Source organism: Bradyrhizobium sp. SZCCHNR1093 (assembly GCF_032381175.1).
Taxonomy (GTDB): Bacteria; Pseudomonadota; Alphaproteobacteria; order Rhizobiales; family Xanthobacteraceae; genus Bradyrhizobium.
Genome location: NZ_JAUHJJ010000006.1, coordinates 286,360 through 343,166, shown reverse-complemented (window position 1 = coordinate 343,166; position 56,807 = coordinate 286,360). Strand labels below are relative to the sequence as shown.

51 protein-coding genes (1 of these 51 running past the window's edge) are annotated in these 56,807 nt (G+C 63.4%); 30 read left to right on the top strand and 21 right to left on the bottom strand.

What is annotated here, in order from left to right; all coding sequences use genetic code 11:
- The 4 genes from QX070_RS21535 to QX070_RS21520 all read left to right on the top strand — a co-directional run.
- On the top strand, positions 1–493 hold the 3' portion of the coding sequence (locus QX070_RS21535) for a tail fiber domain-containing protein (protein ID WP_315739057.1). The gene continues 374 nt to the left of window position 1, outside the view; the window shows 493 of its 867 coding nt (coding positions 375–867); the start codon falls outside the window, past its left edge; its stop codon occupies positions 491–493.
- 101 nt (positions 494–594) lie between these two features.
- Positions 595–1,680 (top strand): hypothetical protein, encoded by a 1,086-nt coding sequence (locus tag QX070_RS21530; RefSeq protein ID WP_315739056.1) that lies wholly within the window; start codon positions 595–597, stop codon positions 1,678–1,680.
- Between the two features lie 9 nt (positions 1,681–1,689).
- A complete protein-coding gene (locus QX070_RS21525; protein WP_315739055.1) occupies positions 1,690–2,211 on the top strand; it encodes a hypothetical protein in 522 nt (173 codons plus the stop codon).
- A 258-nt stretch (positions 2,212–2,469) separates the two neighbouring features.
- The gene (locus QX070_RS21520; protein WP_315739054.1) at positions 2,470–3,474 is read left to right on the top strand and encodes a phage tail protein; all 1,005 of its coding nucleotides are present in this window, start codon (positions 2,470–2,472) and stop codon (positions 3,472–3,474) included.
- On the opposite strand, the gene QX070_RS21515 is transcribed toward QX070_RS21520, so the two are convergent.
- Positions 3,467–4,084 carry an NAD-dependent epimerase/dehydratase family protein gene (locus tag QX070_RS21515; RefSeq protein WP_315739052.1) on the bottom strand — a complete coding sequence of 206 codons (618 nt, stop codon included), beginning with the start codon at positions 4,082–4,084 and terminating at the stop codon, positions 3,467–3,469. The genes QX070_RS21520 and QX070_RS21515 overlap by 8 nt on opposite strands.
- A gap of 573 nt (positions 4,085–4,657) precedes the next feature.
- Here QX070_RS21515 and QX070_RS21510 point away from each other — a divergent pair.
- The 6 genes from QX070_RS21510 (at position 4,658) to QX070_RS21485 (ending at position 8,330) form a co-directional block, all read left to right on the top strand.
- Positions 4,658–5,347 carry a hypothetical protein gene (locus QX070_RS21510; protein WP_315739051.1) on the top strand — a complete coding sequence of 230 codons (690 nt, stop codon included), beginning with the start codon at positions 4,658–4,660 and terminating at the stop codon, positions 5,345–5,347.
- A gap of 137 nt (positions 5,348–5,484) precedes the next feature.
- Positions 5,485–5,727: a hypothetical protein gene (locus QX070_RS21505; protein WP_315739050.1), complete on the top strand. Its 243-nt coding sequence runs from the start codon at positions 5,485–5,487 to the stop codon at positions 5,725–5,727.
- Between the two features lies 1 nt (position 5,728).
- Positions 5,729–6,112, top strand: coding sequence for a hypothetical protein (locus QX070_RS21500; RefSeq protein WP_315739049.1), 384 nt, complete (start codon positions 5,729–5,731; stop codon positions 6,110–6,112).
- Positions 6,109–6,408: a hypothetical protein gene (locus tag QX070_RS21495; RefSeq protein ID WP_315739047.1), complete on the top strand. Its 300-nt coding sequence runs from the start codon at positions 6,109–6,111 to the stop codon at positions 6,406–6,408. Before QX070_RS21500 ends, QX070_RS21495 begins: the two co-directional genes overlap by 4 nt.
- 4 nt (positions 6,409–6,412) lie before the next feature.
- Positions 6,413–6,874, top strand: a complete 462-nt coding sequence (locus QX070_RS21490; RefSeq protein ID WP_315739046.1) for a GNAT family N-acetyltransferase — start codon at positions 6,413–6,415, stop codon at positions 6,872–6,874.
- A 193-nt stretch (positions 6,875–7,067) separates the two neighbouring features.
- Complete coding sequence (locus QX070_RS21485; protein WP_315739045.1) at positions 7,068–8,330, top strand: CoA transferase; 1,263 nt, start codon at positions 7,068–7,070, stop codon at positions 8,328–8,330.
- A gap of 58 nt (positions 8,331–8,388) precedes the next feature.
- Here the strand turns inward: QX070_RS21485 and QX070_RS21480 are convergent, their stop codons facing one another.
- On the bottom strand, positions 8,389–9,117 hold the full coding sequence (locus QX070_RS21480) for a CBS domain-containing protein (protein ID WP_315739044.1): 729 nt from the start codon (positions 9,115–9,117) through the stop codon (positions 8,389–8,391).
- A gap of 161 nt (positions 9,118–9,278) precedes the next feature.
- Between QX070_RS21480 and QX070_RS21475 the strand changes: the two genes are divergently transcribed.
- Together QX070_RS21475 and QX070_RS21470 are read left to right on the top strand one after the other, a co-directional pair.
- Complete coding sequence (locus QX070_RS21475) at positions 9,279–9,641, top strand: hypothetical protein (RefSeq protein WP_315739043.1); 363 nt, start codon at positions 9,279–9,281, stop codon at positions 9,639–9,641.
- A 209-nt stretch (positions 9,642–9,850) separates the two neighbouring features.
- The gene (locus QX070_RS21470; RefSeq protein ID WP_409998855.1) at positions 9,851–11,524 is read left to right on the top strand and encodes a PHA/PHB synthase family protein; all 1,674 of its coding nucleotides are present in this window, start codon (positions 9,851–9,853) and stop codon (positions 11,522–11,524) included.
- Between the two features lie 40 nt (positions 11,525–11,564).
- On the opposite strand, the gene QX070_RS21465 is transcribed toward QX070_RS21470, so the two are convergent.
- Together QX070_RS21465 and QX070_RS21460 are read right to left on the bottom strand one after the other, a co-directional pair.
- Positions 11,565–13,109: an AAA family ATPase gene (locus QX070_RS21465; protein WP_315739042.1), complete on the bottom strand. Its 1,545-nt coding sequence runs from the start codon at positions 13,107–13,109 to the stop codon at positions 11,565–11,567.
- 22 nt (positions 13,110–13,131) lie between these two features.
- Positions 13,132–14,121, bottom strand: a complete 990-nt coding sequence (locus QX070_RS21460) for a zinc-dependent alcohol dehydrogenase family protein (RefSeq protein WP_315739041.1) — start codon at positions 14,119–14,121, stop codon at positions 13,132–13,134.
- Between the two features lie 250 nt (positions 14,122–14,371).
- On the opposite strand from QX070_RS21460, the gene QX070_RS21455 reads away from it, so the two are divergent.
- Positions 14,372–17,065 carry a bifunctional acetate--CoA ligase family protein/GNAT family N-acetyltransferase gene (locus tag QX070_RS21455; RefSeq protein ID WP_315739040.1) on the top strand — a complete coding sequence of 898 codons (2,694 nt, stop codon included), beginning with the start codon at positions 14,372–14,374 and terminating at the stop codon, positions 17,063–17,065.
- Positions 17,066–17,108: 43 nt separating this feature from the next.
- Here QX070_RS21455 and QX070_RS21450 read toward each other — a convergent pair whose 3' ends face one another.
- Together QX070_RS21450 and QX070_RS21445 are read right to left on the bottom strand one after the other, a co-directional pair.
- On the bottom strand, positions 17,109–17,612 hold the full coding sequence (locus QX070_RS21450; protein ID WP_315739039.1) for a phage holin family protein: 504 nt from the start codon (positions 17,610–17,612) through the stop codon (positions 17,109–17,111).
- Entirely contained in the window at positions 17,613–17,945 is a 333-nt protein-coding gene (locus QX070_RS21445; protein WP_315739038.1) for a hypothetical protein, read from the bottom strand.
- A 98-nt stretch (positions 17,946–18,043) separates the two neighbouring features.
- Between QX070_RS21445 and QX070_RS21440 the strand changes: the two genes are divergently transcribed.
- From QX070_RS21440 to QX070_RS21430, 3 genes are read left to right on the top strand one after another with little or no spacing between them, the layout of a single operon-like run.
- Complete coding sequence (locus QX070_RS21440) at positions 18,044–19,180, top strand: MlaE family lipid ABC transporter permease subunit (protein ID WP_315739036.1); 1,137 nt, start codon at positions 18,044–18,046, stop codon at positions 19,178–19,180.
- Positions 19,181–19,182: 2 nt separating this feature from the next.
- Entirely contained in the window at positions 19,183–19,962 is a 780-nt protein-coding gene (locus QX070_RS21435) for an ABC transporter ATP-binding protein (protein ID WP_315739035.1), read from the top strand.
- A gap of 3 nt (positions 19,963–19,965) precedes the next feature.
- The gene (locus QX070_RS21430) at positions 19,966–21,066 is read left to right on the top strand and encodes an ABC-type transport auxiliary lipoprotein family protein (protein WP_315739034.1); all 1,101 of its coding nucleotides are present in this window, start codon (positions 19,966–19,968) and stop codon (positions 21,064–21,066) included.
- Positions 21,067–21,076: 10 nt separating this feature from the next.
- Here the strand turns inward: QX070_RS21430 and QX070_RS21425 are convergent, their stop codons facing one another.
- On the bottom strand, positions 21,077–21,394 hold the full coding sequence (locus tag QX070_RS21425) for a cytochrome c (RefSeq protein WP_315739033.1): 318 nt from the start codon (positions 21,392–21,394) through the stop codon (positions 21,077–21,079).
- A 141-nt stretch (positions 21,395–21,535) separates the two neighbouring features.
- Between QX070_RS21425 and QX070_RS21420 the strand changes: the two genes are divergently transcribed.
- Positions 21,536–22,249, top strand: a complete 714-nt coding sequence (locus tag QX070_RS21420) for a helix-turn-helix domain-containing protein (protein WP_315739032.1) — start codon at positions 21,536–21,538, stop codon at positions 22,247–22,249.
- Positions 22,250–22,820: 571 nt separating this feature from the next.
- Positions 22,821–23,552: a Crp/Fnr family transcriptional regulator gene (locus QX070_RS21415; protein WP_315739031.1), complete on the top strand. Its 732-nt coding sequence runs from the start codon at positions 22,821–22,823 to the stop codon at positions 23,550–23,552.
- Positions 23,553–23,743: 191 nt separating this feature from the next.
- On the opposite strand, the gene QX070_RS21410 is transcribed toward QX070_RS21415, so the two are convergent.
- From QX070_RS21410 to QX070_RS21400, 3 genes are read right to left on the bottom strand one after another with little or no spacing between them, the layout of a single operon-like run.
- Positions 23,744–23,884 (bottom strand): hypothetical protein, encoded by a 141-nt coding sequence (locus tag QX070_RS21410; RefSeq protein ID WP_315739030.1) that lies wholly within the window; start codon positions 23,882–23,884, stop codon positions 23,744–23,746.
- Positions 23,885–23,920: 36 nt separating this feature from the next.
- Positions 23,921–24,919: a TRAP transporter substrate-binding protein gene (locus QX070_RS21405; RefSeq protein ID WP_315739029.1), complete on the bottom strand. Its 999-nt coding sequence runs from the start codon at positions 24,917–24,919 to the stop codon at positions 23,921–23,923.
- Positions 24,920–24,974: 55 nt separating this feature from the next.
- Positions 24,975–25,661 (bottom strand): GntR family transcriptional regulator, encoded by a 687-nt coding sequence (locus QX070_RS21400; RefSeq protein WP_315739028.1) that lies wholly within the window; start codon positions 25,659–25,661, stop codon positions 24,975–24,977.
- Positions 25,662–26,029: 368 nt separating this feature from the next.
- Between QX070_RS21400 and QX070_RS21395 the strand changes: the two genes are divergently transcribed.
- Complete coding sequence (locus tag QX070_RS21395) at positions 26,030–28,117, top strand: molybdopterin oxidoreductase family protein (RefSeq protein WP_315739027.1); 2,088 nt, start codon at positions 26,030–26,032, stop codon at positions 28,115–28,117.
- Positions 28,118–28,169: 52 nt separating this feature from the next.
- On the opposite strand, the gene QX070_RS21390 is transcribed toward QX070_RS21395, so the two are convergent.
- Positions 28,170–28,619: a hypothetical protein gene (locus QX070_RS21390; protein WP_315739026.1), complete on the bottom strand. Its 450-nt coding sequence runs from the start codon at positions 28,617–28,619 to the stop codon at positions 28,170–28,172.
- A gap of 226 nt (positions 28,620–28,845) precedes the next feature.
- Here QX070_RS21390 and QX070_RS21385 point away from each other — a divergent pair, with 226 nt between their 5' ends.
- From QX070_RS21385 to QX070_RS21375, 3 genes are all read left to right on the top strand, one after another.
- Complete coding sequence (locus QX070_RS21385) at positions 28,846–32,271, top strand: acyl-[ACP]--phospholipid O-acyltransferase (protein WP_315739025.1); 3,426 nt, start codon at positions 28,846–28,848, stop codon at positions 32,269–32,271.
- Positions 32,271–33,008 (top strand): esterase/lipase family protein, encoded by a 738-nt coding sequence (locus QX070_RS21380; protein ID WP_315739137.1) that lies wholly within the window; start codon positions 32,271–32,273, stop codon positions 33,006–33,008. Before QX070_RS21385 ends, QX070_RS21380 begins: the two co-directional genes overlap by 1 nt.
- A 72-nt stretch (positions 33,009–33,080) precedes the next feature.
- A complete protein-coding gene (locus tag QX070_RS21375) occupies positions 33,081–33,860 on the top strand; it encodes an enoyl-CoA hydratase/isomerase family protein (protein WP_315739024.1) in 780 nt (259 codons plus the stop codon).
- 97 nt (positions 33,861–33,957) lie between these two features.
- On the opposite strand, the gene QX070_RS21370 is transcribed toward QX070_RS21375, so the two are convergent.
- Positions 33,958–35,166, bottom strand: coding sequence for a TIGR03032 family protein (locus QX070_RS21370; protein ID WP_315739023.1), 1,209 nt, complete (start codon positions 35,164–35,166; stop codon positions 33,958–33,960).
- A gap of 185 nt (positions 35,167–35,351) precedes the next feature.
- Between QX070_RS21370 and QX070_RS21365 the strand changes: the two genes are divergently transcribed.
- Positions 35,352–38,678, top strand: a complete 3,327-nt coding sequence (locus tag QX070_RS21365; protein WP_315739022.1) for an autotransporter domain-containing protein — start codon at positions 35,352–35,354, stop codon at positions 38,676–38,678.
- 258 nt (positions 38,679–38,936) lie between these two features.
- Positions 38,937–39,812, top strand: a complete 876-nt coding sequence (locus QX070_RS21360) for a GNAT family N-acetyltransferase (RefSeq protein WP_315739021.1) — start codon at positions 38,937–38,939, stop codon at positions 39,810–39,812.
- Here QX070_RS21360 and QX070_RS21355 read toward each other — a convergent pair.
- The 5 genes from QX070_RS21355 to QX070_RS21335 all read right to left on the bottom strand — a co-directional run bounded on the left by QX070_RS21355 (position 39,809) and on the right by QX070_RS21335 (position 45,891).
- Entirely contained in the window at positions 39,809–40,171 is a 363-nt protein-coding gene (locus QX070_RS21355; protein WP_315739020.1) for a VOC family protein, read from the bottom strand. The genes QX070_RS21360 and QX070_RS21355 overlap by 4 nt on opposite strands.
- A gap of 86 nt (positions 40,172–40,257) precedes the next feature.
- Positions 40,258–41,262 carry an SDR family oxidoreductase gene (locus QX070_RS21350; RefSeq protein ID WP_315739019.1) on the bottom strand — a complete coding sequence of 335 codons (1,005 nt, stop codon included), beginning with the start codon at positions 41,260–41,262 and terminating at the stop codon, positions 40,258–40,260.
- Between the two features lie 208 nt (positions 41,263–41,470).
- Positions 41,471–41,899, bottom strand: a complete 429-nt coding sequence (locus QX070_RS21345; protein WP_315739018.1) for a GlcG/HbpS family heme-binding protein — start codon at positions 41,897–41,899, stop codon at positions 41,471–41,473.
- A 165-nt stretch (positions 41,900–42,064) separates the two neighbouring features.
- Positions 42,065–45,019: an FAD-binding and (Fe-S)-binding domain-containing protein gene (locus QX070_RS21340; RefSeq protein WP_315739017.1), complete on the bottom strand. Its 2,955-nt coding sequence runs from the start codon at positions 45,017–45,019 to the stop codon at positions 42,065–42,067.
- 113 nt (positions 45,020–45,132) lie between these two features.
- Entirely contained in the window at positions 45,133–45,891 is a 759-nt protein-coding gene (locus QX070_RS21335) for a GntR family transcriptional regulator (RefSeq protein ID WP_315739015.1), read from the bottom strand.
- 128 nt (positions 45,892–46,019) lie between these two features.
- On the opposite strand from QX070_RS21335, the gene QX070_RS21330 reads away from it, so the two are divergent.
- The 6 genes from QX070_RS21330 (at position 46,020) to QX070_RS21305 (ending at position 52,760) form a co-directional block, all read left to right on the top strand.
- The gene (locus tag QX070_RS21330; protein ID WP_315739014.1) at positions 46,020–47,225 is read left to right on the top strand and encodes an alanine--glyoxylate aminotransferase family protein; all 1,206 of its coding nucleotides are present in this window, start codon (positions 46,020–46,022) and stop codon (positions 47,223–47,225) included.
- A gap of 208 nt (positions 47,226–47,433) precedes the next feature.
- Entirely contained in the window at positions 47,434–48,627 is a 1,194-nt protein-coding gene (locus tag QX070_RS21325; RefSeq protein ID WP_315739013.1) for a pyridoxal-phosphate-dependent aminotransferase family protein, read from the top strand.
- The gene (locus QX070_RS21320; RefSeq protein ID WP_315739012.1) at positions 48,627–49,424 is read left to right on the top strand and encodes an enoyl-CoA hydratase/isomerase family protein; all 798 of its coding nucleotides are present in this window, start codon (positions 48,627–48,629) and stop codon (positions 49,422–49,424) included. Before QX070_RS21325 ends, QX070_RS21320 begins: the two co-directional genes overlap by 1 nt.
- 133 nt (positions 49,425–49,557) lie before the next feature.
- Positions 49,558–50,544, top strand: a complete 987-nt coding sequence (locus tag QX070_RS21315) for a tripartite tricarboxylate transporter substrate binding protein (protein WP_315739011.1) — start codon at positions 49,558–49,560, stop codon at positions 50,542–50,544.
- Positions 50,545–50,577: 33 nt separating this feature from the next.
- The gene (locus QX070_RS21310) at positions 50,578–51,120 is read left to right on the top strand and encodes a tripartite tricarboxylate transporter TctB family protein (RefSeq protein WP_315739010.1); all 543 of its coding nucleotides are present in this window, start codon (positions 50,578–50,580) and stop codon (positions 51,118–51,120) included.
- 119 nt (positions 51,121–51,239) lie between these two features.
- Entirely contained in the window at positions 51,240–52,760 is a 1,521-nt protein-coding gene (locus tag QX070_RS21305) for a tripartite tricarboxylate transporter permease (protein WP_315739008.1), read from the top strand.
- 67 nt (positions 52,761–52,827) lie between these two features.
- On the opposite strand, the gene QX070_RS21300 is transcribed toward QX070_RS21305, so the two are convergent.
- From QX070_RS21300 to QX070_RS21285, 4 genes are all read right to left on the bottom strand, one after another.
- Positions 52,828–53,181 (bottom strand): autotransporter outer membrane beta-barrel domain-containing protein, encoded by a 354-nt coding sequence (locus tag QX070_RS21300; protein WP_315739136.1) that lies wholly within the window; start codon positions 53,179–53,181, stop codon positions 52,828–52,830.
- A 727-nt stretch (positions 53,182–53,908) separates the two neighbouring features.
- Positions 53,909–54,070, bottom strand: a complete 162-nt coding sequence (locus QX070_RS21295; RefSeq protein WP_315739007.1) for a hypothetical protein — start codon at positions 54,068–54,070, stop codon at positions 53,909–53,911.
- A 169-nt stretch (positions 54,071–54,239) separates the two neighbouring features.
- Positions 54,240–55,430: a CoA transferase gene (locus tag QX070_RS21290; protein ID WP_315739006.1), complete on the bottom strand. Its 1,191-nt coding sequence runs from the start codon at positions 55,428–55,430 to the stop codon at positions 54,240–54,242.
- A 136-nt stretch (positions 55,431–55,566) separates the two neighbouring features.
- Complete coding sequence (locus QX070_RS21285) at positions 55,567–56,787, bottom strand: phenylacetate--CoA ligase family protein (RefSeq protein WP_315739005.1); 1,221 nt, start codon at positions 56,785–56,787, stop codon at positions 55,567–55,569.
- Positions 56,788–56,807 lie beyond the last annotated feature (20 nt).

Sequence of the window (56,807 nt, the reverse complement as noted above, 5' to 3'; positions counted from 1 at the left end):
CTCCATCAACGGCCAGTTCGCGGCCGCCGGACGCGATTTCAGCGGCGCCAACCAGATGGCGTATGGCCGCGGCGTGGCGGCGGCGGAAGCGCCTGTGATCGCGGCCCAGTACAATCAGGACGTCCAGAACCAGCTGAGCGCGGCCAATGCGCTGTACGGCGCCGGCAACACGACGGCCAACATGCTGGGCGGCATGCAGCAGCAGTACCTCGCCAACCAGGGGCAGGGGCTGACGGCGTCACAGGCCGCGCTCGATGCGCAGAATTATGGCGCCAATGCCACGTTGGCGGAGGAGGCGCAGCGTCGCGGCATCCCGGTGCAGGCGCTCGGACTGCTGGCGCAGATCGGAACGCCGATCGCACAGCTCGGTCAGCAGACCAACGGCACCATGACGGGAACACAGGAGATGTCCGGTGCCGACCAGTTTGCGAAGATCGCCGGCGGCATCGGCAGTCTTCTCCAGCCGTTCAGCGGCGCGTTCGGCAAGAAGTAGTTCGGTGCAGCGTCTCGAGGGAGCGGTCGTGAATGTCAGATGAATCAGAGCATCTCGTGACGGGTGCAGCATTCGAGCTGGAGAATGCCGGCTATCGGCCGATGCCGGATCCGGAGGAGCGGCCGGAGCGCGAGGCGCTCGGCGGCGACGTTGCGTCGCTGCGCGACGCTGCCGAGCAGCGCACCGATCCCCGTCCGCCGGTGATGGTCCGGGAGTATGTCGACGAAGCCGGCAACCTGGTCGATCGCGGCGAGTCGGTCACGCTCGAACGCGCGGCGCGTGATCACGCGCGCGTCCGGGCCGCTGAGGTGGGTGAGGCATCTCGCGGGACGCCGGATTCCGATTCGAGCGACCACTTGGGTTCGCCGGCAAATGGTGAGCCCGACGGTTTCGAGTCGGCTTCGGGCGAAGCCGAGTCCACTGCCGAGACCGGCTCGACGCAGCACGATGCTTCGTCGCGGCTTGCGCCGGAGTTGGAGAAAGCCCTGCAGCATCCGCAGGTGCTGCAGGCGATCGAGGAGAAGATCGGCGAAGCAGAGCAGGCCCGCCAATCCTACCGAGAAGGCCTGGCATCGGCCGTCCAGATTGCCCAGGCGAGCTTCCTCAGCCAGTTTCCTGAATTTGCCGGCATGCCTGCCGGGCAAGTCCCCGCCGCGCTCGAACGGATGTCGCGCGAGGATCCCGGAAGGTTCGGGCGCATCCAGGCGGCTGTCGCGATGTCGGATCAGTTGCTGGCACAGCAGGCCGAGGCGCAGCGCCAGCACGCCGAAGTGGCTCAGCGGAGCTTCCAGTCCTTCGCGCAGGAGCAGGACGACCGGCTCGAGGGCCTGCTGAAGAGCGAGCCGCGCGCCGTGCGCCAGGCCGTTGCCGCAGAGATCGTGGCGTCGGCAAAGGAGAGCGGGATTCCGGCGTCCGAACTCAACCGGCTGTTCCAGACCGAGCCGTTGATGCGCCACGCCACGTTCCAGCGGATGATGTACGATGCGGCGCGATATCGCCTGATGATGCGGGCAAAGGACGCTGCGGTGACGAAGGCTGTCCCGCCCGTGGTGCGGCCGGGGGTCTCAGTCTCGTCGGGGGAGCGGGGACGGACGGATCTGCGGGCGCTCAACGCCCGCCTGACATCGTCGGGTGATCTGAAGGACGCGGTCGCCCTCTATCAGGCCCGCATGTCCAGGCGGCCGTGAGGCCGGTCGATGACAAACCCCGTTCTGGCTGCGCTTGCCGAGGCGCGCAGGCAGCGCGCTCCGCTGTTCGCACGCTGGTGTGAGCGGGAGCACGAGACGTTCTGCCCGGCCTCGCCGGCGGCGGTCGCCCGCTTCGCCCGCGAGCACGCCGGCATGGGTGCCGAGCAGGTCTGGGAGGCGATTCTCGACATCTCCAGAACTCACGCCTCGTTGGGGCTGGCTGATCCCACAGCGGCAGAGCCGGTCGCGATCGTCCTCGACGACATCGCGAACCTATCGCCCCCGCAATCCTGGCCGGGTCCCTGGAAGGAGCGCTTCAGGCTTTTGCCGCACGATCTGAAGCGCTTCATCGCGGACCACGAGACGAGGCGCGAGAAGAGCTTGAGACGCACGCAGCACGCCCTCGCGCATGCAAACAAGATACTCGCACGGCTCCGATCCGCGGAGCGTACGATGAAGGAGGATCAGACCGATGAAGCAGAATCGCAGCAATCCGACCATCGAAGACAGGATTCAGGAGCTTCGGGGTGAGATCGAGCGCGTCGTGCAGACTCGTGTCGACGCGATCGCAAGAGAGAGCCCCGGAGTGCCCAAGGGGGTGATCCGCAATCTGCTGATCGCCAGGACGCCGTCCTGTGCCTGCGAGCAATATTTGACGCTTCGGCGAGAAACTTAGCCATGCACGCGTGATCGATCATCGGGCACGAGCCACGATGCCGCCCGCATCGACGAGCCAGAACCAGGTCCCCGGCAGCCCCGCGTGGCTGCCATTTTCATGTGAGGAGCAGAATGACACTCTATCGATGGTCGCAGACCGCCTCGGCCGATGCCACGGCCGATCCGACGATCAACTGGTCCGAAGGACAGGTCCCGTCGAGCATCAACGATTCCGCTCGGGCCATGATGGCTGCGACCGCAAAATATCGCGACGACATCGCGGGGGCGATCGCGACGAGCGGTACGAGCACCGCCTACGCCGTGATCAGCAACCAGCAGTTCGACACGTTCTCGCATCTCAACGGCCAGATCATCGCGTTTACGCCGCACGTCACCAATGGCGCACCGGTGACGCTCAACGTCGATTCTCTGGGCCCGAAGCCATTGCGCAGCGCGCCCAATGCGGACCTACCAGCTGGAACGATGGTCCAGGGCACGCCCTATGTAGCGGTCTATAACAATAACGATGGGGCATTTTATCTGCACGGATTCTACGGCAATCCGTACTGTATTCCGATCGCCGGGGGTATCGACTATTGGGCGCCGACTGCGCCGAACAGTTCGTTCGCATTTCCGTTCGGCCAGGCGATCAGCCGGACAGCCTATGCCCCGCTGTTCGCCTTGGTCGGCACCACCTATGGGGTGGGGGACGGAACGACCACGTTCAATCTGCCTGACCTTCGCGGGCGCGTGACTGCGCGCCCCGACAATATGGGCGGCACGACAGCGAACAGGCTTGTAGCCGGCGCGTTGGCAAGTGTGCGGCATAGCGTCGGTGGAGCGGGTGGCGAGGACGCGCATACCCTAACGGTCAACGAAATGCCATCGCACGCCCATGCTGGTACTACCGGTAACGATACGCCGGACCACACTCACAGCTACAACGTTGCGAATGTCTCTGCCAACCAGCTCGGAGGAGGAAGTTTTCCCGCGGCGACAAGTACCGGCGGGTCCTCGACGGGCGGCGCAAGTAGTCGCCATGTGCATCCGTTCACGACAGATGCATCCGGTGGCGGCGGCGTACACAACAACGTTCAGCCAACCATCCTTTGCAACTACATTATGCGTATCATCTGAACGACGGCGCAAATGACCGCGACTGCCATCCGAAATCTGCGGTTGCCTCGGAGGAATCGAAGGCCAAGTCCTTGACCATGCGCTTGCCCATGGCCGGGGTAACGCCAGGATAAAGCGGCCGCGCGATAGCGAAGGCCGCATTCCACGCCAACGGAGGCAACGACACGAAGCGTCGGCGCATCGCGAGCGCGTCAAAGATGCGGCCTACCATTTCCCGATATGTGATCGTCTCGCCTGTTGTTGAATAGGCGCGGTTCGCTGCTGCGGGGCTGATTGCAGCGGCTATAGCGCCGCGTCCGAGGTCCTCGGCGTGCACCGGTTGGCGCAGGCCGTTCCCGCGCCCATAGAGCGGCATGAAACGCAGTTTGCGGACGATGCGCGCAATCTGCGTCACGTTCTGGTCGCGGCCTTCGCTGTAGATCAGGCTGGGCCGCAGTATGGTCCACTCCACACCGGCCCTCTCGCATGCGCGCATGATGCGGTCTTCCGCAGCTCGAAGACTCGTCATGTCTGCGCGCTCGCGCGCATCCTCGGAGTGCAACTTGGAGAAAACACTCGTTGACGTGATGACAACGATGCGACGCGGTTTACGCCGGAGCACTTCAGGCATAACCGTTGAAAACGCTACGGGGCTTGTGGCGCAAAAAATGACTTCCGCTTCGGGAAGGTTGATCGTTTCCCGGCGCCCAAGGTCAGCAACTACCCATCCTGGTCTCGGTTGCCGCGAAACGCAAATAGCCCCGGGTAAGCCTTGGGCGATGCGGCTTCCGACCATCCCACCCGCCCCGAAAATCAAACTTGCCACAGTTGTCAGTCCGAACGGTCTAAATCTGTAAGTGAATAGGAGACCACACTTAGGCACCGTTTGCAATATCTGGAGACGTCTTGCGATTTATTCCCGTATTCCGGTCATTTCTCAATGCCGCGCTGCGCCTCCGGGAGTCTGCGACCAGCAACGTCCCTGAGGATATTTCATCAGGGCGCGCGATGAAGACGAGGCACAAGCTTGCTATCGGAGCCGCCGCGGTGATTGCGGTGGCCGTGCCTCTCACGGGCCGGCCAGTTTTTGGGGGCGAGCGAGTGACCGACAACGAGGCAATCGAGCGGCAATACAGTCGCGCAAGTTCTGAACTGAGTAAGACGCACGCTGCCAGCCATGGCGGCTTTTTTGTTTGGAGTCATGATGGACCTGAAACGGCTCACGAACGCCAACGGCCGACGCTGGGCGCAGGCGAGGCTCACCCGATCGTTTGATCTGGCCGCCGGGCGCTTGATGGCCGCAAGATCGCGCTATCAGGCCGTGACCAAGCGTACCGGCGTCCCCTGGCCGATCATCGCCGTCATCCACGAGCGCGAATCGTCGCAGAGCTGGGCCCGGTCGCTGGCGCAGGGGGATCCCTGGGACCGAGTGTCCGTCCACGTGCCTGCGGGACGAGGACCGTTCGCCTCGTGGGAGGACGCCGCAGTCGACGCGCTCGTCAATTGCGCGCCGCATGCGGCGCGGTGGCGGGACTGGTCGATTGGCGGCGCGTTGACGCTTCTCGAGCAGTATAATGGGCTGGGCTACGCGCGCCGGGGCGTGCCGTCTCCCTATGTCTGGGCCGGGACCGATCAATATCGTGCCGGCAAGTATGTCCGTGACGGAGTCTACGATCCCCAGGCGGTCGACCGGCAGCCGGGTTGCGCCGGGCTGCTCAAGACCATGATGCAGATCGATGCGACCATCAGCTTCCCGACCGGCCTTGTGGAGACGGAGCGGCCGCCCGACACCTGGCCTCCGGCGCCGACTCCCGCATCCATCAGGCATCCGGCAAAGGGCTCCATTGGGGCCCTTTTTGCTGCCCTGGTGAAACGCCTTCTGGGCAATCGCTGACCGGCGCAGCCTCGTGCTCCTGGCCGGCGTACCGACGGACGGTCGATCTCGGCCAAGACACAACGATCTGCGGGGCACCGAGCGCGGCTCGCGAGAGCCGGCGGCGCGTCTGCGCAATTTTTTGGAAAGGATTCATCATGTGGACGAAAGTCAAGGCTGCGTGTCGTCATTCGCTGACGATCGCCTGGGGTTACGTGCTGGCGGTCGTCGGGTTTCTGCTGTCGATCGTCGACAACGTCAGCGACGCTCTCGGGGACACAAGCCTGAAGGATCAGATCAGCGCCGCCGTCGGCGATACCCGTGCCGTCGGCCGGATCTTTCTCGCGATCTCGCTGATCACGATTCTCGCACGGCTGCGCTCGCTCAAGAGGGCATCGTGACATGTGGATGAGCATTCTGGGCTTTCTGGGCGGGCCCGTGATCAAGGGGCTGATCGACGCCTACCAGGCGAAGCTGAGGGCGGGCAACGCGGATGCAAAGATCGCGGCAGACCTCGCGGCGACGGAGATCGCCGCGCAGGTCTCGGAAAGCGACGCGCAGCTTCGGCTGCGTGCGGCGGAAATCGGCTGCTGGTACGAGCCGGACAAGCTCATCGGCTACTGCGTCTCGATCTACTTTGCCAAGCTGCTGGTGTGGGACAAAGTGCTCGGGCTCGGCTCGACGGATCCGCTCGCGGGCTTCGCGTCGACGACCGCGAATCTCGTCATCTCCTTCTATTTTGCCAAGCGCGGCTTCGAAAATGTAGCGAGGATCATCAGGCGATGAACATCAGCCATGACGAAATCACGGCCGTCGTCGCCGAGACCCTGGCCAAGCAGAGCCAGCTTCAGCGCGACGAGATCGATGCCGTCGTGATGAGAGCGATCGCGACCATTCTCACCTCGTTCGGCATCGAGGAGGAGGATCGGAAGGAGCTGAGAGCCGATTTCCAGCACCTGCGGCGCTGGCGCAAGAGCGTGGAGCAGGCCCAGAGCTATACGTTCAAGGCCGTCATCACGGTCATCGCGACCGGTCTGATCGGTGCGATCTGGCTCGGCATCAAAGTCGTGCTCGGAAGGTGATGCCGTGCCAGCCTGGATCTCGCGGCGAGGCCGCCGCTTCCGCATCAGAGAGGTCGACGCTTGCGAGCCTGACGTCCTCGACACCTTGAAGGAGCTCCATGCGCGCACATTCCTCGATTGCGCACCTCTGCCCGATTTCGAGAGCGGACAATGGTGGATATCGACCGAGCTCGGACGGCCCGTCGCCTTTGCCGGAATGATGCCGTCATCCCTCGGCAAGGGCATAGCCTATCTTTCGAGGGTTGGCGTTCTTCAAGAGCGGTGTGGTTACGGCCTGCAGCGACGGCTGATGCGTGTGATCGAGCAGCGCGCGCGTCGCTCGGGCCTGGATTGCATCGTTTCGGATACGACTTGCAACATCGTCTCCGCGAACAATTTCATTCGGTGCGGATATGTGCTGTTCCAACCGGTCCGGCCCTGGGCCTGGGTGAACTCGCTCTATTGGCGCAAGATGATCGGGTGGTGAGCTGTCGATCGATGCCTTATGCAGATTGCATTGCGCTGCAGCAGAATTGGGCCAGCTCGACAGCTCCGACCCGGGCTTTTTTTGCGGCTGCCGTTGAGCTAACCATGCATTGTCGGACGTTGGAGACAATGCCACGCCGGGCAGTCAATGGAAGATCGCTTCAGACGATCAAAGCAGCGGGAAGGACTCTGGGATGCCGGCTGAGGTCACCCTGCCAGAGCGTGCGCCACGGCCGCCTGACGCGCCAACCGCGCTGGCTGGTATGTTGGTGATCGATTTCACGCGTGTCGTCGCAGGGCCGGCGTGCACACAGACGCTGGCCGATTTCGGCGCCGAGGTGATCAAGATCGAGCAGCCGCTCACGGGAGACGATACCCGCGCATACGAGCACGCCGAGCTCGGCGGAGAGAGCGCAGCGTTCCTCAGTCTCAATCGGAACAAGCGCGGCATGGTGTTGGATCTCACGATACCGCAGGCCAGAGACGTCGCGCGTGCGCTGATCGCCAAGGCCGACATCGTCGTGGAGAATTTCTCGTCGTCCGTCATGGAGAGGTTCGGGCTGGACTATCAGACACTGTCCAGCACCAATCCCGGGCTGATCTATTGCTCGATCTCGGCCTACGGACGCTCTGGTCCATTTGCGTGGCGATCAGGGTTCGATCCAATCACCCAGGCGGAAAGCGGGTTCATGTCCCTCAACGGTTTCGCCGATGGTCCGCCGGTGCGGACCGGTCCTCCGATCGTTGATCTGGCCACCGGCATGTCCGCCTGCAATGCCATCCTATTGGCACTCGCCGCCCGGCAGCGGCTCGGTCGCGGGCAGCACGTCGAGGTGGCGCTGTTTGACATCGCCTTGGCGATGACCGGCTTCTCCGGAATGGCGTATTTGATGAACGGCGTGAACCCCACGCGGACGGGCAATTCGCCGAACGACTCTCCGACGGTCGGCGTCTTTGAAGCGTCAGATGGTCCGCTCTACATCGCATGTGCCAACGATCGGCTCTACCGCCGGCTGGCTACGGAGGTGCTTGGTCGTCCGGATCTCCTGAGCGATCCCCGCTTCGCCACGCGAAGGGCGAGATGGGTCAACCGTACGCAACTGCGCGGCCTCATCGCCGACATCCTCGCCACGGAACGGATGGATGTCTGGACCTCTCGGATGAACCAGGCTGGAGTTCCGGTTGGACACGTTCGTACGGTCGAGCAGGCGTTCAACGCGGCCGAGGTCCGGATGCGCGGCCGCACCTGTCGTATTCCGCACCCCACCGCAGGCTCGATACCCAACATCGAGCCGGCAATCGCCATGAAGCTCACGCCGACCGTCGAGCCGACGGCGGCGCCGCGGCTCGGTGAGCACACGGCCGCGATCCTGCGCCACAGGCTTGGGCACACTGAGCAGGAGATCGAAGCCCTGCGTCGGGCGGGGGCGTTCGGACGCAACAATCCGGGAGCTTAAGGCATCGTCACTGGTGCCGGACACGAGGCAGGAAGAGCGGCAGCGTCCTCAGCAGCCATCAGCCGGCTTTGGCCATCTCGTCGTCTTCCGGTGAGTTCAGGTACATGCCCGACATGGTGTCAACCCAGCACAGATGATCATGCACCTTCTTGACACCAGAGATGTTCTCGGTGGCAACAATTGCCGCCTGCCGCGAGCGCTCTTCGGTAATGACGCCGCTCAGATGAACGATGCCGTCCTTGACGATGACGGACAATCCGAACGGGCACCAGTCGTTCTTCTCGAGAGCGTCGATCACACGGTTGCGGATGTGATCGTCATCCGCCGTCGGATCCGGGACCTGCCGCCCGAGCGCGGCGACCGCTTGCAGCAGGTTCGCCCGTGACACGATGCCGATGACCCGGTCTCCCTTGACCACGGGCAACCGCTTCACGTGGTTCTTTTCCATCAGTTCCACGATCTCCGCCAGCGCGGCGTCTTCGGTGATCGTCAGGGGAGACTTGGTCATTACCTCTGACACTTTGCGACCATGCTCGTGGACGAAGTCGGCGGCCGACTTCCCGGGCCCGAGAATGAAGCGCAGCCAACGGCCGCGCTTACGCCCTGTGCCGATCTCGGATCGGCGGATGAAATCGCCTTCCGAGACGACGCCCACGAGTTTTCCGTCGGAATCGACCACGGGAAGGCCGCTGACGTGCCGTTGAAGCATGATATTTGCCGCATCCACGATGGAAGTGTCAGGGGTGACGGTGATGACGGGACGGGTCATGATCTGGTGGGCGCGCATGGCGAACTCCAATGTCAAAGGCTAAGAAAACGTAATCCGCCGCCACGGTCTTGAATTGACGCAGGTCAAAGGAGGTGCCGCCGCGTCATTGACGCAGCTCAAGGTCCTGGCATTGAATTGCAGCTATAAGGCATCTTGATCTAGCGAGAGGAGAAGTGCCCATGTCCGAGTTCTCCGGGACCAAGGTCCTGGCCGACGAAACGGCCGAACTGTCCGAACGTGTCGCTCTCTCCAACAAGCACGCACTCGAGCTGCTCGTTGGTTCCCAGCAGATCGTCATGGAGGAGGTTCTGTTTGCCAGCAACGAAGTGCTGGATCGCGCGCGTACGGAGACGCATCTGCTGGCCGAGTTCGTGTCGAAGCTGGCTGGCGTGCATTCCGTGAAGGGAATCCAGGCGATGGTCCAGGAATGTGGACGGCATCAGATTGATTTCGTCAGGCGGGATTGCGATCGACTCTTCAAGCACGGGCAGCGCCTGATTGATGCTAGCGTGAATCTCATGGGGCAACGGTGGCGAAACTGAAGAGTGCGGGGGCGTCGCGTCCCGATCGACGGGAACGCGAGGGAACGACCGTTAACGACCGGAGCAGTGCCGTTGTCTCTGCAGAGACCTCTTTGAAGCCGGAGGGTGCGCTCGCCGCACCCGACGCAAAGTTGCTCTCCCGAGAAGCCGACGCGGCCTCCGGGGAGCTTCGACGCGAGGATCACGAGCTGGACAGGGCCTTCAGCGCGATGCTGGCTCGGCTCACCGGTGGAATTTCCCCGGCCGCTCTATCAATGGCGTATCTGGATTGGGCTTGTCATCTGGCCGCTGCACCTCAGCGTCAGATCGAAATCGTCCGAGATGCCTGGCACGGCGCTAAGCAGGTCGCGGAACGGTCATTGCGGTTTGCAGACCCGAATCGCAGTCCTTGGGACCTGATCAAGCCGCAGGCCAACGATCATCGCTTTTCCAAGCCGCAATGGGCGACGCACCCGTTCAACTTGTTCGCCCAGGCGTTCCTGCTCGGGGAAGATTGGTGGCACAAGGCGACGACCGGCATTCGTGGTGTCGACCCTGCCAACGAAGCCGTCGTCGACTTTTCAATTCGTCAACTGCTCGACATCTTCGCGCCATCGAACTTTGCAGCGACCAACCCGGAAGTGTTGGAGAAGACGTTTCAAAGCGGTGGCGAGAACCTGATCTTCGGCTGGCAGAACTGGCTCGCCGATCTCATGCAGGTGATGCAGCCGGGGAAGATACCGATCAATGGCGAGTTCGTCGTCGGCAAGACCGTCGCGGCCGCGCCGGGCAAGGTTGTGCTTCGCAATCAGTTGATTGAGCTGATTCAATACGCGCCGACGACCGAGAAGGTGAGACCAGAGCCGGTCCTGATCGTACCGGCTTGGATCATGAAATATTACATCCTGGATCTGTCGCCGCACAATTCGCTGGTCCGATACCTGACCGACCAGGGCTTTTCGGTTTTCATGATCTCCTGGCGAAACCCCAGAGCGGAAGACCGGGATCTTGCGTTTGACGACTACCGCTCGCTGGGCGTCATGGCTGCCCTGGACATGATCGGAAGGATCATTCCGAATACGCTGGTCCATGCCGCAGGCTATTGTCTCGGGGGAACGCTTCTTTCGATCACGGCGGCAGCCATGGCACGCGATGGCGACCAGCGCCTGAAGACAATCACGCTGTTTGCGGCCCAGACCGATTTCACGGAAGCGGGAGAGCTGACGCTCTTCATCAATGAAAGCCAGGTCGCCTTTCTGGAAGACATGATGTGGGAGCGTGGATATCTCGACACCACCCAGATGGCGGGCGCATTTCAATTGCTGCGCTCCAACGATCTGATCTGGTCTCGTGTCTCGCGCGACTATCTTCTCGGCGAGCGCGCAAATCCGAGCGACTTGATGGCATGGAACGCAGATGCGACGCGGCTGCCGTATCGGATGCACTCCGAATATCTGCGCAAGCTGTTCCTGAACAACGATCTCGCCGAGGGGCGGTATCAGGTCGAGGGGAAGCCTGTTTCGCTCTCGGATATCCACACGCCGATGTTCGTCGTCGGGACGCTGCGTGATCACGTTGCGCCTTGGAAATCGACGTACAAGGTCCATTACGAGGTTGATGCTGACGTCACTTTCGTGCTCGCGAGCGGCGGCCACAATGCCGGCATCGTATCGCCGCCGGGCGAGCAGGGGCGCTCCCATCAGATGCGGACCAAGGCTGCCGACGCTCCTTATCTCGGGCCGGACGAGTGGCAGGGCACATCGCCAAAGCTGGAGGGATCGTGGTGGCCGGCCTGGACAGCGTGGCTCGGACAGCAGTCGGGAGCGCCGGGTGTGCCGCCGCAACTCGGGACAGATCGTTCGAATGATCTCGGAGACGCGCCGGGCGACTACGTGCACACGTGATCGCCGCATGTTGCGGCCAAGGAGCACCATCCCGTCGGACTTAGGCGCTGGTCCGGAGCAATGAAAGGCTTCGGTCCAATGTCGTCTCAGCCGTGCCTGACGCATCGACCTGGAGCCAATCGAGACCGCCGATATCGTAGTGTTCCTGATCCTCGGCAACCCCGACCGTTGCATCGGACGCATCGGCGACTCGATGGTGAATTCGCTCCTGCCGGCTGCGCAAATCTGTGACGAGGAAGAGGCCGGCAAAGGGCGCCTTCAGCCGCTTCGCGAGATCATGGATCTCCTGTCGTTCATCCGGACGTGCAAACACGGCGTCGACGATCACCGTGAAACCTTGTGAGAGCACGCGGCCGGCCTGCGCCGTCAACTCTCGATAGACCCGAGAACTCGATTCCGGCGTATAGGCCGCAGCTGGGAGGCGTTCGGTTTCCTTCACGCCAGACAGTTGCTTGCGCAGCACGTCGCTGCGCAACACGATTGCTCCCGGTGGAGGCACCAAGAGAGGAGCGAGAGCCCGGGCGAGCGCAGATTTTCCCGTTCCCGACAGGCCTCCGACCGCGATCATCCTCGGCTCTGCCGGCCGGATCAGGCTGCGTGCAAGTTGAAAGTAGCTCTCTGCGGTCTCGATCGTTGCGGAGCGATCTGCGTCCGAGTGTTCGGCATCACCGCGGTCGCGCCTTGCAACAAAGACTTGTGCACGGATGGCGGCCCGGATCGCCATGAACAGAGGCAGAGCAGCCAATCCTCCGGTCTGGTCGGGCACTGCGGTCGAGAGGTAGCGGTTCAAGAGACGGTTGGCGGCGACCGGCTGCTCGAAGTGCAAGAGGTCCATCAGTGGAAAGGCGAGATCGTAGAGGACGTCGATCGTGGCGATCCGGTCGTCGAACTCGATGGCGTCGAACAGCACCGGCTTGTCGTCAATGAGGACGATGTTGGCCAGATGGAGGTCGCCATGGCAGCGTTTCACGTGCCCCTCATTTGCACGTTGCTCGAGCAGGGGGCGGAGACGTGCGAAGGCCGAGTGGCAAAGGACGCGGAGTTCTTCGACCTCCGTTTCGCCAAATCGCGAGACTGTCCGAAAGCTGGCGACGAATGCGTCGATCCAAATCGGAATGGACTCCGTCCACCCATTGGAGGAGCTCCGAACGGCGACTGCATGCGACGCTGCGATCGTCTCTGCCAGACGCTCGCCCAATCCGGCGTCCAGCTGCTGGCGGCGAGAAAGATGATCAAGCGTCTGGCTGTCATCGAAGCGACGCATCTCGACGGCATATTCGACCGGAGCGCCCGATCCATCGACATCGAATGATCCGTCAGGCGCCTTGGTGATGGCGACGACACGCAGATAGATGTCCGGAGCAAACGGGTGATTGATCTCGATTTCCTTTGCGCACGCGGCCTTGCGCTGATCGAGAGTCGAATAGTCCAAAAATGGCAGCCGAACGGCGCGCTTAATCTTCAGGGCGCGGTCACCGATCAGAAACACGGAAGCCGCGTGCGTGTCGATCCGGCGGACACCTGGATGTCGGGTGGTATTGCCCAAGAAGGAGAAGACCAGTTCCTGATCGGATGGTGATGCCATGGGCGGTGTTGCCACGTTCACTTCAAAAGTCCGGGATAAGCACCGCCGCGCCGACGACGTCACCCCGCCTCAGGCGGGCCAGAACGTCATTTGCGTCGGACAGCGGATAGGGCGTCGTATGGGTCCGTATTTGAGCCTGCTGCGCGACCCGCAGGAAATCGAGACCGTCTTGTCGCGTCAGGTTGGCGACAGACACGACCTGGCGTTCTCCCCAGAGGAGGGAATACGGGAACGTCGGAATGTCGCTCATATGAATACCTGCGCAGACCACCCGGCCACCCTTCCGAACAGCCCGCAGAGCGGCCGGAACAAGCTCGCCAGCCGGCGCGTAGATGATGGCCGCGTCCAGAGCAAGATCGGGACGCTGGCCCGCCGCTCCGGCCCATGTGGCGCCAAGTTGGCGCGCGAAATCCTGCGCAGCTTGGTCGTGCTCGCGGGTGAACGCATAGATCTGGCGCCCCTGCCAGCGGGCCACCTGGGCAACGATGTGACCGGCCGCGCCGAATCCGTAGATGCCAAGCCTCTCGGCTTTCCCTGCCATGACCAGAGACCGCCAGCCGATCAGGCCGGCGCACAGCAACGGAGCGATGGCAATGTCATCCTCCAAACCGTCGAGCGGGAATGCGAAATTTGCGTCCACGACGGCGTGGGTTGCATAGCCGCCGTTGCGTGTGTAGCCGGTAAACGTGGGCTGGTCGCAGAGATTTTCCATACCTCGTGCGCAGAACATGCAATGGCCGCACGTATGCCCCAGCCATGGAATTCCGACGCGCGCGCCGAGCTTGTGCGTCGTCACACCAGGACCAATCTGGTCGACATGACCGACGATCTCGTGTCCGGGGACGATCGGATACCGAATGTCGGGAAGCTCACCGTCGTACACATGCAGGTCAGTGCGACACACGCCGCATGCCCTGACCTTGACGCGGATCTCACCGGGACCAGGATCGGGGTCCGCGAGCGTCTCGGGCTGCAGCGGCGCTCCAGGCTTTCGCAGAACCATCGCTCGCATCGGAGAGCCTCCCGGACGAAGTTGCAGGGTAATAAGATAATCAGCCCGGCAATCGTTTGATGCTCATCAAGGACTTGGTACGAATACTGCGGCCTACCGAGCAGAGCCTGCAGGTGCAGTCAGGGAACGGAGCGGTATCGCCTCCGTGACTATGCTGGGATGATAAGTCGCGCTAGACCCGCTGCGGATTGAAACTAAGATCAATCCTCGGGATTCACCCGCCTTTCACCAACTGATGTTGGACGTGCAAATGTCGACCTACCGATTGCGGAACCTGCTTTTGCCACGCTCCATCGCTCTGATCGGAGGGAGTCCGCGACCGAACTCGGTAGGGAAGGCCATTCTCGACAATATCGTCAAGGCGCGGTTCGAGGGCAAGCTTGGCCTGGTCAATTCTCGCTATCGGGAGATATCCAATATCGCAGCCGTTGGCAGTCTCGCCGAACTGGCGTTCGTGCCGGAACTGGTGGTGATCACGACGCCACCCCCTTCGATCCCGGATCTCATCGATCGCGCAGGCGCGTTGGGGACGGCAGGAGCTCTGATCATTACCTCGGGTCTGGGACACGGAGAGGGGTCGCTTGCCGACCAGACCGAGAAGGCAGCGCAGAAATACGGCATGCGCCTCATTGGACCGAACTGTCTCGGCATCATGATGCCGACCATCAAGCTCAATGCGAGCTTTTCGGCGCACATGCCGGTTGTAGGCAGTCTGGCGCTCATTTCACAGTCCGGCGCTATCGCGGCGGGGATGGTAGATTGGGCTGCTCAGCGCGGTGTTGGGTTTTCCGGAATCGTCTCGATCGGCGACCAGTTGGACGTCGATCTCTCAGATCTTCTGGACCATTTCGCGTTGGACGGTGGGACCCGCGCGATCCTGCTCTACATCGAAGCTGTCAAGGACGCTCGAAAGTTCATGTCCGCGGCGCGAGCGGCGGCAAGGGTCAAGCCGGTTGTGGTCGTGAAATCGGGCCGCGGTGCCGTCGGTGCGCGAGCTGCGGCGACACATACGGGCGCGCTGGCGGGAGCGGATGCCGTCTACGATGCGGCTTTTCGCCGGGCCGGCGTTCTACGGGTCTCCGATCTGCGCGAGCTGTTCGACTGCGCCGAAACGCTGGGGCGGGTGGAGTCGCCCATGGGCAAGAGGCTCGCCATTCTCACGAATGGCGGCGGGATCGGCGTGCTCGCCGTGGATCGACTGGTCGAGCTCGGAGGCGTGCCTGCCGCACTTTCGCCGGTCGTCCACGACAAACTCGATGCCATCCTGCCGCCGACCTGGTCCGGATCCAACCCGGTCGACATCGTCGGCGATGCCGATGCCGCACGCTACACGCTCGCGCTCGAGGCGCTGCTCGCCGATCAAGCCAACGATGCAGTTCTCGTCATGAACGTTCAGACCGCGATTGCATCCGCGAGCGCCATTGCCACGGCTGTCACCGAGTTCGTCAGTACCTATCGAAAGCAGCACCAGCGCTGGGCAAAGCCGGTTCTGGCGGCATGGGTCGGTGCGGAGCAGCCGGTCATCGAAACCTTGAGCGGGGCAGGAATTCCGAACTACCCAACCGAGGATGATGCCGTTCGTGGCTTCATGCATCTCGTTCGTCATCGGGAGGTGGTCGAATCGCTTGCCGCTGTCCCGCCGGCCATGCCGAGCTCTTTTGCGCCCGACGTCGAGGCAGCCCGCAAAATTGTGGCGACGGCCCTCGCCGACGGGAGGACTTGGCTCGATCCGGTCGAGATCAGTCGCCTGCTGGAGGCCTACGATATTGCGATGGTGCCGACGTTCGCGGCGTCTTCGGTCGACGAGGCGGTCGGGTATGCGGAGCAGTTGTTCGCTCAAGGCACAACTGTCGTGCTCAAGATTTTGTCGAGAGACATCATTCACAAGTCCGACGTCGGCGGTGTCGTGCTCAATCTGACCACGGCCGAGGCCGTGCGTAACGCGGCGAACGAGATCATGGCCCGCGCGAGGGCCGTTCGGCCCGACGCACGGATTTCCGGCGTGATCGTGCAAGCCATGATCGTCCGCGCCAAGGCGCGGGAGCTGATCATGGGCATTGCCGACGATCCAACCTTCGGAACCGTGATCGTGTTCGGCAGGGGCGGTACCGCCGTCGAGATCATCAACGACAAAGCGCTCGGTCTGCCTCCGCTCGATCTCCATCTGGCGCGCAACCTCATCGAGCGGACGCGCGTCTCACGATTGCTGCACGCCTATCGTGATGTCCCGGCGGTCAAGCCCGATGCAGTCGCACTGGTGCTGGTCAAGCTTGCGCAGCTTGCAGCAGACGTTCCCGAGATTCGCGAGCTCGATATCAATCCGCTGCTCGCGGACGAGAGCGGCGTCATGGCCGTCGATGCGCGCGTCGCCGTCGGCAGGGTTCCGCCGAAATTCAAAGGCTCTGGTCCGTCGAATTTCGCCGTTCGGCCGTATCCGAGCCAATGGGAACGGCATCTCCAGGTCAAGGACGGCTGGCGAATCCTTGCGCGACCGATCCGACCCGAGGATGAGCCAACCATTCATGAGTTCCTCAAGCATGTCACCGCGGAAGACCTGCGTCTTCGATTCTTTGCCCCCATGAAGGAGTTCACGCACGAGTTCATCGCGCGCCTGACGCAGCTCGACTATGCGCGCGCGATGGCTTTTGTGGCTCTCGATGAAGCGACCAACGAGCTGGTCGGCGTCGTGAGGATTCACTCCGACTCGGTTTACGAGAGCGGGGAGTACGCGATCCTGTTGCGGTCGGATCTCAAGGGACGCGGACTCGGCTGGGCGTTGATGCAGCTGATCATCGAATACGCCAAGGCCGAAGGCCTGAAGATGATTTCCGGCGACGTGCTGCAGGAAAATGTCGTCATGCTGGAGATGTGCAGGAACCTCGGTTTCGAGGTCAAAACCGATCCGACCGAACGCGACCTCTGCAACGTAAAGCTCAGGCTTTGAGCTCAGGCTTCGATTGCCTCTCACCTGATTCAGCAGGATGGGTTCAAGTCGCACGGCGGTCGTTGGGCGGCGGGCTCGCCGCCTCGCCTTCGGAGCCGCCATGCGAGCGGAGAGTTCTGATGATCATCGTCGCAATGGGAACGATGAGCAGCGGAATGAGGCTGTTGAGCGGATGGTTGACCACGCTCGAGATCTGGGCCTGCAGAGCTCGTGCTTCCAATTGCAGCGAGTCCATGGACGAGGAGTGAATCTCGTTGGCTAGTTCGAGTTCCCTGCCGGACGGTGCACGGGATGCGATGATCAGCAGGATCGCCGCAATCGCGACATTGCAGGCTCCGAGTGCTGCGGCTGCCACCACCGCGGAGGTGATCTGGACCAATGCAAGATAGGCCGCCAGCTCGAACATCAGGAGGCCAAAGACGGCAATCAGCGCCGCAAAGGCCCGGAGGCCGAGCCCGACGAGCAGGTGCCGGAGCCTGATGTCGGCAATGACCCGGTCCGTCCGCCAGAGAAGGCGCAAATGTTTAACGACATTCTCGGTATCCACTTAAGTTCTCCGCAGTAGGAGGCCAACGGCAAGACCGAGGGCGAAGGCCGAAGCTGTCGCCACGATCGGACGGTCCCTGATCATCCGCTCCACCTGAACGTCTGTCTCACTTAGACGCATGTCCAGCGCCTCGATCGCTGCAGCGAGCATTCCGGCGGCTGGTTGCGCGTCCGGGTTGCCAAGCGGCGCCCCCGCGCCCCGCAGCAGCTGGCTTAGCTCACGCGTCAGGCTGTCCAACTCGGTCCTGAGCGTCGTCGGGTCGATAGCCATGTTTTGTCCTCGCACCAAAATCACTGTAGAACGCAGTCCGGCGGGATGCTTGATTTCGCTCAACCCGTTGCGCTGACGGCATTGACGCAGATCAAGCGAGGCAGATCGGCCGGATCTAGGAACGGGTGTGCCTCGGCGCGCCGACTGAGGGAGACATCCAATTGCGTGCTCATCCGGGACTGACGGCCGCGACGACGGAGGATGTGCTTGAGCTTCGTCCGAGCGGATCATGGGTGTCCCTCAACGTGGCGGAGCTCGAGAGTTTGACCAGCTCTGCCGGCACCAGGGTCAACAGTGCGAAAGCCGTGAAGCTTGATCTGGGTGCCGTGAGCGAGATCGATACCGTCGGTGCCTGGTTGCTCGAGAAGCTCAGCCGCCGTGCCGCCGCTGGCGGTCGTCGGGTCGAGATGACCGGGGTGGCAGAAAACTACATCGGCCTGGTCGAGGAGGTCCGGCAGGTCAATCGACGAGAGGTCGAGCCGGCACCGAGACTGAATCCGGTCCTCGCCAAACTCACGGACCTCGGTCGTTCGAGTCTGGGGGCAGCCCAGGACGTCAAAGTGTTCCTGGACATGTTGGCCGCGCTGTCCTTTGCTCTGCTGCGGACGCTACGCCGGCCGCAATCTTTGCGCGTGACCTCCCTCGTCTATCAGATGTACCGCATCGGATGGCAGGCTATTCCAATCGTGGCGTTGATCACTTTCCTGATCGGCGCCATCATCGCCCAGCAGGGGATCTTCCATTTTCGACGTTTTGGTGCCGAATCCTACGTGGTCGATATGGTGGGAATTCTGGTCCTGCGCGAGCTTGGCGTTCTGATCGTCGCGATCATGGTGGCAGGGCGATCGGGAAGCGCCTACACGGCGGAACTTGGATCGATGAAGATGCGCGAGGAGATCGATGCGCTGGTGACGATGGGGCTGGATCCCGTCGAGGTGCTGATCCTGCCTCGCATCGTTGCGTTGATCTTGACCTTGCCAATTCTCGCCTTCATCGGCTCGATGGCTGGCCTGTATGGGGGAGGGCTGGTGGCCCAGCTCTATGGTGGCATGGGACCGGCAATCTTCATCGCCCGGCTACACGATGCCATCTCGGTCACCCATTTCGAAGTGGGAATATTGAAGGCCCCGTTCATGGCCTTGGTGATCGGCATTGTTGCCTGCAGTGAAGGACTTCGTGTGAAAGGTAGTGCCGAATCGCTGGGGCAACAAACCACGACATCCGTGGTGAAATCCATTTTCCTGGTCATCGTGCTCGATGGTCTGTTCGCCGTGTTTTTTGCGTCCATTGGAATGTAGCAATGGATGATCTTGGAGTGTCCAGCGCGATCCGCGTGACCGATCTCGTCGTCGGGTTCGGCCGGCAGCTCGTTCTGAACGATCTTTCGCTCGACGTTCGTCGCGGTGAGATTCTCGGTTTGGTTGGCGCGTCAGGCGGCGGGAAATCCGTCCTGATGCGGACGATCATCGGCCTCATTCCTCGGCGCAGCGGGACCATCGAGGTCATGGGGACACCCCTTGGTGGCGCCGAGGAGCGGACGACGCAGGCTGCGGCGAGGCGCTGGGGAATTCTGTTCCAGCAGGGAGCCCTGTTCTCGTCACTGACGGTCAAACAGAACGTTCAATTTCCGCTGCGCGAGAGCCTGCAGATGTCGCAGGGCTTGATGGATGAGATCGCGATAGCCAAGCTCGAAATGGTCGGCCTTCGCGCAGAGGACGGTGATAAATTCCCAGCCGAACTATCCGGCGGCATGACGAAGCGCGCCGCGCTGGCGCGGGCGCTCGCTCTCGATCCGGCGATCGTATTTCTTGACGAGCCGACCTCCGGCCTCGATCCGATTTCCGCCGGCGATTTCGACGCCCTGATCAAGACGCTCCAACTGACGTTGGGATTGACGGTGTTCATGGTGACGCACGATCTCGCCAGTCTGAACACGGTCTGCGACCGGGTCGCTGCTTTGGCCGACGGCAAGATCGTGGCAATTGGCCCTATGAGCGATCTCCTTCGATCAGAACACCCTTGGGTCAGAGCCTATTTTCACGGCAAGCGATCCCAGATGCTGCAACCAAAAGCGAGTTGAAAGATGGAAACCCGTGCGCCTTTCGCTGTCATCGGCGGCTTCGTGCTGGCGGCCATCGTCGCGATCTTTGGCTTCGTTTACTGGCTCAACAACACCGGAGGACTCGGGCCTCGCACGACCTATCACGTGCAGTTCGAGGGCTCAGTGCCCGGCCTGCTGGTCGGAGCTGCCGTTCTGTTCAACGGAATTCGGGTCGGCGAGGTGACTGAGCTGGGCCTGGCGCCGAACGATCCGCGTCGGGTCAACGCAACGATTTCCGTGGCGTCGACGACTCCCGTGCGCGCCGACACCAAGGTGGGTCTGGAATTCCAGGGGCTGACAGGAGTGCCGGTGATCGCGCTGGAGGGCGGCTCGTCGGCAGGAGCGGCGAGTGCCATATCGACACTGATTGCAGAACCGGGCGCCGGACAAAGCATGACGCAGGCCGCCCGGGACGCCCTGCGGCGCGTCGACGCAGTGCTTGCGGAGAATGCCGGGCCGCTCAAAGACACGATCGCCAACCTCAAGACATTCTCGGACGGCCTTGCGCGGAATACCGGCAAGCTCGATGGAATCGTCTCGGGTCTGGAAAAAATGACGGGAGGCGGCGCTCCAGCACAGAAGGTCACCTATGATCTGAGCGCGCCGCGAGAACTGGGGCCGGTCAACAAGACCATCAAGGGTCAGCTCGCGATTCCTGAGCCCACGGCCGTGGCGATGCTGCAGACTCAACGCATGCTGTTCACGCCGACAAAGGACTACCCGGGGTTCGGTGATTTCCTGTGGGCTGACAGCATCCCCAAGTTATTGCAGTCACGTCTGATAGATGCCTTCGAGAATTACGATGTGGCCCACGCTCCGCTGCGGACATCCGATCTCGGCCAGCCGGATTTTCAGCTGCTGATCGATGTCCGCCGTTTCCGGATCAATGGCGACACCGCCGCGGCGGAGATTGGTCTGTCGGCTCGCCTCGTCGACAAGAACGGCAAGGTCATCGCGTCACGGCTGTTTGACGAAAACCAGCCCGTTGCCCGGCTTGATCCTGCTGGCGCCGTGTCCGCCTTCGACGAGGCCTTCGGCCGGGTTGTCAAATCGATTCTGACCTGGACGATACAGGCGCTCTGAATCGACGGGGCTATTCCAAGCTCTTCAAATACGAGAGCAGATCGTGGATCTGCGGCGGCGCAAGCTGGAATTGGGGCATGGCCGGGTGACCAGTCACGATCCCCTCCGCGAGCGCTTCGCCCAGTGATTCGATCGGGTAGCGGAGATGCAGGTTTCGGAACGGGGGTGCCGGTTCGAAGGGACTCTCTCCCGTTCGACCGATGGCATGACATCGTGCGCAGTGGGCCTTCGCGAAGGCCTGCCCACGTTGCTGCGACGTCGACGCCGCGTAGGAGGGGGGCGCCAACGCTATCGCGGCGAGAAGGTGGCACAGAACAAGCCGCTGCATTCACAATGTCCGTTGGCGCTGGCAATGGCGGCCACGATAGGGCCCGGATTGTTGGTTCGTTTGATTTGAATCAATCGGAACTTCGAGCGTCCGTTAGAATGCAATCATTATATCCTTGCGCTTGGCCCAGCGGAGCCCCGTATGAAGACGTCTCTTGTTGCAGTCGATTTCCATGGGCAGGCCTGTGCCGATTGTGCCGTGCGGGGATTCAGTGTCTGTGCGTCGCTCGACCAGTTCGAAATGCGTGAATTCGAGCAGCTCAGCCGCCGGACCCATTTTGCGACCTGCGAGACGGTTTTCGCGCAAGAAGATACGTCGTCCTGCTTCTACAACTTACTGGATGGAGTCATGAGGCTCTACAAGCTTCTCCCCGACGGACGCAGGCAGATCGTCGGATTTGCGCTGCCTGGCGACTTCGTCGGCATGACGACGGAGGAACGGCATGGATTTTCGGCCGACGCAATCGGTCCCGTCACCGTCTGCCAGTTCGCAAAGGGACCGTTCGGACGCTTTGCCGAGGACAAGCCGAACCTGCTGCGGCGGATGAACGAACTGGCCGTGCAGGAGCTGAATCAGGCGCGTGATCACATGGTACTTCTCGGACGCCGATCAGCCGAGGAGAAGGTCGCGACATTCCTCGTTGGCTGGAGGGACCGGCTGGTGGAGCTTCGGGGACCCTCTAACATGGTACCGTTGCCGATGAGTCGGCAGGATATCGCCGACTATCTCGGGCTCACCATCGAGACCGTCAGTCGAACGTTCACGAAGCTCGAACGGGAGGGCATCATCGCGATCCTGCCCGGGGGCGTCTCGCTTCGAGATTCGGCGCGAGCTGAAGCTATGGCTGCTGCCTGACGTCGCTGGCGAAACCCGCATTGCATTGATCTGGATCAAGGACTGTCGCGCAGCCGATAGGGAACTGTGTCTCAAACTCGAACAGGGGAGAGAGACATGCCGCTCGACGCTATGATGGTCAGCTTTGCAGTTGTGGGGGTTTTTGTCGGGTTCGCTGCGGTCCTGCTTTGGGCTGATTCACAGACAAGACATCGGGTGTGAGGTACAGGCTGCCCTTGGGCTGCGGCATCTTGCGCTCAGAAGAGTAGCGCTGCTGGTCCGACGGGCGGCTGGACGACTCTCACGCGCTGCACAATGTATGCCGGGCCGCCTCTCGGGGGCGGAAACGCCTCCGGCGTCGATTGGCAGATGGCTTCGCCTTGAGCGTTCGCCGCATTTTCCTGGACAATCCGCCGATCTGCCGTATTCCGAAGTGCAATGAAATCGAGGATCGGTGGTCGCAAGTCCGAGGGATCGTCTTTGCTGGTGGCTGTAGGCGTGTCCATAGTCCCCTGACATCCGCGGGGGCCTTGGCCACCGGCTTTGGACAGCTCCCTTGGGCGGCGGTATTCGGACGCCTGGGAGATGCGGTGTGACTGAGGAAAAGCGGGCGAGCGTCCGACCTACCAACAACGGCAAACTGTCGGTGCTGCGTCAGCATCCGATTTTTCGTGAACTCGAGGCCGATGCGGTCGATCAGCTCTGCCGCTACGCCAAGCCGACATCGCTCAAGCGCGGTTCAACCATCTTCTCAAAAGGCGATCCTGGCTCAAGCTTGTATGCCGTGATCAGTGGCACCGTCAAAATCAGTGTCTCGTCGCCCGACGGCCGCAATGCCATCCTGAACCTGATCAGCGCGGGTGAGATATTCGGCGAAGTCGCCGTGCTCGACGGCCGAGAACGCACAGCCGACGCAACGGCCAATACGAACTGCGAGATTCTGGTCATCGATCGGCGCGAATTCCTGCCGTTCGTGAAGAGCCAGCCGGTGCTGGCAATGAAATTCATCGAGCTGCTTTGCGATCGGCTGCGCTGGACCAGCGACCAGGTCGAGCAGGTCATCCTTCAGGATCTCCCCCGCCGCCTTGCCAGTGCGCTGCTCGGCCTGACCGACAAGCGCAAGCTGGATACCGCAAGCCGCACCATCGCCATCACTCAGCAGGAGATCAGCGAAATGGTCGGCATGACGCGGGAGAGCATCAACAAGCAGTTGCGTGCATGGGCCGCGCGGGACTGGGTCCGCCTCGAGCACGGGGCGATCGTGCTTCTGAATCCCGAGCCGTTACGCGGATTGGCGGAGGCCGGTCAAGACGAAGACGAGTAGGGGCGGCGAGGCATTTTCCGACGTCCTACCTAGCCGGTGATGGCCGTATCCCGCCGACGGCGAGCTGGATTTCCCCGGGGGGCGGACATGAACAGCGCGCTGATCGAGATCGTCTCGCCGGCCGCGAGCGCGTGAAGGACGGCGTTTATGGTTTGGTGGCACCAGCACAACAGGACGGCCATCGCTTCGGGTCAGGAAGCCGCGCTGTTCAGGACGTAGCGGGTGAAGACCGCCCAAGTGATGACGGCTGAGATCAGCATGAGCGCCGTTACGCCCACGATGACGCAAGCGGGATACAGCGCATCCATCGCCCGGCGATAGAGTCCGGCCATCGTAAGCCTCTTGATCGTCCGAACCGAGCGTGCGGTCTATGCGATGTCCTGAATGCGCTTGATCATTTCTTGGTACTTCGGACCGTATTTGTCCCAGACCGGCTTCACGGCCTTCTGGAACGGCGCCTTGTTGGCGATTTCGACGATCTCGGAGCCACCGGCCTTGGCCTTCTCAATCGCTTCCCGCTCGTAGGCCTTCCAGAGTTCGCGCTCCTCCATCTGCGCTTCGCGCGCGAACTTCTTGATCAAGGTCTGGTCGTCGGTCGACAGGTTTGCCCAGGACCGCTTCGAGAACACGAGGATTTCCGGAATGACGAGATGCTGGGTGAGCGAATAGTACTTCGCGGCCGTGTAATGATTGCTGAAGACGTAGCTCGGCGGATTGTTTTCGGCCCCGTCGATCACGCCGGTCTGCAGCGCGCTGAAGACCTGATCGTAGCCCATCGCGACGCCGTTGCCGCCAAGCGCGTTCATCATGTCGATGAAGATGGGATTGCCGATCACGCGGATCTTCAGCCCCTTGACGTCCTCGACCGTCCTGATGGGCTTCTTGGTGTTGTAGATGCTGCGCGCGCCCGAATTCATCCAGCAGAGTGCGACCAGATTTGCGCTGGCATTGGCGCTGACGCGGTCCAGAAGGTCCTGACCGATCGAACCGTCCATCATCTTTTCAGAATGTTCGATGCTCTTGAACAGGAAGGGCATGTTGACGACGTTGACGTCGTCGACGATCGGGCCGAGCGCGCCGGCGCTGACCCGCAGCATCTGGATCGCCCCGATCTGGGTCTGCTCGATGGTCTCTTTCTCGCCGCCGAGCTGAGCGGAGGGATACATCTGGATCGACAGCCTGCCGTTGGTTGCCGCTGCAAGCTTTTTGCCGAGGTTTTCTGTTGCTGCAACCGTCGGATAACCCGGCGGCTGAACGTCGGATGCCTTGAACACCGCCTTCGATTGCCCAAGGGCGGCCGAGATCGGCGGCAGCGTTGCAACGCCCGCAAAGCCCACGCTCAATCTGATGAAATCGCGTCTTTTCATGGCGTCTCTCCGACGGAATGATCGTGTCGCCGCAAGGTTCGATGCGATCATCTCGTTAGCTTGGTTGATCGAAATACTCTGGATTCTTGGTCTGAATTTCAGAGATGTCGTCGAGCAGGCGTTCCAGATGACTCGCCATGGCAGCCCGGGCACGATCCGGATCGCGCCGCTCGATGGCCTGAAGGATTGGTTCGTGCTCTGCGATCACTTCGGCCATCCGTCCGATCTGCGGCAGGGTCAGTCGACGATAGCGGTCGACGTGAACCTTGACCTGAACGATCAGTTTCCAGATCCCGGGATAGCCCGCGACCTCGGCGATGCCAGCGTGAAACATCTCGTCCGCCTGGTGGAAGGCTTCGCGATCCTTTGCGGCACAGGTCTCGCGCTGACGTTCGAGGGTCGCATGAAGGTCGAGCAACTGGCTCGATGTCGCATGCTCGGCGGCCATCCGAGCGGTGGTCTCTTCGAGAGACTTTCGGATGATGATGGTCTCGGGGAGTGCTGCGACCGGAATGCGCGAGACGAAGATGCCGGACTGCGGAAAGATCTCGACCAACCCTTCATCTGAGAGTTTCAGAATGGCCTCGCGGACCGGTGTCCTGCTGACACCATAGGTCGTCGCAATCTGCGCTTCTGAGATCGGCTCCCCCGGCAGGCGCACGAGCGACACGAGTTCGGACCTGAGATCGGTGTAGATGCGTGACGCTGCTGTCGCGCCGCGGGGCCGACCATTGCGGCGCATGCGGGCAACCACAGGCCGTGGCGCTGGGGCCATTTTCCTCGGGGCTCGACTGGACATGTGCGTTTCCTCAACTGATATATTAATATATGAAGCTGGCTTTGCAATCGAAATTGCCGGTCAGCTGAGGGCTGGGCATGGTGCGCTGCGACGTAGATCGATCGCAGGAGAGCGACCCCGAGCGCGCAACAGAAGCCTATCGTCTTTTGATGCAGTCTTCACCTTGCCCCTGGCGGCGGATCGGTTGTTGTCGATGGTGACTTGCCGCGTCCAGAAACATTTGCGGTGGAGCAGACACGCACGAATCTTGTTCATGCGAATGCCTCGCGAATGCTCTCGGCGGACGCATTCTTTGGTGCTACGAATCGGGCATGAACCAGCAAACTCGGGTCGACATCCGCCATTCCACCTGCCCGCACGATTGTCCGTCGGCCTGCGCGCTCGACGTCGAGGTGCTCGATCGAAAGACGATCGGCCGCGTTCGCGGCTCGAAACGGCAGACCTATACGGCTGGCGTGGTTTGCGCCAAGGTCGCGAGATATGCCGAGCGGATTCATCATCCTGAGAGGCTGATGCATCCGATGCGTCGCGTCGGCCCGAAAGGCTCAGGGCAATTTGCACGCATCTCCTGGGACGAGGCGTTGGACGTGATCGCCGAGCGGTTTCTCCAGGTGGAGCGCGACTTTGGCGCTCAGTCGGTCTGGCCATATTATTACGCGGGCACGATGGGTCTCGTGATGCGCGATGGCCTCAACCGTCTCACCCATGTGAAGAAGTACTCGCGGTTCTACTCGACGATCTGCGCCAATGTCGCGCGCATCGGCTTTGCCATCGGCACCGGGAAGATTGCCGGCGTCGATCCGCGGGAGATGGCGCTCTCGGATCTGGTCGTGATCTGGGGCACGAACCCGGTGAACACGCAGGTCAATGTCATGACTCATGCGGCGCGCGCCCGGAAGGAACGAGGCGCCAAGATCGCGGCGATCGATGTCTACGACAATGAGACCATGAAGCAGGCCGACATCAAGGTCATCCTGCGACCTGGGACCGACGGCGCATTTGCCTGCGGCGTGATGCACGTGCTGTTTCGCGATGGCTATGCCGACCGCGCCTATATGGAGAAGTACACGGATTGTCCTGCCGAACTCGAAGCGCATCTGGAGACCCGGACGCCGCAATGGGCATCGCAAATCTCTGGCGTTCCCGTGGCCGAAATCGAGGCGTTCGCCCGTCTGGTCGGAGAGACGAAGCGGACCTTCTTCCGACTGGGTTATGGTTTCACCCGCAGCAGGAACGGCGCGACGCAGATGCATGCGGCATCGTGCATTCCCGCGGTGACCGGCGCCTGGCAGTATGAGGGAGGCGGAGCCTTCTTCAACAACGCGGCGCTGTGGCATTTCGATGAATCGATCATCGAGGGCCATGATGCCGTCGATCATTCCACCCGCTTTCTCGATCAGTCGCAGATTGGGCGTATCCTCACCGGGGATCGAGCAGCGTTGTGCGGCGGTCCGCCGGTCAAGGCGATGCTGATCCAGAACACCAATCCGATGACGGTGGCGCCCGAGCAGGAGCTGGTTCGCAACGGATTTGCGCGCGAGGATCTTTTCGTCGCGGTCCACGAGCAGTTCATGACCGAGACGGCGCAGATGGCGGATATCGTGCTGCCCGCCACGATGTTCATGGAGCATGACGATCTCTATTACGGCGGCGGCCATCAGCACATTTCGATCGGACCGAAGCTGATCGACCCGCCCGGCGAGTGCCGGTCCAATCATGAGGTGCTGCAGGGCCTGGCGCGCCGGCTGCGGGCGGTGCATCCGGGCTTCGAGATGTCGCCGCGCGAGCTGATCGATGCGACGTTGAAGAAGAGCGGCCATGGCGATATCGCCGGGCTCGAGGCCGATGTCTGGCGCGACCTTCAGCCGGACTTCCGCACCTCGCACTATCTCGACGGCTTCGCGCACAGCGACGGGAAATTTCACTTCAAGGCCGACTGGGCGCATCCACTATTCGGCCGCGTCATGGGCAATCCTGAACGCATGCCGTCGTTGCCCGACCATTGGGCGGTGACCGAAGAGGTCGATCAACAGCATCCGTTTCGGCTTGCGACCAGCCCCGCGCGCTCGTTCCTCAACACCTCCTTCAACGAGACGCCATCGTCGCAGGCGCGGGAAGGGGGACCCTCCGTCATGATCCATCCGCTCGATGCAGCCCCGCTTGGCATTGTCGACGGCGATATCGTCACGCTCGGCAATGAGCGTGGCCAGACCTCGCTTGCGGCCCGGCTGTTCGACGGAGTCCGGCGCGGGGTGCTGATCGCCGAATCCATCCATCCCAATCGCGCCCATGTCGGGGGGCGGGGCATCAACGTGCTCACCGCTGCCGACACCGTCGCGCCGATCGGGGGCGCGGCCTTTCACGACAACAAGGTCTGGCTGCGCAAATCGGCCGGGTGACGCCAACCTGGACGGGTCATCGAAAATATTTTTTAGAATCAATGGCTTGATGTCATGCCTTGGTGTGCTGGCCGCGGCCGGGAAGACTTCGTTTACCCAATCGCTCCGCCTTACCGAATCCTCTTGAGCGTCGCTCATTTTTGCGATATCTATTTTGAGCGTTGCTCAAAATAGAAGGAGTGATCCCATGCAGGTTCTCAGCTTTCGCGGTCCGCAGCTTTTTCCCGTCGTCGATCTCCAGCCGTTGCTGAACGGTTTGGCTCGGGCTGCGTCTCACCTTGTGGCGGCACGCGTTGAGCGCATCGCCAACGCCTGTGACGTTGCCGGCCTGCTGGCCGCGCGGCGCGCAAGGCGGGTGCCCGGAGACCGGCTTTTTCGCGCAGCTGTTCGCGAGGGACGCCGGCCTCGCCGCGGCGGCCTGTTCGGCTGCTTCCACTACCTGAGTGAGCTGAGCTGACCACGGCTCAAATCCCCGGCTCAAACGCAAGGAAGCGGTCACCATGTCCTCGCGTCCCATAACCTCCGTCCAGCTGCCCTCGGTCTGGATAAGCCTTTTGCACACGACCTTCGGGCTACTCTTCGTGCTGGTCGGCGGCCAACAACAGAACGGCAGACCGCATGACCGCGTCTAACAGGGTGCGTCACCTGCATCACCTCATTTCATCACCAACCTTCAAGACTCTTGTCATCCTTGCGGCCGAGCCGCCGCAGCACACCAGGAAACGACCATGATCAAGCAGTTGATGTCGTCGCGCCGTTTTGCCCCGCTGTTCTGGGCGCAATTCTCCTCGGCGCTGAACGACAACGTCCTGAAGAATGCGCTCGTCATCATGCTGCTCTATGGCGCCATGGCCGTGCATGGCGATGCGCTGGTGACCGTGGCCGGTGCGGTGTTCATCTTCCCATTCTTCATTCTTTCGGGACTCGGCGGCGAGTTGGCCGACAGGTACGTCAAGGGCATCGTCGCGCGCAGGCTGAAGTTCGCCGAGATATTCGCTGCCGGCTTCGCGGCGCTGGGTTTCTTCATGCATTCGATCCCGCTGCTGTTCGTCGCCCTCGGCATGTTCGGTGTCATCGCCGCGCTGTTCGGCCCGGTGAAATACGCCATGCTGCCGGACCAGCTGACGGTCGGCGAGCTCGCCACCGGCAATGCGCTAGTGGAAGGTGCGACCTTCATGGCCATCCTAATTGGCACCATCGCCGGCGGCCAGCTTGTCTCCGGCTCCTCGCACATGGGCTGGGTCGCTCTCGCGGTGATCGGCCTTGCCGTCATCTCCTGGGCCTCCGCCTCGCGCATCCCGCACACGGTGCCGTCCGCGCCGGATCTACGGATCACAGCCAACCCCTGGACCTCGACCTTGCACCTTCTGAAGTCGTTACATGCCGCGCCCCGGCTGTGGGACGGCATGGTGATCGTGTCCTGGTTCTGGCTGGTGGGTGCCGTCGTGCTGTCGCTGCTGCCGGCCCTGGTCAAGGACGTCGTCGGCGGTACCGAGGGCGTCGTCACCCTGTGTCTCGCCATCTTTGCGGTCGGCATCGCGATCGGCTCGCTGTTCGCCGCGCATCTTAGCCACGTCAGGCCGAACCTCGCGCTGGTGCCGATCGGCGCCATCATCATGGGCGTGCTCGGCCTCGACTTGTCCTGGGCGATCGGCACGACGGAGATCGCGAAGGGAATCACGCCGCTGGGATTCATCGGCTCCTGGTCAGGCTCGCGCATGCTGTTCGATTTCGCCTTGTTCGCCTTCGGCGGCGGCCTCTTCGTGGTTCCTGCGTTCGCCGCTGTGCAGGCGTGGTCGGAGCCCACCGAGCGCGCCCGGGTCATCGCCGCCGGCAACGTGCTGCAGGCCGCTTTCATGGTGGTCGGCTCGCTGGGCGTGGCTGGCCTGCAGGCTGCAGGCGTCTCGATCGCCTGGATCTTCTTCGGTCTGGCCTTGGCGAGCTTCGGCGCCGTCTGGTTCGTGCTCACCAAATGGGGCAGAGAGGGCGTGCGCGACTTCGGCGCGATGCTGTTTCGGGCCTTGTTCCGCACCGAGGTGCGCGGGCTGGAGAACCTGCCGCCGGCCGGCACCCGCATGCTGATCGCGCCGAACCATGTCAGCCTGATCGACGGCCCGCTGCTCCACGCGGTGCTGCCGATCGATGCGACCTTCGCCGTCGACACCGGGATCTCCAAGGCCTGGTGGGCGAAGGTCTTCCTGAAACTTGTGAGCCACATCACGATCGACCCGACCAAGCCGCTCGGTGCTCGCGATCTGATCAAGCTGGTCGCCAGCCAGGAGCCGGTGGTGATCTTCCCGGAGGGCCGCATCACGGTGTCGGGCTCGCTGATGAAGGTCTATGACGGCACCGCGATGATCGCCGACAAGGCCGACGCCGTCGTGGTGCCGGTCCGCATCGAGGGCGCGCAGCGCTCGCATCTCAGCTATCTCAAGGATGGCCAGATCAAGCGCTCGTGGTTTCCCAAGGTGACGGTGACGATCCTGCCGCCGGTGAAGCTCACCATCGATGCGGCTCTCAAGGGCAAGACCCGCCGCAATGCAGCTGGCGCTGCGCTGCAGGACGTGATGATCGAAGCCATGGTCAAGAACGCCATGCTGGATCGGACGCTGTTCGAGGCGCTCGCCCATGCCCATCGCGACCACGATACCGGCAAGGTGATGATCGAGGATCCGCTCGGCACCAAGCTGACCTATCGCAAGCTGCTGCTTGGCTCGCAGGTGCTCAGCCGCAAGCTCGAGCAGGGCACGATGGTGGGCGAGAACATCGGCCTGTTGCTGCCGAACTCCGCCGGCGTCGCCGTCGTCTTCATGGCGCTGCAGTCGATCGGCCGCGTGCCGGCAATGCTGAACTTCTCCGCCGGCCCGGTGAACGTGCTGGCGGCGATGAAGGCGGCGCAGGTCACGACCGTTCTGACGTCGCGGGCCTTCATCGAGAAGGGCAAGCTCGACAAGCTGATCGCGGCGATCGAGGGGCAGGCCCGTCTGGTCTATCTCGAGGACGTCAAGGCCTCGGTCAGCCTGGCCGACAAGATCAAGGGGATGATCGACGGCACCAAGCCGCGCGTCGCCCGCAATGCCGACCACCCCGCCGTGATTCTGTTCACGTCCGGCTCGGAAGGCACGCCGAAGGGCGTTGTCCTGTCCCATCGCAACATTCTGGCGAATGCCGCGCAGGCATTGGCGAGGGTCGACGCCAACGCTAACGATCTTGTGTTCAATGTTTTGCCGGTGTTCCACTCCTTCGGCCTCACCGGCGGCATGATGATGCCCATGTTGGCGGGCATCCCCATCTATATGTACCCGTCGCCGCTGCACTACCGGATCGTGCCCGAACTGATCTACCAGACCGGCGCCACCATCTTGTTCGGCACCGACACCTTCCTGACTGGTTACGCGCGCTCCGCCCATGCCTATGATTTCCGCACCCTGCGGCTGGTCATCGCCGGCGCCGAGCCGGTCAAGGACCGGACACGGCAGATCTACATGGAGCGTTATGGCATCCGCGTTCTCGAAGGCTATGGCGTCACCGAGACCGCGCCGGTGCTGGCGATGAACACGCCGATGGCCAACCGTGTCGGCACCGTCGGCCGCCTGTCGCCGCTGATGGAGTACCGGCTCGACAAGGTGCCGGGCATCGAGGAGGGCGGACGCCTCTCGGTCCGCGGCCCCAACGTCATGCTCGGCTATGTCAGAGCCGAAAATCCGGGTGTGCTGGAGGCACTGCCGGAGGGTTGGCACGACACCGGCGACATCGTCACCATCGACGCGCAAGGCTTCATCACGATCAAGGGACGCGCCAAGCGCTTTGCCAAGATCGCCGGCGAGATGGTGTCGCTGACGGTGGTCGAGCAGATTGCCGCGACGCTATGGCCGCAAGCGGCATCGGTCGCGGTCTCGATTCCCGACCAGCGCAAGGGCGAGCGCATCGTTCTGATCACGACGCAGAAGGACGCCGAGCGCTCCGCGATGCAGCGCCAGGCCAAGGCGCAAGGCGCGCCGGAGCTCGCTGTGCCGGCCGTCGTGATGGTGGTCGACAAGATCCCGCTGCTCGGTTCCGGCAAGACCGACTATGTCGGCGCCAAGGCGCTCGCCGAGGCGAGTGCGGCAACAGCCACGGTCGAGCGTGAGCCGGAAGAGCGGGAAGTCGCGTGATTGCATCGCTGCGCCGGCGTTCTCAGCACATTGGCCCCCGCGACGCGGGGGTCGTCCTGCTGCATGGTATCGCCGGCCGATCATTGATGCTGCGTCCACTGGAAAAGCGGTTGCAGCGCGCAGGTTTTGCGACGCTGAACCTCGACTATGAAAGCCGCAAGAAACCGCTCGAGTTTCTTGCCGACGACATCCGCCCGGCGATCGCCGATTTCGCCGCCGGGATCGACGGTCCGATCCACTTCGTGACCCACTCGATGGGCGGGCTGCTGGCACGGGTCGCGATCGCGAAGCATCGGCCGGCGCGGCTCGGCCGTGTCGTCATGCTGGGAACGCCCAATGGTGGCAGCGAGCTTGCCGACCGGCTGCAGAACGTCGGGCTCTATCGCGCCTATTTCGGTCCAGCCGGCCTGCAATTGGTGACCACGAAGGACGTCACGCTCGCCTCTCTGCCACCCGCCGATTACGAGATCGGCGTGATCGCCGGCAACCGTTTCCTCGATCCGATCGCCGGCCTGTTCCTGCTGCCGCGGCCGAACGACGGCCGCGTCTCGGTCGAGAGCTGCAAGCTCGCCGGGATGACGGACTACACAACGGTCAAGGCGTCGCATACGGGCCTGCTGGTGCATCCGACGTCGTTCCGGCAGACCATCGCGTTCCTGCGCACCGGACAGTTCGATCCGGCGCGTCCGCTGCTGCACGGTGTCATCGCCGAGATCGGCCGCCGCGCGGCCAGCTGACGCAAGTTTTCCTTGCCCGCGGCGGCTATCCCGCGCCAATCTCGCATCCAACATCAAGCAACGGGCAAGGCGATGACCGACGACAGCGTGATTCTCGACAAGCGCGGCCAGGCCCTCTGGATCACCATCAATCGTCCAGAGAAGCGCAACGCCCTCAATGGCGACGTCATCGCCGGGATCTCGCGCGGCTATCGCCAGGCGCATGACGATCCGCAGGTTCGCGTGATCGTGCTGACCGGCGCGGGGGACAAGGCGTTCTGCGCCGGCGCTGACCTGCAGAACTCGGGCGCGGCCTTTGCGATGGATTTCTCCCGCCCCAATGTCGACTACGCCGATCTGCTCAGGCTGTCGCAGAATGCCACCAAGCCTGCGATCGCGCGCCTTGGCGGCGTCTGCATGGCCGGTGGCATGGGGCTGTTGTGCATGACCGACATGGCGGTCGCGGCCGATCACGTCATCTTCGGCCTGCCGGAGGTCAAGGTCGGCGTGTTCCCGATGCAGGTGCTGAGCCTGTTGCAGAGCATCGCGCCACCGCGACTCGTCAACGAATGGGCGCTGACGGGCGAGCCGTTCGATGCCAAGGCTGCACAGGCTGCGGGGTTGCTCAACCATGTCGTTCCCGCCGCCGAGCTCGATGCCAAGATCGAGTGGCTGATCGGCCGCATCGTCGACAAGTCGCCGACCGCCATCCGCCGCGGCAAATACGCCATGCGCGCCATCGCGTCGATGTCGTTCGACGAGGCGATCGCCTATCTCGAAAGCCAGATCGCGCTCTTGGCGATGACCGAGGACGCCAAGGAAGGCCTGAAGGCGTTCGCCGAGAAGCGCAAGCCGGTGTGGCCGGGGAAGTAGCGCGCGGCAGGTGGATCGCTTGACGGCGGCTCTGTTGTTCCAGCTGTCATGCTCCGCGAAGGCGGAGCATCGCTCGTTCCTCGGCTAGCGCGCAGCTTTACGCGCGCCTCGGGGACCCAATTCCCGGCGCTCGTTCATGCACAGGCCAAGCGCTCTGAGCGGGATCCATCGGATCGTGGGTGACGAGATCAAGGATCTCGTTGTTGGCGAAGCCGATCGCCATTGGTCGTATCACGTCTGGCACCACGCCCAGATCGTAGAATTCGGCTACCGCCCCATCAATCCGAAACCAGTTTTCGCAGACACCGGTGTCGAGATTGATCAATTGGATTCCGCACCACGGTTCGGAATCGGTTTCGGCCAACCTGCGATCCAGTGCGAGACCCTCGAAACGCTCATAGCGAGGTTTCGACAAGCCAACGAAGGCATAGTTGCCGAAAAACGCGAGCCCGCGCACGAAGCCGGGACAGAATGCCAGAACGTGGAACGTCGCGCCGGCTGCTGAACGCTCGATCCATCCGATCTCCCCCGTGCCCGAGTTGAGCACCCACAATCTCCCGCGATAGAGCCGGGGGGAATGAGGCATCGAGAGACCATCGATCACTATCTCATTGGAGTGCACGTCGATGACGATGCCGCCATCGGAACGACGGTCGCGCCAGCCGTCGACGGTGTCCGATCTGCTGATCGCCGTAACGTAGCGCGGGGCGCCGTCTTCGATGGCAAGTCCGTTCAGATGACATCGGTCCTCCTTGACGATCTTCGAAATGAAGGAAGGCTTCCACAGCGGCGCGAAGCTGTGCCGTTCCGATGTAGAGGCAAGACAATTGTAAAGCGTGTTGACGAAGACGATGCGGCCGTCGCTCAGCATCCCCACGTCATGAACATCGAGCTCGCCAGTGGTGAAGATCTGGCGCGGGACATAACAGGCATCGTGCAGATCGTTGATCCGCTGCCCGGGCGCAAGTACGTTCCTGAATCTCAAGATCTGGAACATCGTGGCGAGCAGGATCGTATCGCTGTCCACGACGCAGATTCCCATGGCCTTGTGAAAGAGGCGCTCGTGGACCAAGAGCCCGCCGTCGGCATTCTGACCCAGGAAATAGAATTTGCCGGATTGATAGGACGAACCCGCGATGGCGATGCGCTGAGAACCAAGAAAGCCGGGCAGTCCGGGTGACATGGAATACCGAACCGCTTCACTGCCGGCCCGGCCAACCTGTTCCGCGGGAAGGCGTACGCAAGTTCGATCGGCTGGCAGAATCTCGTTTGATTCGAATGTCGGTACGTCGTCACGACGGCCCATGGATGCTTCTCCAAACGGCGGTGAACCCGACAAGAGGCAGGCCTCTTCAGCGCGGCCTAGGAGAGTGCCTCGAAAGACGGGAACGGCTTAAGACTTTTTGGTCGATGTGCCATCATCTTCTGGTTGTCCAGTAATTCTTGACATATAAAGGTTGAGTTTCCCAGCCCAAAGGAGGAGGGCGGCGCTTGTCCGACAGGTTTCCATGCCGGCAGTTGGTGCTGTCGTCTTCGATGCTGGTGGGCGCAGTTTTCGGCTATAGCCGCCGGGTCTACGCTGCTTGCGCCAATGTGGGCGGTTCCAATTGGGAATGCTCGGCGGCCAGCACCGCCCAGACGATTTCGGGCGCCAACGCTCACGTGACTGCGCTATCGGGATTCCGCATTACGACCGTCTCCTCGAATGCTCTGACGATCACCGGCGCCGGCAACCTTTCATACACCGATACGAACTTCTCTCCGTTTACCGCGACCGCCGGCAACGGACTCAATATGACGACGACAGCCGGCGTTCCGGGCAGCATCACAGTGAATACCAACGGTGATATCACCGCCCTCAACTACGGCATTCGGGGCCGCAACCAGGGCACCGGCGCGCTCAACATCACGACCAACGGCGATGTCGTAAGCACGGGCACAACCTCGGTATCGCGGGGAATCGTGGCGATCAATTTCGGCACTGATCTGACCGTGACAACCGGCGCAGGCTCCAACGTCCGCGGCGCGCGCTACGGAATTCTGAGCCGCAACTACGGCACTGGATCGACGACCGTGACGGTCAACGGTGACGTCACGGCCGCCGGCACGACCGGCAGCGATTTCGCTCTTCTCGCGAGAGGGAACGCAGATGTCACGGTGACCACAGCCGCCGGAACTACCGTGAGAGGCCAGGAGACCGGCATCTTCGCGCGGAGCGATGGCAACGGCGCGGTAAAGATCGCCGTCGCTGGCGACGTCACAGGAACCAATACGACGGGCATATATGCGAGAAGCGGAACGAGCGGATCAATTGCGATCACGATCGGCGCCGGAAGCCACGTGACCTCGAATGGTACGGGAGCGGATGGTTTCGCCATTGATACATCGAGCTTCGTCGTCAGCCCTACCACTCTCACTGTGGCCGGTACGCTAAATGGCGGTGCGGGCGGCGCCGTTCGGTTTCATGGTTCGGCGAACCGGCTTGAGCTTTATCCAACCGCTGCGATCAACGGCAACGTTTTCGGCGGCGGCAGCGACACCCTTGCACTGGGCGGCACTGGTACAGCGAGCTTCAACGTCGCAACGATCGGTGCCGGCCTGCAATACCAGGGCTTCGGGACGTTTCTCAAGGAGGGCAGCAGCCACTGGACGCTTACCGGCACCACTCCGCTCATCTCCAGCTTTACCGTGAATGGCGGCCTGCTCGAGGTCGACGGAAACATGCCAAACACCTCAGTCACAGTGAATAGCGGCGCACTGCAACTCGGGAATGGCGGCAGCGCCGGCTCGATCGGCGGCAACGTCACTGACAACGGCATCTTCGCGATCAATCGTTCCGACAGTTACACGTTCGGCGGCATCATTTCGGGCACCGGGACATTCCAACAGCTTGGCTCCGGCACCACCATCTTCTCCGGTGCGAACACTTATACCGGCGGCACCATCGTCAGCGCGGGCACACTGCAACTCGGCAATGGCGGTACCAGCGGCTCGATCGTCGGCGACGTGATCGACAACGGAATCTTGGCTTTCAATCATTCCGACGGTTACACCTTCGGTGGAACGATCTCAGGCTCTGGTGCCCTCGAGCAAAACGGCAGTGGCACGCTCGTCCTGAGCGGGCACAGTAGCTACACAGGCCCGACGTTCATCAACAGCGGGATACTAGACGTCACAGGGGAGCTCGCATCGACCGTGTTCGTCAACTCCGGGGCCCGGCTCATGGGCAATGGCACGATCGGCGGCCTCGCTGTCGCGAGCAGGGGAGTCGTTTCTCCAGGCAATGCGATCGGGACGCTTAATGTCTCTGGCGACGTATCCTTTGCCTCTGGCTCCACCTACGAAGTCGAGACCAACGCGTCCGGGGCGGCAGACCGGATCGTGGCGACCGGCACGGCAAGACTCAATGGCAATGTCGTCGTCCTGCCGCAGAACGGTGCCTATGCCTTCCGTACCACCTACAATATCCTCAATGCCGCCGATGGCATTAGTGGTGCCTTCTCTGGGGTGAGCAGCAACTCTGCGTTCCTGTTTCCCAGCCTGAGTTATGATGCCAACAACGTGTTCCTCTCGTTGACCCAGTCGACGTTCTTTCCGAGCGTCGCGCGGACGGCAAACCAGCTGGCCGTAGCCACCGCTCTCCAGGAAAGCTCGCCGGATAGCCGGCTCTTCGGCAGCGTGATCTTCCAGACAGCGCCCGGCGCGCAACAGGCGTTCGACGCGCTGTCGGGCGAACTTCATGCCAGCGCACGGACGTCCCTCGTCGAAGACGGTCATTTCGCCCGGGACGCCGTCCTCGGACGCTTGCGTCAAACTTCCTTTGAGGACCGTTTTGGGCCGTTTGCGAGTTTCGGCTCCGGTGGTCCAGCCGTGATCTACGGCGATGTCGATCTATCCTCGCCGAAGCATCTGGCCTACGCCGCCGATACGGACAGGCGCATTCTCCGCACCGGCAGCATTCCGTCGTCGGCCAACGCGTCCACATCGCGGGATATTGGCTGGTGGGCTCAGGGAGTGGGGGCTTGGGGCACGGCTCATGGTGACGGCAATGCTGCTGGTATGAGCCGACGCCTGAGCGGTTTCTTCAGCGGAGTAGATGGGCGGCTGGGCGACAACTGGCGGGCAGGCGTCGCGGTCGGCTACACCAATTCGAGGACGAGCATCGATGCCCGTGCGAGCTCGGCCGATATCGATAGCGCATATCTAGCCGTCTATACTGGCTTTGACGTGGGTGCCTGGAACGTCCGCTCGGGGGCACTTCTGAGCTTCAGCACCATTGGGAGCGCTCGCTCGATCAGCTATCCGGGTTTTCTCGAACGGGCGACCGGGCGTTATGGCGCGTTCGGCTCACAAATATTTGGTGAGATTGGGTATGATCTGAACCTCGCGGATGCTCTTGTGGAGCCATTTGCAGGTTGGTCCTGGATCCATCTCCATACCAATGGCTTCGATGAGGCCGGTGACGTCGCCGCACTTTCCGGCTCATCGCGCGAGGAGGACGTAGGTTATACGGCGATCGGGGCGCGCGCATCGGCGCTGATTGCACTATCGGACGGAATGGCGCTCAAGCCGTCAGCATCGCTCGCTTGGCAACACGGTTTCGGCCAGCTCAAGCCGGAAGACCACCTGCTTTTCAGAAGCACCGGCGCTGCATTTGACATTGCAGGGCTGCCGCTCGCTCGGGATGCCGCCCTGGTGCAGACCGCCCTGGATCTGCGCACAAGCGCCAATACTGTCATGGGAGTGTCCTATCGCGGCAATCTTTCGAGGAGCAGCCAGGATCACTCGATCGAGGGGCACATCAAAGTTCAATTCTAGCTCTATCTGGGGAAAGATATCCGGACAGCGGATGCGCGAGGCGATCAGCGTCTCATCGAGACCTGCCTATCATTTGGTTGCGAATGCGCAGCGCACATTTGAGTGCCGCCTGGCTTGTCCTTGCAGCAGATGAACAGCGTGCTTGGACGATCATCATTCGAGACTGAAACCTCACAGCAGTATTGGCCGCGTAGGTTGCCCTGAGGTTCGCGCGGCGTCATGATTGACGGATGGTGCGGCATTCGGATCGAGGGGAACATGACACGACCCGCCGGACATCCCGACGCTGATGGCCTGCACATCCGGCCGATGCGGCCGGACGAGATCGGGCTCGCGATCGACTGGGCGGCAGCCGAGGGGTGGAATCCCGGATTGTCCGATGTGACGTGCTTCGCAGAGGTCGACCCCGACGGCTTCCTCGTAGCCGAGCGCGACGGCGTGCCGGTCGCGACCGTGTCCTGCGTGAACTATGACGACCGGTTCGCCTTTCTCGGATTCTACATGGTGCGTCCCGAGCTGCGCGGGCGCGGCTACGGCTTGCGGCTCTGGCAGGCGGCGATGGCGCATGCGGGATCTCGTATTGTCGGACTCGATGGCGTGGTCGCGCAGCAGGACAACTATCGGAAATCCGGCTTCAGCTACGCGTATGCCAATATCCGCTACGGGGGACGATCCGCCGCCTTGCTGCAATCGGCGGATCGATCAGGTATCGTCGCTCTTGCCGATGTGCCGCTTTCCGACATCGAAGCGTCAGATGCGACCGTATTTCCCGCCCCGCGCCGGGCATTCCTGCGGGCCTGGATCGACACGCCCGGTCATGTCGGCCGGGCGCTGATCCGCGACGGTACGCTAGCCGCCTGGGGTGTGATCCGTCCGTGCCGTGCGGGCTACAAAATCGGTCCGCTGATTGCGGAAAAGCGTGCCGATGCCGAGGCCGTGGTGTCGGCGCTGCTGAGCGCAGCCGGCGACTCCGAGGTGTTCCTCGACGTGCCCGCGATCAATCCGGAGGCGGTGGCGCTCGCCGAGAGCCTCGGCCTGAAGCCGGTGTTCGAGACCGCGCGCATGTACACCGGGCCGATCCCGCCGCTCCGGATCGACCGGGTGTTCGGTGTCACCACCTTCGAACTCGGCTAACTCACCGTCCGAGCGGCCGCGCGAAGCTCAGTTCCGTCGGGATCGGTGAGGTGGAAATAGCGCTCGCCCCATTCGGCATTGCAGGGCGTGGTCGAGGGGGCAAAGCCAGCGGCCAGCGCCTTGGCGTAGACGGCGTCGACATCGGCGACGTGGAAGATGATGCGGCCCCACCAGCTCCACTGCTTCTCCCTGGACATGGCGATCAGGTTGAGGAAGCCGGAGCCCACACGGAAGCTCGTGAACGACGTGTGGGCGCCGCCATGGGCAATGTCGTCGAAGCCGAGCGCGCGATAGAACGCGACCGCGCGCGTCATGTCGTGGGTGGCAATCGTAATCGCGCTGATGCTCTCGATGGTCATGGAGGCGCTCCTCGCCGTGTGGAAGCCGCGCCATAGAGAAGCTCAGATCACAGTTGGCACGCAAGGGCGGCCGGGTCGTGACGAATTCAGCGCCAGCGCCGCCGGCTCATCACAGCGCCCAGCGCGAAGAACACCGCCGCGCCGAGCGCAATGGTCGCCGCGCGCGCGACATCCCCCGGCACGAGCATCGCCCGCTGCGCCGCGCCCTGGCTGAAGGAGCCGCGGGTGCGGTGTAGGCGCGTCACGGGACGGTCGAGATTGTCGGTGCGATCGGGCACCAGTGGTACGTCGGTCTGTTGCCCGGCGATCGCCTTGGCAGCGAGGTAGCGGTCGAGCAAAGCGGGCGCGACGGCGTTACCGAGGATCGTGAGCAGTGTCGGCCAGCCGATCCAATATTCGCGGAAGCCGCCGTCGGCGACGCGATAGACGGCGTCCGCGATCACCTCGGGCTCCACCGGCCGGCCCATTGGTCGTGGCGTATGCGCAAGGTGCGCGCGAGCCCAGTCGAATTGCGGTGTGTTCACCGCGGGCAGGTCGACGATGCTGAGCGTGATGCCTGAGCGCTCGTGCATCAGCTCGGCCCGCAGCGAGTCGGTGAAGCCCCGGATCGCATGTTTGGCGCCGCAATAGGCCGCCTGCAGCGGAATGCCACGATAGGCGAGCGCCGAGCCGATCTGAATGATGCGGCCTTCGCCGTGCCGGCGCATCGAGCGCAGCGCCGCCATCGTGCCGTGCACGAAGCCGAGATAGGTGACCTCGGTGACGCGGCGGAACTCCTCCGGCGTGATGTCGGCCACGGTCGAGAACACCGTCTCCATGGCGTCATTGATCCAGATGTCGACCGGACCCAGGCGCTGCTCGAGCCGTTCGGCGGCCTCGAACAGCGCCTGCGCGTCGGCGACATCGACCGCCTCGTATTCGGCATGGGCAAACCGCGCCTGCAGCTCGCGCTGGACGTCGCGCAGCGCATCCTCGTCACGCGCGATCAGGCCGACGCGGTCGCCGGCCTCGCCGAAGCGTTTTGCGATGGCGCGGCCGACGCCGGCGGAGGCGCCCGTGATGATGATGGTGCGAGCTGGTCTGCGAGGCATGTCCGGTTCTCCACGCGCCCCGTCGTACAAACGTGCTGCGGCCGGCAATGTTTCGGGCCGGTCAAGCCGGCCGAATGAATTCTCCGTCAGCCGTTATCGGAGCCGTGGACTTCGACGCGCGATCCATCAGGCTCCGAGAGGGCAGGCCAGCCCCCCCGGAGATTGTGGGACAGAAAAGCTCGCTGAGCCTTGCCGGTGCGACCGGAGCTCAGCCCGGATTGGCCTTGAGGCCGGCGGCTTCGATGCCGGCGACGGCGCAGATCTCGTCATTGTCCGAAGTGTCGCCGGAGACGCCGACGGCGCCGACGAGCGTCGTGCCGTCCATGATCAGCACGCCGCCGGGCACCGGGACCATGCGGCCCTGGGCCAGCGTGTTCACGGCGTCGATGAAATAGGCCTGCTCCTGGGCGCGCTGGAACAGGGCGCGGGAGCCGAGGCCGAGGGCGAGTGCGCCGTAGGCCTTGCCGTGCGCGACCTCGGCCCGCATCAGGCTGGTGCCGTCCTGCGCGGCGGCGGCCTTCAGGCAGCCGCGCGCGTCGAGCACCATCACAGCGAGCGGCTTGAACTTCTTCTCGATGCCCTTCGCGAGCGTGGCGACGAGGATCTTGCGGGCGGTGTCGAGCGAGAGATCGGCCATGTCGGTGTCCTTGTGCTTTGTGATGCCAAGTTGGCTAGGTCATCCGTCATTGCGAGCGAAGCGAAGCAATCCAGGGTGAAAGAAAAGGTCTGGATTGCTTCGTCGCTTCGCTCCTCGCAATGACGAACATTGAGATCATGCTCCGCGGCGTTCCGACCTCGTGAATCAAGAACGCATCTGCGTCCGCTCCAGGCTCATCGCCAGGAGCTGCGCAGCGTGCACGGCGCCGCGACCGGCGCCGTCTTGGATCTGGTGGCGGCAGGAGGTGCCGTTGGCGACGATGAAGGTCGAAGCTTCTGCCTTGCGTACCGCAGGCAGCAGCGACGCCTCCGCCATCTGCAGCGAGACCTCGTAGGTCTCCGCGCCATAGCCGAACGCGCCGGCCATACCGCAGCAGGAGGATTCGATGGTCTCGACCGTGAGCTCCGGAATGAGTCGCAGCACCTGCTCGACAGGCTTGAAGGCGGCGAAGGATTTCTGATGGCAATGGCCGTGCAGCAGCGCCTTGCCGGGCAGGGGGGCGAGCGGCAGCGCGAGCCGTCCGGCCTCTGCCTCGCGCGCCAGAAACTCTTCCAGCAGCAGCGCGTGCGCGCTGATCGTCTTCGCGGCGGTATCGTCGCGTAGCGACAGCAGCTCGTCGCGCAGCGTCAGCAGGCAGCTTGGCTCCAGGCCAATGATCGGCACGCCGCGCGCTGCGAACGGCGCGTAGGTCTCGACCAGGCGCTGCAGCTCGGACTTGGCTTCGTCGACCAGACCGGCGGACAGGAACGTCCGGCCGCAGCACAGCGCCCGGCCGCCATCGGCGGGCTTGGGAACGTAGACGCGGTAGCCGCCCGCGATCAGCACGCGCAGCGCGGCGTCGAGATTTTCGCGCTCATAGACGCGGTTGAAGGTGTCGCCGAACAGCACGACCTCACGGCCATCAGCCGGACCGAACGCGTCGGCCTCGACGCGGAAGGTGTCGGTGCGGAAGGCCGGCAGCTTGCGCTTGGCGCTGATGCCCGCAACGCGCTCCATCAGCACGCGCAGGGGCGCAACATGATTGCGCAGGTTCACGAGCGGCGCGACGCGGGCGACGAGATCGGCGTAGCGCGGCAGGTAGGCGACGAGCCGGTCACGCAGCGTAAGACCATGCGTCGTTGCCCGCGCTGCCAGCACCTCGATCTTCATCTTGGCCATGTCGACGCCGGTCGGACACTCGCGGCGACAGGCCTTGCAGGACACGCACAGCTTCAGCGTTTCCATCATCTCGTCAGACGACAGCGCGCCGGGACCGAGCTGGCCGGAGATCGCGAGCCGCAGCGTATTGGCGCGGCCGCGCGTGACATCCTTCTCGTCGCGGGTGGCGCGATAGGACGGGCACATCACGCCGCCGTCGAGCTTGCGGCAGGCGCCGTTGTTGTTGCACATCTCGACCGCGCCCTGGAAACCGCCGGCGGCGCCGGGATAGGCCGACCAGTCGAGCACGGTCTTGAGATCATCGATGCGATAGTCCGGCGGATAGCGGAACAGCGAGCGGTCGTCCATCTTGGGCGGATCGACGATGCGGCCGGGATTGAGCACATTGCCGGGGTCGAAGCGCTGCTTGACCTCCTTGAAGTCGGCGACGATGCGGCTGCCGAACATCTGTTCGTGGAATTCCGAGCGCACGATGCCGTCGCCGTGCTCGCCGGAATGCGAGCCCTTGTACTCGCGCACCATGGCGAAGGCTTCCTCGGCGATGGCCCGCATCGCCTCGACGTCCTTCTCCAGCTTCAGGTTCAGCACCGGGCGGACGTGCAGGCAGCCTTCGGAGGCGTGCGCATACATGGTGCCGCGCGTGCCGTGCTTCGCGAACACGTCGTTGAGACGTGCGGTGTAGTCGGCGAGATGCGGCAGCGGCACGGCGCAGTCCTCGACGAACGACACCGGCTTGCCGGCCTCCTTCATCGACATCATCACGTTGAGGCCGGCGGCGCGGAAGTCGGCGACCGCGGTCTGCAGGGCAGGGTCTGATATCTCGACCACGCCGCCCCATTTGCGCGGCTCGTTGCTCCAGGCGAAGCCGAGGTCGCCCATCAACTCGGAGAGCTGCTTCAGCTTGGCGAGGTTCTCGTCCGTTGTCTCCTCAGCGAACTCCACCACCAGGATGGCGTCGGGGTCGCCGCGCACGGCGGCGGCGATCACTGGCTGGAACATCGCGATGTCGCGTCCAAGCCCGATCATGGTGCGGTCCACCAGTTCGACCGCGATCGGCTTCAGCTTCACAAGGTGCTGAGCCGCGTCCATGGCCGCGTAGAAGCTGCCGAAATGGCAGATGCCGAGCACCTTGGTGCGGATCAGGGGCCACAGCTTGAGCTCGATGCGGGTGGAGAAGGCGAGGGTGCCTTCGGAGCCGACGAGCAGATGGGCCAGGTTGTTGGCGGCGTTGCGCGGCGTCAGCGCATCCAGATTGTAGCCGCCGACGCGGCGCTGCACCTTGGGAAACTTGTCGGCGATCTCCGCGGCCTCGCGCTCGCCCAGCGCAAGCATGTCGCGAAACAGCGCGTGAGCGCTGTCCGGCGCGCTGACGTCACGAAGGTCTCGCGGCACCTCGCCAAAATGCGCCAGCGTGCCGTCGGCGAGCGCCGCGTCGATCGCGATGGTGTTGTCGCGCATCGTGCCGTAGCGCAGCGAGCGGCCGCCGCAGGAATTGTTGCCGGCCATGCCGCCGATCGTGGCACGCGACGCCGTCGAGACGTCGACGGGAAACCACAGGCCGTGCTGCTTGAGCTGGCGATTGAGGTCGTCGAGCACGATGCCCGGCTCGACCACGCAGGTCCGAGCCTCGACGTCGAGAGAGACGATGCGGTTCAGGTGCTTGGAGAAGTCGACGACGATCCCCTCGTTGACGGTCTGGCCGCATTGCGAGGTGCCGCCGCCGCGCGGGGTGACGATGCGGCCGTCGTCGCGGGCGAGGGCGAGCGTACGCAGTGCCTCGTCCATCGTGCGCGGCACGACCACGCCGGCCGGGATGACCTGGTAGAACGAGGCGTCGGTGGCGTAGCGGCCACGGCTGAAGCGGTCGAAGAAGATGCCGCCTGCAATCTCGGCGCGGAGCTTCTGTTCGAGCCTGGACGGACCGGCTTTGGCGTTCGGCATGGTGATCCCTGGTCGGGCCCGGCTGTCGTCTGGCGGGCCCTCTTGAGCCCCGTGTCATTCATTTCTGCAAATGCGTCAATCTGATTGCATGCAAATTTGCGCAATCCTGGGCGTCATTCGACCTTGTCCGGCTTACTTCCCGCCGTTGGCGGTTGACTCTCGCCGAAGTAGGCGATCGCGGCCGCGCCCTTGTTGCGCAGATGTTGAAACAGAATGTCGGACAGCTCGCTTCCGGCGCGCCGGCGCAGGGCGTCGAGGATCATCTCATGCTCGCGCATGGCCTCGCTCCAGCGTTCGCGCTTGCGGGCGAAATTGGCCGAGAAGCGCACCCGCCGGATGCGGCCCGCCAGGCTCTCATAGGTCGCATGAAGGGTGGCGTTGGCGGCGGCATCCACGATCGCGCGGTGGATGAGCTGGTTCATGCGGAAATAGCCCTGCATGTCCTGCCGCATGTAAAACCCGTACATATCATGATGAAACTGCTCGATTTTTTCGATCGCTTCATCCGAAATCTTCTCGCAGGCGAGGCGGCCGGCGAGCCCTTCCAGGCCTCCCATCAGGTCGAATAATTCGTGGATGTCGGCGGCGCTGAGCGGGCGCACCCGAGCGCCGCGATTGGGCAGCAGCTCGACCAGGCCTTCGGCCGCGAGCACCTTGAGCGCTTCGCGCAAGGGAGTGCGGGACACCCCCAGCATTTCGCAAAGCTGGCGCTCGGACAGGCGGCCGCCGTCGGCGACGTGGCCCTCGACGATGTAGTCGCGCAGCCGTGCCAGGATCTCGTCATGCAGCGAGGTCTCGTCCCGCGCAGGCGCAGGTCGACCACTTGGATCTGCCAATGGTGGCGTCTCGATATCGGGAATCGTGGAATTCATTTCACCCCATTGTAGCGATAGTTACAGATGTGGTCGACCTTGTGTGTGAATACGTTTAATCTCTTGCATGCTGAATAATTGAATGCAATCATTGGTGCCAGAATGCCGTCGTCGCCCGGAGCTCTGTCGTGACCCGTCCCCAAGGCCGTCATTTCTTGCATATTCCGGGCCCAAGTCCGGTGCCCGAGCGGGTGCTGCGGGCGATGGACATGCCGGTGATCGATCACCGCAGCGCCGAGTTCGCCGAACTCGGCAAGGCCGTGCTCGGTGGCTCGCAGGCGATCTTCAAGGCCACGAGCCCGGTAGTCATCTATCCGTCCTCGGGCACCGGCGCCTGGGAGGCCGCCATCGTCAACACGCTGTCGCCGGGCGACAAGGTGCTGATGGTCGAGACCGGCCACTTCGCCACGCTGTGGCGGCAGATGGCGACGCGGTGGGGAATCGAGGTCGATTTCATTCCCGGCGACTGGCGCCGTGGCGTCGATCCTGCCGTCATCGAGGAGAAGCTGGTTGCCGACGCCGGTCATCGGCTCAAGGCGGTGATGGTCGTGCACAACGAAACCTCGACCGGCGCGACCAGCCGGATCGGCGAGGTGCGCGCCGCGATCGACCGCGCCAAGCATCCGGCGCTGCTGATGGTCGACACGATTTCTGGTCTCGCCTCGGCCGACTTCCGATTCGACGAGTGGAAGGTCGACGTCGCCGTGTCGTGCTCCCAGAAGGGCTTCATGCTGCCGCCGGGGCTCGGCTTCAACGCCATCTCGGACAAGGCGCGCCTTGTTGCCAAGGCCAACAAGATGCCGCGCTCGTTCTGGGACTGGGAAGACATGCTGAAGCTGAACGCGAACGGCTTCTTCCCCTACACGCCGGCGACGAACCTGCTCTACGGTCTGCGTGAAGCGATTGCGATGCTGCTCGAGGAGGGTCTCGATCAGGTGTTCGCGCGCCACCTCAGGCTTGCGGCCGCGACCCGCGCCGCCGTCGAGCATTGGGGCCTGGAGGTGCTGTGCCAGGAGCCGAAGGATTTCTCTCCGGTGCTGACCGCCGTGCTGATGCCGCCGGGCCATGACGCAGATCAGTTCCGTCAGGTCGTGCTCGACAACTACAACATGTCGCTCGGTTCGGGCCTGTCCAAGGTCGCGGGCAAGGTGTTCCGCATCGGCCATCTCGGCGAGTGCAACGCGCTGACCCTGATGGCTGCGCTGAGCGGTGTCGAGATGGGGCTGCGTGCGGCCGGCGTGCCGCATCGTGCCGGCGGCGTCGATGCCGCGATGGCGCTGCTTGAAGAGCCATTGGAGGGCAATGCGCCGCGCCATCTGGCTGCGGTGAAATGAGGCCAAATCGCGTGCAGCAAGCTGGGACGTCCCGCTATGCCGCACTGCACAGGAGAAGGGGATTCGTGTGCATCTGAGGGATGTCAGCCCGAAGCGATCGGTGCTTGCGTCTTCTTTGTTGACGCCAGCGGTCTGGCGGGAGAAAAGCGCGGCCAGCGCGTGGGATGCCACGCCCGCGCACCAACCAAATGACCGGGGACGGACGCCAATGACTGTGCACACAGGACGGCATTTTCTTCAGATTCCGGGGCCGACCAACGTGCCCGACCGCGTGCTGCGCGCGATGGATATGCCGACGCTGGACCATCGCGGTCCCGAGTTCGCCGAGCTCGGCTTCGCCGTGCTGACTGCATCGCAGCGAATCTTCCGCACCAAGCAGCCGGTGATCATCTATCCGTCGTCGGGCACCGGCGCGTGGGAAGCCGCGATCGTCAACACGCTCGCGCCTGGCGACAAGGTGCTGATGGCCGAGACCGGCCAGTTCGCGGTGCTGTGGCGTGGCATCGCCGACAAGTTCAAGCTCGACGTCGACTTCATCCCCGGCGACTGGCGCCATGGCGCCGACATTGCGGCGATCGAGCAGCGTCTGGTCGATGACAAGGCGCACAAGATCAAGGCCGTCTGCGTCGTGCACAACGAGACCTCGACCGGCTGCCTGACGCCGCCGCTCGAGGTGCGCAAGGCGCTCGACCGGGCCGGCCACCCGGCGCTCCTGATGGTCGACACCATCTCTGGCCTCGGCTCGATGGAGTATGAGCACGACGCGTGGGGCGTCGACGTCTCCGTCGCTGGCTCGCAGAAGGGCCTGATGCTGCCGCCGGGCCTCGGCTTCAACGCCGTCTCGGAGAAGGCGCTCGCCGCCGCCAAGGCCAATCCCGGCATGCGCTCCTATTGGGACTGGCAGGAGATCATCACCTTCAACAAGCTTGGTACCTTCCCCTATACGCCGGCGTGCAATCTGCTGATGGGCCTCAACGAGGCGCTGAAGATGCTGGAGGAGGAAGGCCACGACAACGTGTTTGCGCGTCATCGCCGCCACAGCCTTGCGACGCGGGCTGCCGTCAAGGCCTGGGGCCTGGATACGCAGTGTCAGGATCCGCAGGCGCATTCGCCGGCGCTGACCGGCGTGGTCATGCCCGAGGGCCATGACGCCGATCAGTTCCGCAAGACGGTGCTGGAAAACTTCGACATGTCGCTCGGCACCGGCCTCAACAAGATCAAGGGCAAGGTCTTCCGCATCGGTCATATCGGTCACTTCAACGACTTGATGCTGATGGGCACGCTTGCAGGCGTCGAGATGGGCCTTGCGCTCGCTGGCGTGCCGCATCGTGCAGGTGGCGTGCTCGCGGCGATGGATGTCCTGAAGGCGCGCGAGGCAGCGCCGATTCCGAAGGTGGCCTGATGAACGCACCTGTGACCGGCTCCGACGATCTGATCTATGCCGTCGACGACGGCATCGCCAAGATCACCTTCAACCGGCCGCAGGCGCGCAACGCGATGACGTTCGCGATGTACGACCGGATGGCCTCTATCTGCGAGGCCATCAACGCCGATCGGTCGATCAAGGCGCTGATTCTGACTGGCGCGGGCGACAAGGCCTTCGCCTCCGGCACCGACATCTCCCAGTTTCGTGCCTTCAAGACCGCGCAGGATGCGCTCGACTACGAGGCGCGGATCGACCGCGTGCTCGGCACGCTCGAACTGTGCCGTGTGCCGGTGATTGCGGCGATCGCGGGCGCCTGCACCGGCGGCGGTGCCGGCATTGCCGCCTGCTGCGACATTCGCATCGGCACCGAGACGACACGTATCGGTTTCCCGATCGCGCGCACGCTCGGCAACTGCCTGTCGATGTCGAACATCTCACGCGTGGTCTCCCTGATCGGACCGGCGCGCACCAAGGACCTGATCTTCAAGGCCCGGCTGGTCGAGGCGCCGGAGGCGCTCGCGCTCGGTCTGCTCAACGAGATCGTGCCTGACGTCGAGACGCTGCAGACACGCGCGCTGGAGACCGCGAGGCTCGTCGCCTCGCACGCGCCGATCACCCTCGAGGTCACCAAGGAGGCCGTGCGCCGCATCCGCCGGACCCTGTCGCGGGACGAGGGCGAGGATTTGATCCTACGCGCCTATATGAGCGAGGATTTCCGCGAAGGCATGGAGGCGTTCCTCAACAAGCGGACGCCGAACTGGAAAGGCAAGTAGTCCGATGCCGTGCTTGCGACCTTATGCCGAGGAACATGAGGGCGCATCATGCTTGTGTTCTTGAACTGACCACAATAAGCCAGCAGTATCCTGGTAGGATGCAAGCTGGGGCTTCGAACGGGGAAGAAAGCACGTGCGCAAACTCATCAAGATCGCGGCCGCGACGGCGGCCTTTTTCGCAACTGCGCCGGCCTTTGCCGGCTGGGAGCCGACCAAGCCGGTCGAGATTGTCGTCGCCGCGGGCGCCGGCGGTGCATCCGACCAGATGGCGCGGATGATGCAGGCTGCCATTCAGAAGAACAATCTGCTGAAGCAGCCGGTGGTCGTGTCGCTGAAGGGCGGCGCGTCCGGGGCCGAGGCGCTGATGTACATGAAGTCCAGCGACGGCGATCCGAATAAGGTCCTGATCGCCTATTCGCTGATCTACATGCTGCCGCTGTCGGCCAAGCTGCCGTTCGACTGGCGCGAACTGTCGCCGGTCGCGGTGATCGCACTCGATCAGTTCGTGCTGTGGGACAACGTCAACGGCCCGAAGACGGTGAAGGAGTTCATCGAAGCCGCCAAAGCGTCGAGTTCTCCGTTCAAGTTGGGCGGCACCGGTTCCAAGCGGGAGGATCACGTGCTCACGGTCTTCATGGAGAAGAAGACCGGCGCCAAGTTCTCCTATCTGCCCTACAAGTCGGGGGGCGAGGCCGCGACCCAACTGGTTGGCGGGCACACCGAAGCGAACGTCAACAATCCTTCCGAGAATCTCGAAGTCTGGCGCGCCGGCCAGGTGCGTCCGCTCTGCGTGTTCGACAAGGAGCGCATCTCCTACACGACCAAGGTCACGGAGACGCAGTCCTGGAACGACATTCCGACCTGCAAGGAGCAGGGGCTGGACGTGCAATACCTGATGCTGCGCGGCATGTTCCTGCCGGGTAAGGTGACCCAGGAGCAGCAGGAGTTCTACATCGACCTGTTCAGCAAGCTGGTGCAGACGCCGGAATACAAGGACTACATGGAGAAGCAGGCGCTGAAGCCGATCTTCCTCACCGGCAAGGACATGCTGCAGTTTCTCGAAGAGGATGGCTCGCTCAACAAGCAGCTGATGACGGAAGCCGGCTTCGTCGCCAAGTGAGGCTGGGGCGGGGCGAGGGGATGAGGAGGATCGATGTCCAACGCTGAGCTCGAGATCGCCGTCGACGATCCGACCGCGCCAGAGGAGGATTCTCCGGCCGTCACCTCCACCCGGACCGTCGACGTCGCGGTGTCGCTGCTGCTGCTCGCGCTCGCGGTCGTGCTCGCCTGGGACAATTGGCGGACCGGCGCGTCCTGGGACTCGACCGGTCCGGAGCCCGGCTACTTCCCGTTCTATCTGTCGGTGATCCTCGGCGGCGCCAGCCTTTACGGGATCGGCGCCGCTTTCGTGTCGAGAAAGGAAGCGGTCGAGACCTTCGTGACGCGCGCGCAACTGCGGCGCGTGATGGCGGTATTCGTGCCGACGCTGCTGTTCTGCATCGCGATGCAGTTTCTCGGCATCTACGTCGCGAGCTTCCTGCTGATCGCCGGGTTCATGCGCCTCGTCGGCAAGATCGCGATCTGGAAATCGCTGCTCACGGCGTTGCTGTTCAGCGCCGTGATGTTCGTGACTTTCGACGTCGTGTTCGACGTGATCATGCCGAAGGGCCCACTCGAAGCGGCGTTCGGGTACTGACACCGGTCTCTCCCCCGTCATTGCGAGGAGCAACGCGACGACGCAATCCAGGGCTGCGCACTCGACTCTGGATTGCTTTGCTGCGCTCGCAATGACGAGGAAACAGTTGGAATGAAATCATGGAAGCCTTGGGTCTGCTGCTGCACGGGTTCGCGGTCCTCCTGACCTGGAAGACGCTGCTGCTGATGATGGTTGGGCTCGTGCTCGGCGTCTTCGTCGGCGTGCTGCCCGGGCTGGGGGGGCCCAACGGCGTCGCCATCCTGCTGCCGCTGACCTTCTCAATGGACCCGACCTCGGCCATCGTGATGCTGTCCTGCATCTACTGGGGCGCGCTGTTCGGCGGCGCCATCACCTCGATCCTGTTCAACATTCCCGGCGAGGCGTGGTCGGTGGCGACCACTTTCGACGGCTATCCGATGGCGCAGCAGGGCAAGGCGGCGGAGGCGCTGACAGCCGCCTTCACCTCGTCGTTCATCGGCTCGCTGGTCGCGGTGATGCTGATCACCTTCCTGGCGCCCTGGATCTCGTCCTTCGCGCTGAGGTTCGGTCCGCCCGAGTTCTTCGCGGTCTATCTGCTGACCTTCTGCTCGTTCGTCGGGCTGGGGCGTGAGGACAAGCACAAGACTGTCATCGCGATGGCGCTCGGCCTGCTGCTCGCTGGCGTCGGCATGGACACCGTGTCCGGTCAGTTGCGGATGACCTTCGGCTCGACCGATCTGTTGCGCGGCATCAACTTTCTGGTCGCGGTCATCGGCCTGTTCGGCATCAGCGAGATCCTGCTGACGATGGAGGAGCGCCTGGCGCTGCGCGGCCACGCCGCCTCGATCTCGCTGCGCACCGTACTCGCGGTGTGGAAGGACCTGCCGAAGTATTGGATGACCCTGCTGCGCTCCTCGGTGATCGGCTGCTGGCTCGGCATCACGCCGGGCGGCGCGATTGCCGCCTCCTTCATGGGCTACAACCTCGCCAAGCGCTTCTCGAAGGATCCGGACAGTTTTGGCAAGGGCCGCATCGAGGGCGTGTTCGCGCCTGAGACGGCGGCGCATGCCTCGGGCACCGCGGCGCTGCTGCCGATGCTGGCGCTCGGCATCCCCGGCTCCGGCACCGCGGCGATCCTGCTCGGCGGCCTGATGGTGTGGGGCCTCAATCCCGGCCCGCTGCTGTTCGTGGAGCACAAGGATTTCGTCTGGGGCCTGATCGCCTCGATGTATCTCGGCAATGTCGTCGGCCTCGTGCTCGTGCTTTCCACCGTGCCGATCTTCGCCTCGATCCTGCGCGTGCCGTTCGCGGCCGTGGCGCCGATGATCGTGGTGTCCTGCGCGATCGGCGCCTACGCGATCCAGAATGCGATGTTCGACGTCTGGCTGATGCTCGGCTTCGGTGTCGTCGGCTATGTCTTCAAGAAGATCAAGATCCCGCTGGCGCCGTTCACCTTGGCGCTGGTGCTCGGCAGCCGTGCCGAGGACGCGTTCCGGCAGTCGATGATCATCTCCGGCGGCAACATGAAGGTGTTCTGGGCGAACGGGCTGGTGGGCACCATAACGACGCTGGCGATCGTGCTGCTGTTCTGGCCGCTGATCGATCGTGTGATCGCGAGCTTCAGCAAGTCGGGAGCGCCGGCCGCGAAGGCCGAGGCTTAGTACGGTTTGTCGCTGATCACCCGTGCCCTGCCAGCTGGACGCCTGCGCTCGATCGGCTACGCCGCTCCTACCACGTGTAGCGCACGCTGCCCTTGCCGGCATAGGAACGGGTGACGCTCGAGAACTCGCCTTCGAACGTCGCCAAGGCGCTCCAGCCGTTCTGCCAGCTCATCTCGACCGAGGTCGTCGTCAGCGCGGAGTCGCGCGCCTGCGCGGCGCCGTTGACGACGAAGCTTGCGCCCGGCAGCGTCTGGAACGTGGCGGTCACGGAACGATCCGGATCGAAGTCGTGCGCCCGGGCGAGGCGGCCGCGCAGGGTGAGGGCGCCGTCAGGCAGCGCATAGGATCTGTCGGTGCACTGGCCAGCTCGGCGCGCGTGTTGGTGACCGTTTTTCCCGCGTAGCTCAAGGCTGAGCGTCATCCGGCCGCTGCCGGTCTTGGTGAAGCCGCCAACGCCGTAACTCGACGCCATTGTCGCTGGGAATGTCCCGGCTCTCCGGCGCCGACGCCGCCTCGGCCGCCCAGGGCATGACCGCCGTTGTCCTTTCCACCATCGCCGCCGTTGACACCTGCACCGTCACCGCCGCCCTCGATGACAGGGACCCCAGCCCCCGATGCCGCCATCGGTCGTCGCGGAGCTGATGCCGCCATTGCTGTTCGTGCCGTCGTTGCGCCGGTCGAGGGCCAGGCCAGCAACGAGAGCATGCAGAACTGCGGGATAGGGGAATTGTGACTCTTTGGGTGCACTGGGCGTTGGCGCTGTTCGCAATCGGACTGTGGCACCGCAGCCACGTCCTCAGCGCTTCGATTGCATCGACGGACCGTTGTTCGAATCGTTTCCGCGCTTCTCCAGAGGTTGTGTCTTTGCGATGACAGCATTTTAGGCAGAGCGGTGATAGGCTTCATTCATGGGCAGTTCTGAACTGCTCACGCGCGGTGCCTGATCTCTGGTCATCGCGCCCTGATGTTTCCTCCCGAGACGATCCCTTGCCCGGCGCTTGCGTCGGGCTTTTTTTTGCGTTCGGTGGATCAGAGTTCGCAGCTCATCCCGGTTGCGCCCCGAAATGAAAAAGCCTCCGTCCGGCTTCTCGGAAGGAGGCTTTGGGCAAAGGCGATGTAGGAAAGAGAGCGTGTGAACCGGAGGAAGGTCAATTGGCCTTCTCGGCCACCGGCATGTGGTACCAGTCGGACTCGTTGTCGAGCATCGTCTCGTCGAACGGCAGAGCGCCGGGGTGATTCAGAGCGGCTCCGTTGACGTCGCGCACGATGTTCATCGCCGTCAGAAACTCGTTCAACTCGGATGCGCTCATGACCCGCTACTCCTCACACGCACGGGCCCCGAGGGGGTCCGCGATCAACTGATGCGAAGAGATTAACGCGATCTTGCCTTGGCCTCAATCCGGCCAAGTCTGAAGTTCCAACGTGGTGACATCTGGGCCACAGCGGCGGGGTGCCGCAGCTTGGACATATTGCACCTGCTCACACGACGCGATGCAGTCGGAGATCGGCGATCTCGCCGTCGGTGAAGCCGAACTCGGACAGGATCTCCTCGGTCTGCTCGCCGAATTCCGGCGGCCGCGCCGCCATCCGGCTGGGCGTGCGCGACAAGGTGAAGGGCTGCGCCACCAGCGTGATGTCGCGGCCGTCGTCGTTCGGCACCGGCTGCGCCATGCCGAGATGCTTGACCTGCGGGTCCTCGAACATCTGATCGATCGCGTAGATCGGCCCGCACGGCACGCCCGCGGCATTCAGCTCGGCGACCCATTGCTCGCTCGTCTTGGCGAGCGTGCGTGCGTTGATCTCGGCGTTGAGCGCGTCGCGGTTCTTCGAACGCGCCGGTGCCGTCGCGTAGTCCGGATTGTCGATCCATTGGGAGGCACCGAGCGTCTGGCACAGCCGCTCCCAGATTCGGCCGCCGGTCGCGGCGATATTGATGTAGCCGTCGGAGGTCTTGAACACGCCGGTCGGGATGCTGGTCGGATGATTGTTGCCGGCCTGCGGCGCGACCTCCTTCTCCATCAGCCAGCGGGCGGCCTGGAAGTCGAGCATGAAGATCTGCGCCTGCAGCAGCGAGGTCTGGACCCACTGGCCCTCGCCGGAGACCTCGCGCTCGAGCAGCGCCGTGAGGATACCCATCGCGCAAGAGAGCCCTGCCGAGAGATCTGCGATCGGGATGCCCGCGCGCATCGGACCCTCGCCAGGTGCCCCGGTGATCGACATCAGCCCGCCCATGCCCTGCGCGATCTGGTCGAAACCGGGCCGCTTGGCATAGGGACCATCCTGGCCGAAGCCGGAGATGCTGCCATAGACGATGCGCGGATTGACCTTGCGCACCGCCTCATAGTCGATGCCGAGCTTGGTCTTGACGTCGGGCCGGTAGTTCTCGATCACGACGTCGGCTTTTTCGGCGAGCCGCATGAACACGTCGACGCCCTTCGGATCCTTCAGATTGAGCGTCATCGCGCGCTTGTTGCGATGCAGGTTCTGGAAGTCGGCGCCGCGGCGCGGGCCGCCAAGCGCTTCGCCGCCATCCTCCATCATGGCGTCGATCTTGATGACGTTGGCGCCCCAATCGGCGAACTGCCGCGCGCAGGTCGGGCCGGCGCGCACCCGCGTCAAATCGAGGACAGTGAAGCGGGACAGGGCTTTGGATGCGCGCGGGAAGGCCATGCGGACGAACTCCGAGAGAGGCGACATGGCTGTATAGGAGAGCGCGCGCAGCGCGACAATTGCGCGGACAGCGGTGCGTGCCGCGCTGCTCATGCCGCTGGTGCAGGGCTTCTACTTGAGCGGAACTTGCGCGCGCTCACCGCTCGTCGGCGATCACTTTGCCATCGTTGGGCAGCGTGCCTGGCGCGACCAGCTCGACTTGGCCGCTGAGCTTGGTGACGCTGCGCAGGCTGGCGGCCAGCGCCTCTTGCAGGTCGGCTGCGGGCGCCGCGCACTCGGCCTTCAGCGTCATCGCATCGGTCTCGCCGGCGCGGCTGACGACCAGCCGGAGGCGGCCGAACTCCGGATGGCGCTTGCCGATCTCGGCCACCTGCTCGGGGCGCACGAACATGCCCTTGATCTTCGTGGTCTGGTCGGCGCGCCCCATCCAGCCCTTGATCCGCATGTTGGTGCGGCCACACGGACTGAGACCCGGGAGGCCGGCGGTGAGATCGCCGAGTGCCAGGCGAATCCAAGGATGGTGGGGATCGAGCGAGGTGACGACGATCTCGCCGACATCGCCCTCCTGGACCGGATCGCCGGTGCCGGGCCGGACGATCTCGAGGATCAGGTCCTCGTTGACCACCATGCCCTCGCGTGCGGCGGTCTCGTAGGCGATGATGCCGAGATCGGCGGTGCCGAACGCCTGATAGGCGTCGATGCCGCGGGCCTTGATCTCGGCCTGCAGTGATGGCGGGAACGCCGCGCCCGACACCAGCGCGCGCTTGAGCGAGGAGACGTCGCGACCGGCGCTGGCGGCAGCATCGAGCAGGATCTTCAGGAAGTCCGGCGTGCCGCTGTAGCCGATCGGCCGGTAGGCCTCGATCAGCTCGAACTGCGCCTCGGTGTTCCCTGGCCCCGCCGGGATCACGGCGCAGCCGAGCGCGCGCGCCGAGGCATCGAAGATGAAGCCGCCCGGCGTCAGATGATAGCTGAAGGTGTTGAGCACGACATCGCCACTGCGGAAGCCCGAGGCGAACAGCGCGCGGGCGCCGCGCCAGGGATCGTTGTGCGCGGCCTCCGGCTCGAAGATCGGGCCGGGTGAGGTGAACAGGCGCGAGAACGCACCGGGCGTCTGCGCGACGAAGCCGCCGAATGGCGGCGCCGCCTTGTGCAGCGCCGGCAGCTCGGACTTGCGCAGCACCGGCAACTGCGCCAGCGCGGCGCGCGTCGTGATGTCCTGGGGATCGATGCCCTGCAGCAGCGCGGCATAGGCCGGCGCCTTCATCGCCGCGTGCAGCACGTCGGGCAGGCGGCCGAACAGATCCTGCTCGCGGGCTGCGGGATCACGGGTTTCGAGGGCGTCGTAGTGGGTCATCGTACCCAGTCCTTGAATCT

What these genes read in the sequence shown, in the direction of transcription:
- QX070_RS21530 (WP_315739056.1), top strand. Translation starts at nt 595, where the DNA reads ATGCCGGATCCGGAGGAGCGGCCGGAGCGCGAGGCGCTCGGCGGCGAC.
- QX070_RS21525 (WP_315739055.1), top strand. Translation starts at nt 1,690, where the DNA reads ATGACAAACCCCGTTCTGGCTGCGCTTGCCGAGGCGCGCAGGCAGCGC.
- QX070_RS21520 (WP_315739054.1), top strand. Translation starts at nt 2,470, where the DNA reads ATGACACTCTATCGATGGTCGCAGACCGCCTCGGCCGATGCCACGGCC.
- QX070_RS21515 (WP_315739052.1), bottom strand. Translation starts at nt 4,084, where the DNA reads ATGCCTGAAGTGCTCCGGCGTAAACCGCGTCGCATCGTTGTCATCACG.
- QX070_RS21510 (WP_315739051.1), top strand. Translation starts at nt 4,658, where the DNA reads ATGGACCTGAAACGGCTCACGAACGCCAACGGCCGACGCTGGGCGCAG.
- QX070_RS21505 (WP_315739050.1), top strand. Translation starts at nt 5,485, where the DNA reads ATGTGGACGAAAGTCAAGGCTGCGTGTCGTCATTCGCTGACGATCGCC.
- QX070_RS21500 (WP_315739049.1), top strand. Translation starts at nt 5,729, where the DNA reads ATGTGGATGAGCATTCTGGGCTTTCTGGGCGGGCCCGTGATCAAGGGG.
- QX070_RS21495 (WP_315739047.1), top strand. Translation starts at nt 6,109, where the DNA reads ATGAACATCAGCCATGACGAAATCACGGCCGTCGTCGCCGAGACCCTG.
- QX070_RS21485 (WP_315739045.1), top strand. Translation starts at nt 7,068, where the DNA reads ATGCCGGCTGAGGTCACCCTGCCAGAGCGTGCGCCACGGCCGCCTGAC.
- QX070_RS21480 (WP_315739044.1), bottom strand. Translation starts at nt 9,117, where the DNA reads ATGCGCGCCCACCAGATCATGACCCGTCCCGTCATCACCGTCACCCCT.
- QX070_RS21475 (WP_315739043.1), top strand. Translation starts at nt 9,279, where the DNA reads ATGTCCGAGTTCTCCGGGACCAAGGTCCTGGCCGACGAAACGGCCGAA.
- QX070_RS21470 (WP_409998855.1), top strand. Translation starts at nt 9,851, where the DNA reads ATGCTGGCTCGGCTCACCGGTGGAATTTCCCCGGCCGCTCTATCAATG.
- QX070_RS21465 (WP_315739042.1), bottom strand. Translation starts at nt 13,109, where the DNA reads ATGGCATCACCATCCGATCAGGAACTGGTCTTCTCCTTCTTGGGCAAT.
- QX070_RS21460 (WP_315739041.1), bottom strand. Translation starts at nt 14,121, where the DNA reads ATGCGAGCGATGGTTCTGCGAAAGCCTGGAGCGCCGCTGCAGCCCGAG.
- QX070_RS21455 (WP_315739040.1), top strand. Translation starts at nt 14,372, where the DNA reads ATGTCGACCTACCGATTGCGGAACCTGCTTTTGCCACGCTCCATCGCT.
- QX070_RS21435 (WP_315739035.1), top strand. Translation starts at nt 19,183, where the DNA reads ATGGATGATCTTGGAGTGTCCAGCGCGATCCGCGTGACCGATCTCGTC.
- QX070_RS21430 (WP_315739034.1), top strand. Translation starts at nt 19,966, where the DNA reads ATGGAAACCCGTGCGCCTTTCGCTGTCATCGGCGGCTTCGTGCTGGCG.
- QX070_RS21425 (WP_315739033.1), bottom strand. Translation starts at nt 21,394, where the DNA reads ATGCAGCGGCTTGTTCTGTGCCACCTTCTCGCCGCGATAGCGTTGGCG.
- QX070_RS21420 (WP_315739032.1), top strand. Translation starts at nt 21,536, where the DNA reads ATGAAGACGTCTCTTGTTGCAGTCGATTTCCATGGGCAGGCCTGTGCC.
- QX070_RS21410 (WP_315739030.1), bottom strand. Translation starts at nt 23,884, where the DNA reads ATGGCCGGACTCTATCGCCGGGCGATGGATGCGCTGTATCCCGCTTGC.
- QX070_RS21405 (WP_315739029.1), bottom strand. Translation starts at nt 24,919, where the DNA reads ATGAAAAGACGCGATTTCATCAGATTGAGCGTGGGCTTTGCGGGCGTT.
- QX070_RS21400 (WP_315739028.1), bottom strand. Translation starts at nt 25,661, where the DNA reads ATGCGCCGCAATGGTCGGCCCCGCGGCGCGACAGCAGCGTCACGCATC.
- QX070_RS21395 (WP_315739027.1), top strand. Translation starts at nt 26,030, where the DNA reads ATGAACCAGCAAACTCGGGTCGACATCCGCCATTCCACCTGCCCGCAC.
- QX070_RS21390 (WP_315739026.1), bottom strand. Translation starts at nt 28,619, where the DNA reads ATGGTGACCGCTTCCTTGCGTTTGAGCCGGGGATTTGAGCCGTGGTCA.
- QX070_RS21385 (WP_315739025.1), top strand. Translation starts at nt 28,846, where the DNA reads ATGATCAAGCAGTTGATGTCGTCGCGCCGTTTTGCCCCGCTGTTCTGG.
- QX070_RS21375 (WP_315739024.1), top strand. Translation starts at nt 33,081, where the DNA reads ATGACCGACGACAGCGTGATTCTCGACAAGCGCGGCCAGGCCCTCTGG.
- QX070_RS21370 (WP_315739023.1), bottom strand. Translation starts at nt 35,166, where the DNA reads ATGGGCCGTCGTGACGACGTACCGACATTCGAATCAAACGAGATTCTG.
- QX070_RS21360 (WP_315739021.1), top strand. Translation starts at nt 38,937, where the DNA reads ATGACACGACCCGCCGGACATCCCGACGCTGATGGCCTGCACATCCGG.
- QX070_RS21355 (WP_315739020.1), bottom strand. Translation starts at nt 40,171, where the DNA reads ATGACCATCGAGAGCATCAGCGCGATTACGATTGCCACCCACGACATG.
- QX070_RS21350 (WP_315739019.1), bottom strand. Translation starts at nt 41,262, where the DNA reads ATGCCTCGCAGACCAGCTCGCACCATCATCATCACGGGCGCCTCCGCC.
- QX070_RS21345 (WP_315739018.1), bottom strand. Translation starts at nt 41,899, where the DNA reads ATGGCCGATCTCTCGCTCGACACCGCCCGCAAGATCCTCGTCGCCACG.
- QX070_RS21340 (WP_315739017.1), bottom strand. Translation starts at nt 45,019, where the DNA reads ATGCCGAACGCCAAAGCCGGTCCGTCCAGGCTCGAACAGAAGCTCCGC.
- QX070_RS21335 (WP_315739015.1), bottom strand. Translation starts at nt 45,891, where the DNA reads ATGAATTCCACGATTCCCGATATCGAGACGCCACCATTGGCAGATCCA.
- QX070_RS21325 (WP_315739013.1), top strand. Translation starts at nt 47,434, where the DNA reads ATGACTGTGCACACAGGACGGCATTTTCTTCAGATTCCGGGGCCGACC.
- QX070_RS21320 (WP_315739012.1), top strand. Translation starts at nt 48,627, where the DNA reads ATGAACGCACCTGTGACCGGCTCCGACGATCTGATCTATGCCGTCGAC.
- QX070_RS21310 (WP_315739010.1), top strand. Translation starts at nt 50,578, where the DNA reads ATGTCCAACGCTGAGCTCGAGATCGCCGTCGACGATCCGACCGCGCCA.
- QX070_RS21305 (WP_315739008.1), top strand. Translation starts at nt 51,240, where the DNA reads ATGGAAGCCTTGGGTCTGCTGCTGCACGGGTTCGCGGTCCTCCTGACC.
- QX070_RS21300 (WP_315739136.1), bottom strand. Translation starts at nt 53,181, where the DNA reads ATGACGCTCAGCCTTGAGCTACGCGGGAAAAACGGTCACCAACACGCG.
- QX070_RS21295 (WP_315739007.1), bottom strand. Translation starts at nt 54,070, where the DNA reads ATGAGCGCATCCGAGTTGAACGAGTTTCTGACGGCGATGAACATCGTG.
- QX070_RS21290 (WP_315739006.1), bottom strand. Translation starts at nt 55,430, where the DNA reads ATGGCCTTCCCGCGCGCATCCAAAGCCCTGTCCCGCTTCACTGTCCTC.
- QX070_RS21285 (WP_315739005.1), bottom strand. Translation starts at nt 56,787, where the DNA reads ATGACCCACTACGACGCCCTCGAAACCCGTGATCCCGCAGCCCGCGAG.